The sequence below is a fragment of the Clostridioides sp. LIBA-6822 genome, assembly GCF_056688955.1.
Genome location: NZ_CP196995.1, coordinates 2,807,890 through 2,865,560, shown reverse-complemented (window position 1 = coordinate 2,865,560; position 57,671 = coordinate 2,807,890). Strand labels below are relative to the sequence as shown.

General features: G+C 29.2%; 57 protein-coding genes (1 of these 57 running past the window's edge). 54 read left to right on the top strand and 3 right to left on the bottom strand.

Translation table 11 applies throughout. From position 1 onward, the window contains the following. The 8 genes from ACTG48_RS13785 to ACTG48_RS13750 form a co-directional block, all read left to right on the top strand. A protein-coding gene (locus ACTG48_RS13785; protein WP_479917121.1) for an APC family permease crosses the window boundary here: on the top strand, positions 1-799 show its 3' portion. 515 nt of this gene lie to the left of the window's left edge; the window shows 799 of its 1,314 coding nt (coding positions 516-1,314); its start codon lies beyond the left edge, outside the window; its stop codon occupies positions 797-799. Positions 800-972: 173 nt separating this feature from the next. Then, positions 973-2,142, top strand: coding sequence for a radical SAM family heme chaperone HemW (gene hemW / locus ACTG48_RS13780; protein WP_479917120.1), 1,170 nt, complete (start codon positions 973-975; stop codon positions 2,140-2,142). 102 nt (positions 2,143-2,244) lie between these two features. Further along, on the top strand, positions 2,245-3,264 hold the full coding sequence (gene hrcA / locus ACTG48_RS13775; RefSeq protein ID WP_004454754.1) for a heat-inducible transcriptional repressor HrcA: 1,020 nt from the start codon (positions 2,245-2,247) through the stop codon (positions 3,262-3,264). A 29-nt stretch (positions 3,265-3,293) separates the two neighbouring features. Continuing rightward, positions 3,294-3,914 (top strand): nucleotide exchange factor GrpE, encoded by a 621-nt coding sequence (gene grpE / locus ACTG48_RS13770; RefSeq protein ID WP_021385289.1) that lies wholly within the window; start codon positions 3,294-3,296, stop codon positions 3,912-3,914. Positions 3,915-4,005: 91 nt separating this feature from the next. After that, positions 4,006-5,853, top strand: a complete 1,848-nt coding sequence (gene dnaK / locus ACTG48_RS13765; RefSeq protein ID WP_021385295.1) for a molecular chaperone DnaK — start codon at positions 4,006-4,008, stop codon at positions 5,851-5,853. Positions 5,854-6,063: 210 nt separating this feature from the next. Beyond that, the gene (dnaJ, locus tag ACTG48_RS13760) at positions 6,064-7,218 is read left to right on the top strand and encodes a molecular chaperone DnaJ (protein WP_021385307.1); all 1,155 of its coding nucleotides are present in this window, start codon (positions 6,064-6,066) and stop codon (positions 7,216-7,218) included. A gap of 956 nt (positions 7,219-8,174) precedes the next feature. Next, on the top strand, positions 8,175-9,110 hold the full coding sequence (locus ACTG48_RS13755; RefSeq protein ID WP_021385304.1) for an ROK family protein: 936 nt from the start codon (positions 8,175-8,177) through the stop codon (positions 9,108-9,110). A gap of 32 nt (positions 9,111-9,142) precedes the next feature. Next, positions 9,143-10,516: an MFS transporter gene (locus ACTG48_RS13750; RefSeq protein WP_479917119.1), complete on the top strand. Its 1,374-nt coding sequence runs from the start codon at positions 9,143-9,145 to the stop codon at positions 10,514-10,516. A 186-nt stretch (positions 10,517-10,702) separates the two neighbouring features. On the opposite strand, the gene ACTG48_RS13745 is transcribed toward ACTG48_RS13750, so the two are convergent. Beyond that, positions 10,703-11,470, bottom strand: coding sequence for a PucR family transcriptional regulator (locus tag ACTG48_RS13745; RefSeq protein ID WP_479917118.1), 768 nt, complete (start codon positions 11,468-11,470; stop codon positions 10,703-10,705). A 29-nt stretch (positions 11,471-11,499) separates the two neighbouring features. Continuing rightward, the gene (locus tag ACTG48_RS13740) at positions 11,500-12,609 is read right to left on the bottom strand and encodes an ABC transporter ATP-binding protein (RefSeq protein WP_021385312.1); all 1,110 of its coding nucleotides are present in this window, start codon (positions 12,607-12,609) and stop codon (positions 11,500-11,502) included. Positions 12,610-12,972: 363 nt separating this feature from the next. On the opposite strand from ACTG48_RS13740, the gene prmA reads away from it, so the two are divergent. The 21 genes from prmA (at position 12,973) to glyS (ending at position 30,192) form a co-directional block, all read left to right on the top strand. Next, entirely contained in the window at positions 12,973-13,920 is a 948-nt protein-coding gene (gene prmA / locus ACTG48_RS13735) for a 50S ribosomal protein L11 methyltransferase (RefSeq protein ID WP_021385334.1), read from the top strand. Positions 13,921-13,938: 18 nt separating this feature from the next. Beyond that, positions 13,939-14,697 (top strand): RsmE family RNA methyltransferase, encoded by a 759-nt coding sequence (locus ACTG48_RS13730; RefSeq protein ID WP_021385323.1) that lies wholly within the window; start codon positions 13,939-13,941, stop codon positions 14,695-14,697. A gap of 1 nt (position 14,698) precedes the next feature. Next, entirely contained in the window at positions 14,699-15,997 is a 1,299-nt protein-coding gene (gene mtaB / locus ACTG48_RS13725) for a tRNA (N(6)-L-threonylcarbamoyladenosine(37)-C(2))-methylthiotransferase MtaB (protein ID WP_054271055.1), read from the top strand. Between the two features lie 42 nt (positions 15,998-16,039). Beyond that, positions 16,040-16,390, top strand: coding sequence for a histidine triad nucleotide-binding protein (locus tag ACTG48_RS13720; RefSeq protein WP_021385324.1), 351 nt, complete (start codon positions 16,040-16,042; stop codon positions 16,388-16,390). Between the two features lie 163 nt (positions 16,391-16,553). After that, a complete protein-coding gene (rpsU, locus tag ACTG48_RS13715; protein WP_003416618.1) occupies positions 16,554-16,733 on the top strand; it encodes a 30S ribosomal protein S21 in 180 nt (59 codons plus the stop codon). 29 nt (positions 16,734-16,762) lie between these two features. Further along, the gene (locus ACTG48_RS13710) at positions 16,763-17,206 is read left to right on the top strand and encodes a GatB/YqeY domain-containing protein (protein WP_054271053.1); all 444 of its coding nucleotides are present in this window, start codon (positions 16,763-16,765) and stop codon (positions 17,204-17,206) included. Positions 17,207-17,316: 110 nt separating this feature from the next. After that, entirely contained in the window at positions 17,317-17,814 is a 498-nt protein-coding gene (locus ACTG48_RS13705) for a TspO/MBR family protein (protein WP_021385352.1), read from the top strand. Positions 17,815-18,006: 192 nt separating this feature from the next. After that, positions 18,007-18,570 (top strand): ribosome hibernation-promoting factor, HPF/YfiA family, encoded by a 564-nt coding sequence (gene hpf, locus ACTG48_RS13700; protein WP_021385351.1) that lies wholly within the window; start codon positions 18,007-18,009, stop codon positions 18,568-18,570. A 216-nt stretch (positions 18,571-18,786) separates the two neighbouring features. Further along, positions 18,787-19,023, top strand: coding sequence for a YabP/YqfC family sporulation protein (locus ACTG48_RS13695; protein ID WP_021385288.1), 237 nt, complete (start codon positions 18,787-18,789; stop codon positions 19,021-19,023). Positions 19,024-19,035: 12 nt separating this feature from the next. Continuing rightward, positions 19,036-20,370 (top strand): sporulation protein YqfD, encoded by a 1,335-nt coding sequence (gene yqfD, locus ACTG48_RS13690; RefSeq protein ID WP_021385305.1) that lies wholly within the window; start codon positions 19,036-19,038, stop codon positions 20,368-20,370. A gap of 37 nt (positions 20,371-20,407) precedes the next feature. Continuing rightward, entirely contained in the window at positions 20,408-21,424 is a 1,017-nt protein-coding gene (locus ACTG48_RS13685) for a PhoH family protein (RefSeq protein ID WP_021385298.1), read from the top strand. Between the two features lie 56 nt (positions 21,425-21,480). Beyond that, on the top strand, positions 21,481-21,942 hold the full coding sequence (ybeY, locus tag ACTG48_RS13680; RefSeq protein WP_021385287.1) for an rRNA maturation RNase YbeY: 462 nt from the start codon (positions 21,481-21,483) through the stop codon (positions 21,940-21,942). 5 nt (positions 21,943-21,947) lie between these two features. Then, positions 21,948-22,667 carry a diacylglycerol kinase gene (locus ACTG48_RS13675; protein ID WP_021385290.1) on the top strand — a complete coding sequence of 240 codons (720 nt, stop codon included), beginning with the start codon at positions 21,948-21,950 and terminating at the stop codon, positions 22,665-22,667. Between the two features lie 118 nt (positions 22,668-22,785). Beyond that, the gene (locus ACTG48_RS13670; protein ID WP_021385346.1) at positions 22,786-23,187 is read left to right on the top strand and encodes a cytidine deaminase; all 402 of its coding nucleotides are present in this window, start codon (positions 22,786-22,788) and stop codon (positions 23,185-23,187) included. A gap of 57 nt (positions 23,188-23,244) precedes the next feature. After that, positions 23,245-24,138 (top strand): GTPase Era, encoded by an 894-nt coding sequence (gene era, locus ACTG48_RS13665; RefSeq protein WP_021385319.1) that lies wholly within the window; start codon positions 23,245-23,247, stop codon positions 24,136-24,138. An 11-nt stretch (positions 24,139-24,149) separates the two neighbouring features. Continuing rightward, on the top strand, positions 24,150-25,529 hold the full coding sequence (gene mgtE / locus ACTG48_RS13660; RefSeq protein WP_021385353.1) for a magnesium transporter: 1,380 nt from the start codon (positions 24,150-24,152) through the stop codon (positions 25,527-25,529). A 72-nt stretch (positions 25,530-25,601) separates the two neighbouring features. Continuing rightward, complete coding sequence (locus ACTG48_RS13655) at positions 25,602-25,757, top strand: YqzL family protein (RefSeq protein WP_003416649.1); 156 nt, start codon at positions 25,602-25,604, stop codon at positions 25,755-25,757. After that, positions 25,723-26,496 (top strand): DNA repair protein RecO, encoded by a 774-nt coding sequence (recO, locus tag ACTG48_RS13650; protein ID WP_021385310.1) that lies wholly within the window; start codon positions 25,723-25,725, stop codon positions 26,494-26,496. Before ACTG48_RS13655 ends, recO begins: the two co-directional genes overlap by 35 nt. Beyond that, the gene (locus ACTG48_RS13645; RefSeq protein ID WP_021385335.1) at positions 26,489-27,088 is read left to right on the top strand and encodes a DUF4342 domain-containing protein; all 600 of its coding nucleotides are present in this window, start codon (positions 26,489-26,491) and stop codon (positions 27,086-27,088) included. The genes recO and ACTG48_RS13645 overlap by 8 nt, the downstream gene beginning before the upstream one ends. 159 nt (positions 27,089-27,247) lie before the next feature. Then, the gene (gene glyQ, locus ACTG48_RS13640) at positions 27,248-28,126 is read left to right on the top strand and encodes a glycine--tRNA ligase subunit alpha (protein ID WP_479917117.1); all 879 of its coding nucleotides are present in this window, start codon (positions 27,248-27,250) and stop codon (positions 28,124-28,126) included. Continuing rightward, positions 28,126-30,192 (top strand): glycine--tRNA ligase subunit beta, encoded by a 2,067-nt coding sequence (glyS, locus tag ACTG48_RS13635; RefSeq protein ID WP_479917116.1) that lies wholly within the window; start codon positions 28,126-28,128, stop codon positions 30,190-30,192. Before glyQ ends, glyS begins: the two co-directional genes overlap by 1 nt. 72 nt (positions 30,193-30,264) lie before the next feature. Here glyS and ACTG48_RS13630 read toward each other — a convergent pair whose 3' ends face one another. Beyond that, positions 30,265-31,812 (bottom strand): nitrite/sulfite reductase, encoded by a 1,548-nt coding sequence (locus tag ACTG48_RS13630; RefSeq protein WP_479917115.1) that lies wholly within the window; start codon positions 31,810-31,812, stop codon positions 30,265-30,267. A 283-nt stretch (positions 31,813-32,095) separates the two neighbouring features. On the opposite strand from ACTG48_RS13630, the gene ACTG48_RS13625 reads away from it, so the two are divergent. From ACTG48_RS13625 to ACTG48_RS13505, 25 genes are all read left to right on the top strand, one after another. Further along, a complete protein-coding gene (locus ACTG48_RS13625) occupies positions 32,096-32,863 on the top strand; it encodes an IclR family transcriptional regulator (protein WP_021385347.1) in 768 nt (255 codons plus the stop codon). A 289-nt stretch (positions 32,864-33,152) separates the two neighbouring features. Continuing rightward, a complete protein-coding gene (locus ACTG48_RS13620; RefSeq protein WP_003416663.1) occupies positions 33,153-33,350 on the top strand; it encodes a 4Fe-4S binding protein in 198 nt (65 codons plus the stop codon). 29 nt (positions 33,351-33,379) lie between these two features. Then, positions 33,380-34,456, top strand: a complete 1,077-nt coding sequence (vorB, locus tag ACTG48_RS13615; RefSeq protein ID WP_021385349.1) for a 3-methyl-2-oxobutanoate dehydrogenase subunit VorB — start codon at positions 33,380-33,382, stop codon at positions 34,454-34,456. Between the two features lie 2 nt (positions 34,457-34,458). Then, positions 34,459-35,178, top strand: coding sequence for a thiamine pyrophosphate-dependent enzyme (locus tag ACTG48_RS13610; RefSeq protein ID WP_021385321.1), 720 nt, complete (start codon positions 34,459-34,461; stop codon positions 35,176-35,178). A 12-nt stretch (positions 35,179-35,190) separates the two neighbouring features. Then, complete coding sequence (locus tag ACTG48_RS13605) at positions 35,191-35,730, top strand: 2-oxoacid:acceptor oxidoreductase family protein (RefSeq protein ID WP_021385325.1); 540 nt, start codon at positions 35,191-35,193, stop codon at positions 35,728-35,730. Between the two features lie 160 nt (positions 35,731-35,890). Continuing rightward, entirely contained in the window at positions 35,891-36,949 is a 1,059-nt protein-coding gene (gene buk / locus ACTG48_RS13600; RefSeq protein WP_021385301.1) for a butyrate kinase, read from the top strand. A 17-nt stretch (positions 36,950-36,966) separates the two neighbouring features. Beyond that, positions 36,967-37,860 carry a bifunctional enoyl-CoA hydratase/phosphate acetyltransferase gene (locus ACTG48_RS13595; protein ID WP_021385300.1) on the top strand — a complete coding sequence of 298 codons (894 nt, stop codon included), beginning with the start codon at positions 36,967-36,969 and terminating at the stop codon, positions 37,858-37,860. Positions 37,861-37,890: 30 nt separating this feature from the next. Further along, a complete protein-coding gene (locus ACTG48_RS13590) occupies positions 37,891-39,099 on the top strand; it encodes an aminotransferase-like domain-containing protein (RefSeq protein WP_479917114.1) in 1,209 nt (402 codons plus the stop codon). 23 nt (positions 39,100-39,122) lie between these two features. Beyond that, positions 39,123-40,382: an MFS transporter gene (locus ACTG48_RS13585; protein WP_479917113.1), complete on the top strand. Its 1,260-nt coding sequence runs from the start codon at positions 39,123-39,125 to the stop codon at positions 40,380-40,382. A 577-nt stretch (positions 40,383-40,959) separates the two neighbouring features. Continuing rightward, positions 40,960-42,423 (top strand): alanine/glycine:cation symporter family protein, encoded by a 1,464-nt coding sequence (locus ACTG48_RS13580; RefSeq protein ID WP_021385330.1) that lies wholly within the window; start codon positions 40,960-40,962, stop codon positions 42,421-42,423. A gap of 258 nt (positions 42,424-42,681) precedes the next feature. Further along, positions 42,682-43,821, top strand: coding sequence for a M20 family metallopeptidase (locus ACTG48_RS13575; RefSeq protein WP_021385322.1), 1,140 nt, complete (start codon positions 42,682-42,684; stop codon positions 43,819-43,821). Positions 43,822-43,845: 24 nt separating this feature from the next. Beyond that, positions 43,846-45,264, top strand: a complete 1,419-nt coding sequence (locus tag ACTG48_RS13570) for a YfcC family protein (protein WP_021385355.1) — start codon at positions 43,846-43,848, stop codon at positions 45,262-45,264. Between the two features lie 249 nt (positions 45,265-45,513). After that, the gene (locus ACTG48_RS13565) at positions 45,514-45,909 is read left to right on the top strand and encodes a MerR family transcriptional regulator (RefSeq protein WP_021385331.1); all 396 of its coding nucleotides are present in this window, start codon (positions 45,514-45,516) and stop codon (positions 45,907-45,909) included. Between the two features lie 77 nt (positions 45,910-45,986). Then, positions 45,987-46,541 carry a flavin reductase family protein gene (locus ACTG48_RS13560; protein WP_021385292.1) on the top strand — a complete coding sequence of 185 codons (555 nt, stop codon included), beginning with the start codon at positions 45,987-45,989 and terminating at the stop codon, positions 46,539-46,541. A 2-nt stretch (positions 46,542-46,543) separates the two neighbouring features. Next, on the top strand, positions 46,544-47,035 hold the full coding sequence (locus tag ACTG48_RS13555) for a flavodoxin (RefSeq protein ID WP_479917112.1): 492 nt from the start codon (positions 46,544-46,546) through the stop codon (positions 47,033-47,035). Between the two features lie 171 nt (positions 47,036-47,206). Beyond that, complete coding sequence (locus ACTG48_RS13550) at positions 47,207-48,325, top strand: C45 family autoproteolytic acyltransferase/hydolase (protein ID WP_479917111.1); 1,119 nt, start codon at positions 47,207-47,209, stop codon at positions 48,323-48,325. A gap of 38 nt (positions 48,326-48,363) precedes the next feature. Beyond that, a complete protein-coding gene (locus ACTG48_RS13545; RefSeq protein WP_021385340.1) occupies positions 48,364-48,882 on the top strand; it encodes a cyclophilin-like fold protein in 519 nt (172 codons plus the stop codon). Between the two features lie 167 nt (positions 48,883-49,049). Further along, complete coding sequence (locus ACTG48_RS13540) at positions 49,050-49,901, top strand: aldo/keto reductase (RefSeq protein ID WP_021385299.1); 852 nt, start codon at positions 49,050-49,052, stop codon at positions 49,899-49,901. Positions 49,902-50,156: 255 nt separating this feature from the next. Beyond that, positions 50,157-51,026 carry an AraC family transcriptional regulator gene (locus ACTG48_RS13535; protein ID WP_021385291.1) on the top strand — a complete coding sequence of 290 codons (870 nt, stop codon included), beginning with the start codon at positions 50,157-50,159 and terminating at the stop codon, positions 51,024-51,026. A gap of 376 nt (positions 51,027-51,402) precedes the next feature. Further along, entirely contained in the window at positions 51,403-51,948 is a 546-nt protein-coding gene (gene srlA, locus ACTG48_RS13530) for a PTS glucitol/sorbitol transporter subunit IIC (RefSeq protein ID WP_021385333.1), read from the top strand. A 12-nt stretch (positions 51,949-51,960) separates the two neighbouring features. Beyond that, positions 51,961-52,974, top strand: a complete 1,014-nt coding sequence (gene srlE, locus ACTG48_RS13525) for a PTS glucitol/sorbitol transporter subunit IIB (RefSeq protein ID WP_021385303.1) — start codon at positions 51,961-51,963, stop codon at positions 52,972-52,974. Positions 52,975-53,194: 220 nt separating this feature from the next. Then, positions 53,195-55,168: a BglG family transcription antiterminator gene (locus ACTG48_RS13520; RefSeq protein ID WP_479917110.1), complete on the top strand. Its 1,974-nt coding sequence runs from the start codon at positions 53,195-53,197 to the stop codon at positions 55,166-55,168. Positions 55,169-55,216: 48 nt separating this feature from the next. Then, positions 55,217-55,576, top strand: a complete 360-nt coding sequence (locus ACTG48_RS13515; protein WP_021385328.1) for a transcriptional regulator GutM — start codon at positions 55,217-55,219, stop codon at positions 55,574-55,576. Between the two features lie 34 nt (positions 55,577-55,610). Continuing rightward, on the top strand, positions 55,611-55,967 hold the full coding sequence (locus ACTG48_RS13510; RefSeq protein ID WP_021385302.1) for a PTS glucitol/sorbitol transporter subunit IIA: 357 nt from the start codon (positions 55,611-55,613) through the stop codon (positions 55,965-55,967). A gap of 37 nt (positions 55,968-56,004) precedes the next feature. Further along, positions 56,005-57,297 (top strand): NAD(P)H-dependent oxidoreductase, encoded by a 1,293-nt coding sequence (locus ACTG48_RS13505; RefSeq protein WP_021385342.1) that lies wholly within the window; start codon positions 56,005-56,007, stop codon positions 57,295-57,297. Positions 57,298-57,671: the final 374 nt, after the last annotated feature.

Sequence of the window (57,671 nt, the reverse complement as noted above, 5' to 3'; positions counted from 1 at the left end):
TTTTGGATTTATTAAAGGTCAAAGTAGTGAAGTGTTAAGTCCATTTGTAGGCGATGGTGTCAGTATATCAAATGCACTTGGACAAGTATTAATAGCAACTTTATTTGCATATGATGGATGGATAAATGTTGGAGCTATATCAGGAGAAATGAAGTCTCCTGAGAAAGATTTGCCAAGAGCAATAGTTGGTGGTTTATCATTAGTTATGGCAGTTTATATTATAATAAATATAGCTTATCTTTGGGTAGTGCCAGCAAGTGAATTAGCAACAGTTACCTCACCAGCTACATTAGTCGCAACAAGATTATTTGGAAATTTAGGTGGAAAAGTAATAACTGTGGGTATATTAGTATCAGTATTTGGTACGTTGAATGGATATTTATTGACAGGTTCAAGAATACCATATACACTAGCTGAAATGGGAACTTTACCAGCCTCTAAAGCTCTTTTAAAAGTAAATTCTGGAGGTTCTCCTGTAAATTCAATATTACTTATAACTGTATTAGCCTGTGTATATGCATTATCTGGTCAATTTAATCTTCTTACAGATTTAACCATATTTTCGATATGGGTATTTTATGTACTGACTTTCATAGGAGTCATGAGACTTAGAAGAGAAAAACCTGATTTACACAGACCATATAGAGTTCCTTTATATCCAATAATACCAATCATAGCTATACTGGGAGGTCTGTTTGTAATAATAAATCAACTATTGACTTCAACCGTAATATCTTTAGGTGGAATATTTATAACACTATTAGGTCTACCAGTGTATTATTATATGAAGAAAAGATAAGTACTTAGTTTAAGTTAGATGAATTTGGATAAAAGTTAATTTTTACTTTTATCCAAATTTTTTATAATATTACATAATATAAGTGTTTTATATGTTACTTGATGTGATATCCTGTTTGATTTATAATTTAGTAACTGATGTTTTAAGATAATTTAAGAAATGAGGAATAAAAAATGTTAGGACTTTATATACATATTCCATTTTGTGTGAAGAAATGTAAGTATTGCGACTTTAATTCTTACAAAATGGACATAGATTCAAAACGAAGATATATAGAAGATTTAAAAATTGAAATGGAGTTATACAGTAATAAATTATACAAAGATAATAAAGATAAAGAAGATTACTGTCTAAATGGAAATGATACAATAACTAGTATTTTTGTAGGGGGAGGTACACCTAGTATACTGACATCTGATGAAATAAGAGAAGTATTTACAAGCATAAGAGAAATGTTTAATGTGGATGATGATGCAGAAGTAACTATAGAGTGTAATCCTGGTACATTGACATTAGAAAAATTAAAAGCTATGAAAGACATTGGTATAAATAGACTTAGTATTGGCTTGCAAGCTGTTCAAGAAGAGCATTTGAACTTTATAGGAAGGATACATACTTATGAAGAATTTGAGAAAAACTATAAAGATGCATTAAGTGTAGGTTTCAAAAATATTAATATAGATTTAATGTACAGTCTTCCAAATCAAACTCTATATGACTGGAAGGAAACACTTCAAAAAATTACAGACTTAAATCCAACACATATATCAGCCTATTCCCTTATATTAGAAGAGGGTACTGAGCTATATAATATGTATGAGAGCAATAAGTTTGAACTTATAGATGAAAATGTGGACATAGAAATGTATGAGTATACAATAAACTATCTAAAATCAAAAGGATATAATCAATATGAAATATCAAATTACTCAAAAGAAGGTTATAATTGTGAGCATAATATTTTATATTGGGAATGTGAACATTATGTAGGTCTTGGAGCAGGAGCTTCTGGCTATATTAATAAGAATAGATATAATAATTTGGAATCTTTAGATGACTATCATTTAAGTTTAGCAAAAAGAGAAAAACCAATACAAGAAAATGAGATTCTCTCTGAAAAAGATATGATAGAAGAGAAAATATTTATGGGACTTCGAATGAACAAAGGTATAAAATTTGAAGATTTCAAAAAAAAATTTGGACTAGATTTTAAAGAAAAATATAGTAAGCAAATAGAAATGCTATCAGATAGAAAGCTTATAAATCAGAGCTTTGAAGGTATACAATTAACTCAAAAGGGAAGGGAAATATCTAATAGTATATTTATAGAATTTATGGAATGATTTTTTAAGTGTTGACAAAATAAATTTATAATGGTATATAATATATATAATCTTTTTAGCACTCAAACTTGGTGAGTGCTAACAGCTAGGAGGCATACTGAGATGGAATTAAATGAAAGAAAATTAAATATCCTCAAAGCTATAGTTAAAGATTATATAGAAACAGCTGAAGCTATAGGTTCTAGAACAATATCTAAAAGACATGATTTAGGTGTTAGTGCTGCTACCATAAGAAATGAGATGGCTGACCTTGAAGAATTAGGGTACTTGATTCAGCCTCATACTTCTGCGGGTAGAGTTCCGTCTGAAAAAGGCTATAAGTTATATGTAAACTCTCTTATGAGTAAAAGCGAATTGGATGATAATGATAAGATTCTTATTGAGCAATGTATGAATCATAATATAAATCATATAAAAGAATTGATTCATGAAACTTCCAAGCTATTATCTCAACTAACAAACTATACGACTGTAGCAGTTACTAAGAGTTTAATAAATCAAAGTGTTATAAAGCACATACAATTAGTTGCTATGAATGACAATAATATTTTACTTATAGTTGTAACAGATAAAGGAGATTTAAAAAAAGCTAACCTTACAACTAATGTATATTTAGATCAATCTAAGTTAAACTTGATTTCTGATAATCTTACAAGGAAGCTCTTAGGTAAAAGTATAACAGATTTGGATGATAATCTAATTGCTTTTATTAAATACGAAATAAGTGAGTATTCTGGACTTATAGATGAGCTTTTAAATGCTTTGAATTCAAATATGAAAGAAGAAGATTTTTCTCTATCATTAAATGGAGCTACTAATATATTTAGCTATCCAGAATTTAATGATGTATTAAAAGCAAAGTCATTTTTAAATATGTTGGAAAAAAAGGAAACAATAGCTGACATAATTAAATCAAAGGGAATACAAAAGGACAATCTAAATATAATAATTGGTAGTGATAATGATTGTGAATTGGCACAGGATTGTAGTATAGTTACAGCAACTTATAATGTAGATAGAGACTTGGTTGGGCGAATAAGTTTTATAGGCCCTACAAGAATGGATTATGCTAGGATTTACTCTATAATAAATTATATGAGTTTATTAATTAATAGAAAGTAAAGAAATTTTAAATTGAGAGGTGTAAAGTCTTGGATAAAAAAAATGAGCAACAGGAAGTAAAAGAAGAAAATGATACTTCTATTAACCAAGAATCTGAAACTCAAGTAGAGTTAGAAGAGGAAATTGTTAATGAAGAATGTGAGGAATCAAGTGAAACAAGTGATGAAAAAGAAGTTGATGATGAAAATGTAACAGATATAAATTCTAAATTAGCAGAAAAAAAATTGCAAGACGAATTAGATGAATCAAATGATAAATATCAAAGACTTCAAGCCGAATATGCAAACTATAGAAGAAGAACTCAACAAGAAAAAGAGACAATAGGTGTGTTTGCAAATGAAAAGATAATAACTGAGTTAATACCAGTTATAGATAGTATGGAAAGAGCCTTAGATGCATGTGAAGATAAGGAAGATACTATGTATAAGGGTATAAGCCTTGTACATAAACAGTTAATAGACACTCTAGTAAAATTTGGAGTAGAAGAAATAGAAGCAGAATCTAAGGAATTTGACCCTAATTTACACTTAGCAGTTATGCAAGAAAGTGTAGATGGAGTTGAAGCAAATCAAATAGTAATGGTGCTTCAAAAAGGATATAAGCTAGGAACTAAAGTTATAAGACCTTCAATGGTTAAAGTTTCTTGCTAAATATAAATTAAAGGTTAAATTATTTAACCTAATATAAAATATTCAAATAAGTAAAACTTAATTATATAATTACTCGAGGAGGATTTTAGTCATGGGAAAAATAATAGGAATAGATTTAGGAACAACAAATTCATGTGTTGCAGTATTAGAAGGTGGAGAAGCACAAATAATAGCAAATAGCGAAGGTATGAGAACTACTCCATCAGTAGTAGCATTTACAAAAGATGGTGAAAGAATAGTTGGAGAGCCTGCAAAAAGACAAGCAGTTACAAATGCAGATAAAACAATAACTTCTATAAAAACTCATATGGGAACTGATTACAAAGTAAATATAGATGGAAAATCATATACTCCACAAGAAATATCAGCAATAATATTACAAAAATTAAAATCAGATGCAGAAAGTTACTTAGGACAAACAGTAACAGAGGCAGTTATAACAGTTCCAGCTTATTTTACAGATGCTCAAAGACAAGCTACTAAAGATGCTGGTAGAATAGCAGGGCTTGATGTTAAGAGAATAATAAATGAACCAACAGCAGCAGCACTTGCTTACGGTATGGATAAATTAGACCAAGAAAAGAAAATCTTAGTATTTGACTTAGGTGGAGGAACTTTTGACGTATCTATACTTGAAATAGGAGATGGAACTTTCGAAGTTTTAGCTACAGCTGGTAACAATAGATTAGGTGGAGATGATTTTGACCAAATAGTAATAGACTATTTAGCAGATGAATTCAAAAAAGCTGAAGGTGTAGACTTAAGAAATGACAATATGGCTCTTCAAAGATTAAAAGAAGCAGCAGAAAAGGCTAAGAAAGAATTATCATCAACAATGAATTCAAACATAAACTTACCTTTCATAACTGCTACAGCAGAAGGACCAAAACACTTAAATATAGACTTATCAAGAGCTAAATTTGAAGAATTAACTAGAGGTTTAGTTGAAAAAACTATGGAACCAACTAAGAGAGCTTTACAAGATGCAGGACTTTCTACAGGTGATATAGATGATGTATTATTAGTAGGTGGTTCTACAAGAATACCAGCAGTACAAGAAGCTGTTAAGAAATTTATAGGAAAAGAGCCTCACAAAGGTATAAATCCAGATGAGTGTGTTGCAGCAGGAGCTTCTATACAAGCAGGAGTTTTAGCAGGAGACGTTAAAGATTTATTATTACTAGACGTTACTCCATTATCTCTTGGTATAGAAACAATGGGTAATGTAATGACTAAGATAATAGAAAGAAATACTACAATACCAACTAAGAAATCTCAAGTATTCTCAACTGCTGCTGATAATCAAACAGCTGTTGATATACATGTTCTTCAAGGTGAAAGAAGTATGGCTTATGACAATACAACTTTAGGAAGATTCCAATTAACAGATATACCACCAGCACAAAGAGGAATACCTCAAATAGAAGTTACATTTGATATAGATGCAAATGGTATAGTTAATGTTTCAGCTAAAGACTTAGGTACAGGAAAAGAACAAAAAATAACTATAACATCAAACACTAATTTATCAGAAGCTGAGATAGAGCAAAAAGTAAAAGAAGCTGAAATGAATGCAGAAGCTGACAAACAAAAGAAAGAAAAAATAGAAGCATTTAACCAAGCTGAATCTACTATATATCAAACTGAAAAGACTTTAAATGAACTTGGAGATAAAATAAGTTCAAGTGATAAAGAGGATATAGAAAAAGCTATAGAAAACTTAAAAACTGTAAAAGACAAACAAGATGCTACAGCAGAAGAACTTAAGAAAGCTACAGACGAAGTAATGACTAAGTTCCAAAAAGTATCTCAAGAAATGTACCAACAAGCAGCGCAAGAACAACAAGCAGCACAAGGTGCAGAACAAGCTCAAGACAATGGACCTAAAGATGACAATGTAGTAGATGCTGACTTTAAAGAAGTAGATGAAGACAAATAAGATATATAATATGTAACGCTAAATTATAGCTAGATAATATATGATTTATGAAAATCATATAGATATTAAAGATATATGGACAATATACATCATAAAGAATATAATATATCATAGATTATATAACTTAAAGTAGAATATAAGAATTAATGATAGCTTGTAGTTTATTATTCTACAAGCTATCGTTTTGTAAAATGAAGGTGGTGTCAATTTTTGAGTACAAAAAGGGATTATTATGAAGTCTTAGGCATCAGTAAAGGTGCAGAAGCTCAGGAAATAAAAAAAGCTTACAGAAAATTAGCAATGAAGTACCATCCAGATAGAAATCCTGGAGATAAAGAAGCAGAAGAAAAATTTAAAGAGATAAATGAAGCTTATGAAGTACTATCAGATGATACAAAGAGAAAAACTTATGACCAGTTTGGGCATGATGGACTAAATGGCCAAGGAGGCTTTGGTGGTCAAGGAGGATTTAACGGTCAAGGCTTTGGTGGTTTTGAAGATATGTTTGGAGATATATTTGGTGACATGTTTGGAGGAGGCTTCGGAGGTGGAAGACAGAGAAGAAGAGGTCCTCAACGTGGTGCGGATATAAGACAAAGTGTTAGTATATCTTTTGAAGAAGCTGCATTTGGTAAAAAGATGTCTATAAAGGTAAACAGAAGTGAAGAGTGTGAAGAGTGTGATGGAACTGGAGCAAAACCAGGTACATCAAAGAAAACTTGTTCAACTTGTAATGGAACTGGTCAAGTTAGAACTGTTCAAAGAACTCCATTTGGTAATATAGCAAGTTCAAGACCATGTAGTGCTTGTAATGGAACTGGGGAAGTTATTGAGTCTCCATGTAGTAAATGTCACGGAACTGGAAATACAAGAAAAGTTAAGACTATAGAAGTAGATATACCTGCAGGTATAGATGATGGTCAAATGATAAAACTTTCTGGTCAAGGTGAAGTAGGAGAAAAAGGTGCTCCAAGAGGAGACTTATATATTGTAGTTAATGTTAAGTCACATCCACTATTTACTAGAGATGGAAATGATATTTACTTTGAGATGCCAATTACATTTGTTCAAGCAACTTTAGGTGATGAGATAGAAGTACCTACTTTGGATGGAAAAGTTAAATACAGTGTACCAGAAGGAACACAAACTGGAACTGTATTTAGACTTAAAGAAAAAGGAATTCCTAGAATTAGGGGTAATTCAAGAGGAGACCAGTATGTTAAAGTTGTAGTTGAAATCCCTAAAAAATTAAACGACAAGCAAAAAGATCTATTAAGAGAATTTGCGAAGGAGTGTGGGTCGAACGTCCACGAAAAGAAAAAAACATTTGGACAGAAGATAGAAGATATGTTTAAGAAAAAGTAATTAAAGTAGCCAATATATAATCATATTTTTGAAATCTTAGTTATTTGAGAGATTTTCAACGGATATTATGATTTTTATATTGGCTATTTTCATGTAAAAAAATTAAAACTGAATATAGAAAATTTTCTGAAAAATACTTGTCTCACAATATATAATATGCTATAATATAATCAAACAATAGAAAGGGGTGATTCCAGTGGGAACGGATGTGGTACTGCCAAATGATGAAGAAAACTCAATTATAATCTATAAGATAAAATTAGATACTTTTAGTGCTGTATTAAGTACTGGAAAAACTCATAAGCTGGGATAATTATTGTAATTACCTAGACTTAAACCTTTGATAGTAAAATAGTAATGTTATATAGACAAGGTATCTAATTTTTAAATCTTTTGTATAGTGTAAATTAAAATTTTTACAAAAGATTTATCTAATTATAATTAAGTTAAAGGAAAATAATTATAAATTGATTTTATGTACATGTGTAAAGAAATATGTATGTATTATTAGTTGCTGTACTAGATATGTATGTAAAGAAATATGTAGCTAGATATATGTATGTGTAAAGAAATATACATGTAATGTGTATTAAGGTTTTTAGTATAGATTGGATGAAGATAGAAGTGGCTTTTGCAGAAAGTTAATTTATACCTACTAAAAGATATACTTAAGATTTGTTTGATTTTTAGTTATAAATAATATTGTAGATAAAAAATAAGTAGAGATAAAGATTTAAAATACTTGTTTTAAATATAGTTTGTTTTGAACGCTTAACAAATTAAAATAATTAATAAAATAGACATCTTCTCGCAGTAAAGATATACTGTGGGAAGATGTTTTTACTTTGTGTATAAACTGTTATGAAAAATTTGCATAGTGTCACATTTTAATATACTATATATATAATAAAATATAGAGTAAAATTAAATGATTCAAAAGAGAAAGGTGAAGAAAGATGTATTATATAGGTGTAGATATAGGTGGAACAGGTATACAAGCAGGGGTAGTTGATGATAATGGTAAAATACTTTTTAGGTCGGAATGTAAGACCGTGATTGAAAAAGGCTTTGAAGGAGTACTTAATGATATAAAAGTAATGATTGATAAGTTGTTAGAAGATAATAAACTTACTATTAACAATATAAAATCTATTGGATTTGGTGTACCTGGATTTATAAATAAAGATGATTTAGTAACCTGTGTAAATTTAAAATGGGAGAGAAAAGATTTTAATAAGGAACTAAAAAGAATCTTTCCAAATGTTGAAATTAATGGAGAAAATGATGCAACAGTAGCAGCACTTGGAGAAGCAAAATTTGGAAGTATGAAGGGTGCTAATGTTGGTGTTTTATATACTTTAGGAACTGGTGTAGGTGGAGGAATAATAATTAATCAAAAAGTTTTTTCTGGAGCACATGGATTAGGTTCAGAAATAGGTCATCAAATTATAGGAGAAAACTATTTTGATTGTAATTGTGGAAATAATGGTTGTGTAGAAACTTTTTGTTCAGCGACTGCAATTATAAAGTATTCTCAAAAGTTGATACAAGAGGGACGAGAAAGTATGATTTTAGATTTAGCAGAAGGAAATTTAGAAAATATAAATGCAAAGATGGTGTTTGATTCATATAGAGAAAATGATGAAGTTGCAATTGAAGTAATAAATAGATTTAAAGAATATTTAGCTAAGACTTTTGCAAATACAATAAATTCTTTAGACCCAGAAATTATATCTATTGGTGGAGGTATTTCTAAAGCTAGTGATATAATACTTGATGGAATAGAAGATTTGGTAAGAAAATTTGTATTGTGCAAAAAAGAAGAGATAGCTACAATTACATGTGCAACTTTAGGTTCAGACGCAGGAATTATAGGAGCAGCTTTTTTATAAGGTAAAGGAGTTGCTTATTGGAGGCATGATATATGAGTAAAATAAATGCTAGAAGAACACTTTTTTTGATAGCTATAGGTTCAGGAACTATGCTTAATCCTCTCAATTCCTCTATGATTTCACTTGCTTTACATAGTATACAAAATGATTTTCATATTAGCTTTACAACGGTGTCTTGGATTGTTTCAGCATTTTATTTAGCTAGTGCCATTGCACAACCAGTTTCAGGGAAGATAGGAGATTTAATAGGTAGGAAAGTCTTGTTTTTGAGTGGTTTGATACTTGTGATTTTGTCGGCATCTATAGTACCATTTGTTCAATCATTTTTTATATTGATTTTTATAAGAGTAATTCAGGCTATTGGAACAAGTACTCTATATCCATCTGGTGTTGCTCTTATACAAAATAATATAAAGGAAAGACAATCTTCTGCATTGGCTGTTTTAACCATCTTTGCTTCAACTACAGCAGGATTGGGGCCAACACTTGGGGGATTATTGTTGGATTTAGGTGGATGGCATGCTATATTTCTTGTAAACATACCTATTGTTATAGTTTCTATATGTTTAGGATATTTTTTATTTCCAAAAGAAACAAAAGGGAAAAACTGTATAAAAGAGACTTTAAAAAATGTTTTATCGAGATTAGATATTATTGGTATACTTTTATTTTCAATTGCAATGATTTTTTTATTAATATTCTTGTTATCTATGAAAGAGTCTCTTAATTTAGAACAACTTGTATTGGGTGTAATATTGATGTGTATTTTTATTTGGCATGAGCTTAGAACAAAATTACCATTTATAGATATTAAGTTATTTGTAAATAATCCTAAACTGTCAAAGGTTTACTTACAGTTTATTATATTAAATTTCTTTAATTATATTTTGTTTTTTGGTCTTCCTAGTTACTTTCAAGATGCACTACATTATAGTGCAAAATCGACTGGGTTATTTATGTTATTTATGTCTGGTATAGGTATATTTATATCTCCATTAACTGGGAGATGGATAGACAAATCTGGTACTAGATTGCCTCTGATGATGTCATCAATTTTTATGCTGATTAGTGCAGTACTTCTTGCGATAATTTTTGTTCATATACCAGTAGTTGGAAAGGGTATTATTTTATCATTAGCAGGTATTAGTTATGGAGTTGGAAATGTGGCATTACAATCCTCTATGTTTAAAGAAAGCCCTTCTGACAGTATAGGAACAGCTTCAGGTCTATTTCAAACTAGTCGTTATTTAGGTTCCATTTTAGCAACGGTCTTACTTGGAATGGTATTTGAAGCAAGCATAACATCAGCACAGTTTCAAATATTAGGTTATGTTATGGTGGTTTTAGGTACAATAAGTTTTTTATTGAATTTTGTTTTAAAGAAAGAATTAAGAACAGTAAAATAGTAAATTTATGCCTTTAATAGGTTTAACATTTAATATATTTGAAAATATTGTTTGTAAAACATGAGTGATTGATATTTATAAACTTCAAGCCTTGAAATGAAGAATACTTAATAGGTATACAATATTATGAATTAAAATTAAGCAGAACTTTGAACTAATATTTCAAAGTTCTGCTTAATTTAGTACTTAAATTTTTTTATATAGAAAATAAGATTTGACACTCAGATAAAAAATCATTGCATTTTCAAAGTTCTTTAAATCAAATCCAAGTATATCATTAATCTTTTCCAACCTATAGACTAGCGTATTTCTATGTAAAAACATACTAGTAGATGTCTTAGAAATATTTAAGTCATTATTTATAAACTTTATTCCTGTATATAGAAGTTCTTCATCAATAGATTTAATCTTATTAAAGTCTATTAATTTATTAAGTATATTGTCCTTGTTAATCAAATCAAAAGTTTTATATCTAATAAGGTCAAATAAATTTAAAAATTTATTTTCAGCATTATCTTTTACAATAGAAGGCAGTAAATCAGAACATAATTGAACTCTAAAATTAAAGTCAGATTTATTATCTAACTCACCAAGATAAAAAATATAGGTACTTTGATAAGTTTCAGTTTCAATTATATTTTGTGTAGTTACATTAATATCTAAGTCGTATTTAGAATTTACAACAAAGAAATCATTGTGTTGTATTATATTTATATCATCATATAAGTTGTAAAAAATATTTTTTAGATATTCAAAATCTATATGGGCTTGATAAATTAAATAAAAGTTACCTTTTAGATTATCAAAATTATTTTCATCTAGAAAATCAACAACATAAATAGTATTATTGAAAGTAACTAAATTGCTATTAGAGTTCAAACTTTGATTTTCATACGGATAGATATTTATTTTTTTATTAAGTTGTCTTTCTAAAAAACTTTTTAAATCTTCCATAAAGTCTCCTTAAAAATAAGATTATATCCTTATCTTATAGCCAAAGTAGTTTCTTTGTCAAATATGTGTATTCTACTGTTATCAACTGAAAGTGTTAAGTCATCACCAACATTAATTCTGTTTTTACTATCAAATCTAATTGTTATCGTATTTTCACCCAGTTTTAAATGAGCATAAGTTTCTGCTCCCATGAGTTCTTTTATTTCAATCTTTGATTTAAAACAAGTGTCTGGATTGGCTTTAATAAAAGCATCTTCTACATGAATATCTTCTGGTCTGATGCCTATAACAACTTCATTATTAATATAATTATCTTTTATTAAATCGTAGTGTTTTTCTTTATCTAATTTAAGTTTAATATTTTCATTTTTTGCATATATTTCATTGTTATCTTCTATTAATGTTACATCAATAAAATTCATCTGTGGTGCTCCAATGAATCCTGCAACAAAGATATTAGTTGGATAGTCATATACATCTTGTGGGGTTGCAATCTGTTGAACCACTCCGTCTTTCATTACTACGATTCTATCAGCCATAGTCATAGCTTCAACTTGGTCATGTGTCACATAGATAAATGTAGTTCCAAGCTGTTGGTGAAGCTTAGTTATTTCTGTTCTCATGGCAGTTCTAAGTTTTGCATCTAAGTTGGATAGAGGTTCATCCATTAAGAATACTTTAGGATTTCTAACTATTGCACGTCCTAGAGCAACTCTTTGTCTTTGTCCACCAGACAATGTTTTAGGTTTTTTATTTAAAAGGGGTGTTAAATCTAATATTTTAGCAGCTTCTTTAACTTTTTTATCTATCTCATCTTTGGATAATTTTCTAAGTTTAAGTGCAAATGCCATATTTTCATAAACTGATAAATGTGGATATAGAGCATAGTTTTGAAAAACCATAGCTATATCTCTATCTTTTGGTTCTATATCATTGACTAGTTTATCTCCAATGTATAGTTCTCCTTCAGATATTTCTTCAAGACCAGCAATCATTCTAAGTGTAGTTGATTTACCACAACCAGATGGACCTACTAAAACGATAAACTCTTTATCATTGATATCTATATTTATATTTTTTACTGCATTAAATCCATTAGAGTAGAGTTTTGATATATTTTTTAAGATTACTTCTGACATTGTGTTCTCCTTAATATTTAAATTTTAATTATATAATATCAAATTTTTTTATTCTATTAAATGTGTAAAATAGCTAAACTTTTTTGTTTAATAATGTAGTTACTATTATTTTTACATATAATGTAGATTATTATGTAATCTGCAAAAGATATTAAAAAGAGACATCTATTATTATTTTAGTAGAATTTAATAATTTATGCCTTCTAGGCTACTACTTCTAGGCTTAATTTAGTAAAAATTGAAAAGTCTACGTCATTAAGATATTATTAATAAAAATTTATAAAACAAAAAAGCACAATATTTATGATATAATAAAAGTTATGGAAAAACAGGAATATTACTATATAGAAGAGAGGTAAACTTATGAATAATTGGATAGAAGTAACTATAAAAACAACAACAGAAGCAGTTGAGCCTATAACAAACATACTATATGAACAAGGAGCTGGTGGGGCTGTAATAGAAGACCCAAAAGACTTTTTATTTCAAAAGAAAAATGAACTAGATTGGGATTATGTTGAAGAAGAAGTATTTAAAAAGAATGAAGAAGACAACGTACTTATAAAAACTTACGTTTCGGAAGAAAAAAATGTGATGGAATTTGTCGAAATAATAAAGCAAAAAGTTTTAGGATTAAAAGATTTTGGTATAGATATAGGTGAAGGAAGTGTATCATTAGACCAAGTAAATGAAGCTGATTGGGCAAATGCATGGAAGGCATATTACAAACCAACAAAAGTAGGGCAAAGAGTAGTAGTTAAACCTACATGGGAAGATTATACTATGCAAGAAGGGGATTTAATAATAGAGCTTGACCCTGGTATGGCATTTGGTACAGGGACACATGAGACTACTAGTATGTGTATCAGAGAATTAGAAAAATATGTAAATAAAGATTCTAAAGTATTTGATATTGGTTGTGGTAGTGGAATCCTTGCAATAGCAGCAGCTAAATTAGGGGCAAAAGAAGTTATAGCTGTAGATTTAGACGAAGTGGCAGTAAAAGTTGCAAAAGAAAATGTAATTGAAAATAAAGTTGAAGAAAATGTATCTGTAATGCATGGCAATTTAACTGATGTAATAAAAGATAAAGCTGATGTAATAGTTGCAAATATAATAGCCGACATAATAAAGATACTTGCAAAAGATGTACAAAACTTTATGAAAGAAGATGCTATATTCATATCTTCAGGTATAATTCTGGATAAAGTTGAAGAAGTTAAAGAAAGTTTAATTGAAAATGGATTTGAAATAGTTGAAGTTCAAAAACTAGGTGAATGGTCAGCAATAGTTTCTAAGCTTAAAAAATAGAAGGTATGGTGGAGTATAATGGACAGATTTTTTGTTGAAAAAAATAATATAAATCTACAAGATAAAACTTGCACTATAGAAGGTGAAGATGTAAAACATATTTCAAAAGTCTTAAGATGTAAGTTAGGTGAGAAGCTTGAGGTATGTGACAAAGATAATAATGAGTATATTTGTGAGATAACGAATATAGATAAAAGTGTGGTTAATTTAAATATTTTAGAAAAAGTTGATATAAATAGAGAATCAGCACTTAAAATAAGGTTATATCAGGGGCTTCCCAAAGCTCCAAAAATGGAGATGATACTTCAAAAATTAACTGAAGTAGGAGTAGAAGAAATAATATTAGTTCAAACGAAGAGAAGTGTTGCTAAAGTTGATGACAAAAAAGAAGACAAAAAATTTGAACGTTGGGAAAGAATAATTTATGAAGCAGCAAAGCAAAGTAAAAGAGGTAAAATACCAAAACTAAGAGGTGTTTTAAGTTTTAGAGAAGCTTTAGAAGATATGAAGAAAAATAATATAAATATTTGCCCTTATGAAAATGAAAGAACAGTTTCAATAAAGCATGCACTTAAAAAATGTGATTCTAATATAGATAGTATTGGAATTTTTGTAGGTCCTGAAGGTGGATTTTCTGAAGAAGAAATAGAACAAGTACAACAAGATAATTGTAGTGTTGTATCATTAGGACCTAGAATATTGAGAACTGAGACAGCTTCTGTTGTAGCATCAACAATAGCTTTGTATGAGCTAAGTGATTTAGGAGGAGAAAAATAAATTGAAAAAAGTAGCTTTTTATACACTTGGGTGTAAAGTCAATCAATATGAAACTGAGGCTATGCTAGAGCTATTTGAAAAAGATGGTTATGAACAAGTCAATAGTGAAGAATATGCCGACGTTTATGTTATAAACACATGTACAGTTACTCATATGAGTGATAGAAAATCTCGTCAATATATAAGACGAGTTAAAAAGAAAAATCCAGATGCAATAATAGCCGTGGTGGGATGCTATTCTCAGGTATCTCCAGAGGAAATTTTGGATATAGAAGAAGTAAATTTAGTTATGGGTACAAATGACAGAAGAAAGATTGTTGAAGAAATTAAAAAGATAGATGCAAGTAAGAAAGTTAGCACAGTTGATGACATAATGAAAGTTAAAGCATTTGAAGAAATAGAAATCAGTCAAACTAACGGAAAGACTAGAGCATTTATGAAAATACAAGATGGGTGTGATAGATTTTGTACCTACTGTATAATTCCTTATGCACGAGGACGCGTTAGAAGTAGGGATATTGATAGTATAGTCGATGAAGTAAAAAAATTGGCTAATAATGGCTATAAAGAGGTCGTATTAACAGGAATACATGTTGCCTCTTATGGAAAAGATTTAAAAGATAAGGATATTAAACTTCTTGATGTAATAAAACAAATAAATGAAATAGATAAAATAGAGAGAATTAGACTTAGTTCTGTTGAACCAATCTTATTTACAGATGAATTTGTGAATGAAGTTTTAAAGATGGATAAAGTTTGTCCTCATTACCATTTATCACTTCAAAGTGGATGTGATGAAACTTTAAAAAGAATGAATAGAAGATATACAACTTCAGAGTACAAAACTATTGTAGACAGATTGAGAAGTAAAATGCCAAATGTCGCAATAACTACGGATGTGATAGTAGGATTTCCAGGAGAGACAAATGATGAGTTTAAAGAAACATATGAGTTTTTAAAAGAAATAGAGCTTTCACAAATGCATATTTTTAAATACTCACCAAGAAAAGGAACTCCAGCTGCGACTATGGAAAATCAGGTTGACCCTCAAATGAAACATTTTAGAAGTGAACAACTTTTAAATTTAAGCAAAGTAAATTTTAATAAATTTGCAAATAAATTTATTGGAAGTGAGTTAGATGTTTTATTTGAACAAAATATAGAAGGAAATAAATTTGAGGGACTAACGTCAAATTATATAAGAGTTGTTGTTGAAAGTGACAAAAATATACAAGGTCAGATATTAAAAGTGAAAATAAATGATGTAAAAGATGAATATGTAGAAGGAATTTTGATATAACATGTAGAAATTATAATATTTATAAGATAGGAGGTGGAAAAAGTGGATTGTATTTTTTGTAAAATAGCGAACGGAGAAATACCTTCAACTAAAGTTTATGAAGATGATAAAGTCTTAGCGTTTAACGACTTAAACCCAGTTGCTCCATACCATATATTGGTAGTACCTAAAAAACATTACGATAGTGTAATTGATATTCCTGATAAAGAGATGGACATTGTGTCACATATTCATGTTGTTATTAATAAAATAGCTAAGGAGAAAGGTTTTGACCAAACTGGATTCAGAATCATAAATAATTGTGGAAGTGATGGAGGGCAAGAAGTTAAACATTTGCACTATCATATTTTAGCTGGTAAAAAGCTTCCTAATTACGAAGCGGGACAAAACTAAACTAAATTATTGAAAAATTGAGTTCCTTCTTGATAAAAATACTTGATAAAAGTAAAAATTTAGTTTATAATAAACAAAGTGTTAGGTTGTAATGCATATTATGCAAAAAAGAACATAGTTACAGTCCCAGCATAATTGCGCTATTGGAGGGAGGGAAAAAGAAATGTCAGAAGTAAGAGTTAGAGAGAATGAAACATTAGACAGCGCTTTAAGAAGGTTCAAGCGTCAATGTGCAATGTCTGGCATCATGTCAGAAGTGAGAAAAAGAGAGCACTATGATAAGCCAAGCGTTAAGCGTAAGAAAAAAGCTGAAGCAGCAAGAAGAAAAAACGCTAAGAAATAGTAGTAAATAAGAATAAAGAGGTGAAGGGGATGTCCCTTAAGCAAAAGTTACAAGAGGATTTGAAATCTTCTATGAAAAACAAAGATACAGTGAGAAAATCTGTAGTAACTTTAATAAGAGCTTCCATAAAGCAGTATGAGGTTGATAATAGAGTCGAGCTTGATGAAGATGGAATTATCGATGTAATAGCAAAGCAATTAAAGCAACGTAGAGATGCATTAGTTGAATTTGAAAAAGCTGGAAGAGAAGACTTAATAAAAGAAACAGAAGCTGAAATTGAAGTTTTAAAAGAGTACCTACCTCAACAATTAAGCGAAGAAGAGTTAGAAGAAATTGTAAAATCTACTATATCTGAAGTAGGAGCAACATCTATGAAGGATATGGGAAAAATAATGTCAGTTATCCAACCAAAGGTTAAAGGAAGAGCTGACGGAAAACTTATAAATAAGTTGGTAAAACAAAACTTACAATAGATTGATATAGCCTAGAGAGAAATCTCTAGGCTTTTTATATTTTTTGAGAATAACAAGTCATATTTGAGCATATCTATAATCAAAGAAAATTTTGAAAGAAGGGGAAGAATTTGATTATATCAGTAAAGGAAATTAGAAATTTTTTGATAAACATATTTATACCATTAATAATAGGTTATTTAAGTAGTGTTTTAACAATGATTATTAGTGGGACAGATATTTCAACCTACTATTTACAACTTACAAAGCCGAGCTTTGCGCCACCAGCATTTATCTTTCCAATAGTTTGGACTGTATTGTACATATTGATGGGTATATCTTCATACTTAATATTAAGAAAGGGTTATAACTTACCTAAAGTAAGAGATGCAATCTTTTATTATGGGTTACAACTTGCATTAAATTTTGTTTGGTCTATATTATTTTTTGGATTTGGACTTCGATTTACAGCTTTAGTAGACATAATAATAATGATTTTGGTTTCTATAATAATGATTTCAAAGTTTTCTAAAATAGATAAGAGAGCTGGATACATAAATTTGGTTTATTTGATGTGGCTTGTCTACGCTGGATTTTTGAATTATTTTATATGGTTTATTAATAAATAGAATGTAAAGATTCTGTAAATTACCCTGTACTTTTAATAATATCATATCAAATAAAAAATGAATAGACTATTAAAAAGAATCATTTTCATATACAATAATATTAATTTAAATATAATAAATTTATCAAAATTGTATTTAAAGATTAACATATTAAAGTATTAGAATTGGAAAGGCTCGAAGGGAGAGGTTTTTATGCAAATAATAGTATCTGGGAGACAAATGAAATTAACTGACGGAATAAAAGGATACGTAGATGGAAAATTAAGTAGGTTAGAAAAATACCTTGATCCTGAATCAGAAGTGAAAGTAACAGTAAGTGCGAAAAAGGATAGACAAAAAGTTGAGGTCACAATAATTCCTATTAGTGGGCAAATAATAAGAGCAGAAGATGTAGAAGATGATTTATATGCAGCAATTGACATTGTTTGTGACAAATTAAGTAGACAAGTTGTCAAGTATAAAACTAAAGTTAAAGACAAAAGTCAAAATAATAAAAGCATAAGATTTGAAAATATTGACTTTATAGATAACAGCAGTGAATTTAATGATTATGATTATGATGATGAAGAAGATGAAAATATAGTTATAGAAAGAAGAAAGAAATTTAATGTAAAACCTATGAGTTCAGAAGAGGCAATACTTCAAATGGAATTGGTAGGACACAATTTCTATATGTTTAGAAATCAAGATAATTTTGAAATAAACATAGTGTATAAGCGTAAAGCTGGTGGATATGGTTTAATAGAACAAGATTAATAAAAAAATTGTATACATTGTAGACTTTATATAAGAAAAAATAAAAAGGTAATCATGTTGATTTTTTATCAATATGATTACCTTTTTATTGTTTAAATAATATATTAATTATTAGGGTATTTATTGTATAAAAATTTTATAACTAATCTGTTATAACATCAATAAAGTGCATAAATACCTATTTCAAGCATAAAATTAATTAAGGGGGTAATGCTTATGTTAGAAATATCCACTGATTTACAGGTAAATCAACCAGTTGTTACTGTTACAGGTAATACGTTTATTAGTATAGAAAATTATCTATCAATACTTGAGTATGAAGTTGATTTAATAAGAATAAAGACTAAAGTTAAAACGATTAAAATATCTGGGGATAAACTTTCGCTTAAGTATATTACTGATAGTGAGATAGGTATAAAAGGAATTATCTACAATATGGAGTATGTTGATTAGGAGGAGATACACTTGATAAGCTTTATAAGGGGATACTATGTTATAGTTGTGGAAGGAGTAGGACTTGAACAATTTTTAAATCATCTTATAAGAAATGGGATAAGTGTTTACAATGTAACTAGAATAAAAAATACTAAAATTGAGTTTCATATAGATAGACAAGATATAAAAGAATTTAAGAATATTTATAGAGGGAGTAAGTTTGAGATAAAGGTAAAACAAAAAACAGGAGTTCCTTTTATTATTAAAAGAATTTATAAGCACAAAGGTATGTGGATTTGTGCTATTCTCTCTTTATTTTTATTGATGTCGACATCGCAGTTTGTGACAGATGTATATATACAATCTCCTGAAGGTATAAAAAAAGAAGCTCTCAGAAGTGAGCTTTACAAGGTTGGAGTAAGACCAGGAGTTTACAAGAAGAGTATTGATAGAAAAGAAGTCAGAGACCACATGATGTCGAAATTTAATGATGTGGCGTATTTATCTATTAATGTAAAAGGAACAAATATATTTGTTACTGTTACAAAAAAAGCAGAATCCCTAAAATCTACAGACCAATCAAATTATTGTAATGTAATTGCTTTAAAAAATGGTATAATAGAAAAGGTAATCCCTAGAAGTGGTAAATCCGTTATTAAATCTGGAGATATAGTACAAAAGGGAGATGTGCTTCTAAATGGAGCTAATACAAAATCAATACCAGAAGTATGGGCAAGTACTTTTTATGAATCTTCTAAAAAGGCAAGTTACGTAGATACTGTAAATAAAAAGACAGGAGAAAAGAAAAACATATACACAATAAGCTTTTATGATAAAGAATTTACAATTAGGAAAAATATAAAATATAAAAATTATGTTGTTGAAAATAAAGAAAAAAAATTATCTATAGGAGATTATACTTTTCCAATAAAGATAAAGACGAGTACCTTTTATGAAACAAAAAAAGTTGAGGTAAAAAGAAATAAAGAAGAGTTGAAAAAAGAATTATCTGAAAAAGCTTTAAAAGAGTTAGAATACATAATCCCCGCTTCGGCTAGAATAATAGATGTAAAACATAACTTTAAGGTTAATAAAAATATGTTAGAATATTTAATAACAGTTCAAACTAGTGAAAATATTGCTAAAATTTATCCTCTTAGTAAATCAGAAGCAGAAAGATTTATAAAGGAAGAAAGTAAACCAAAAGAAGGAGAAGAGGAAGTTCCTTCTAATCCAGAAAAAAGACCATTAAATGATATAAGAAATGACTTTGATGAGGATACTAAAGATAATAATAAAAATAATTCTAATGAAAATAATAGTAATCAAAATAGTAACAACAGCCAAAATAATAATAATAACTAACAAAATTAAACTTAAAACTTGAGGAGGAACAATTCAATTGATAATACAAAAAAAATTTACAATAGCAGATGGAAGTTTTGAAAGAGAATTATTTGGAAATTTTGATGAAAATGTAAAATTAATAGAGAAAACTTTAAATATAGATGTGATACTTAGAGAAGGTAATATAATTTTAATTGGAGAAGAAAAAAATGTAGATTCTGCATTAAAACTTATGAATGAATTGCATCAAACTGTATCAAATGGTAAACATTTAGATAAACAGAGTATTTCTTATTCATTATCTCTTTTACTTGAAGGTAGTGAACAAAAAATAAAAGAACTTGAGGGAACAATTGTTGTAACACAGAGAGGGAAAGCTGTTCAACCTAAGACATTAGGTCAAAAAGAATATATAAAGCTTATAGAAAATAATGATATAACTTTTGGTGTTGGACCTGCTGGAACAGGAAAGACTTATCTTGCTGTTGCTATGGCAGTAAAAGCTTTTAAAAGAGATGAAGTTAGTAGAATTATACTTACAAGACCAGCTGTGGAAGCTGGGGAAAGTCTAGGATTTTTACCAGGAGATTTAAAGGATAAAGTTGACCCATATTTAAGACCATTATATGATGCACTGTTTGAAATGTTAGGTGCTGATAAATTTAATAAATATTTGGAAAGAGGTACTATTGAGGTTGCACCACTTGCTTTTATGAGAGGTAGAACTCTTGACAATTCTTTTATAATATTAGATGAAGCTCAAAATACTACTTCTGAGCAAATGAAAATGTTTTTAACTAGATTAGGATTTGGTTCTAAAGCTGTAGTTACAGGTGATATAACACAAACAGATTTACCACAAAATAAGAAAAGTGGTCTAATACAAGCTACAGAAATTCTTAAAGGAGTTCCAGGGATTGGGTCTATAATGCTAACAGATAGAGATGTTGTAAGACATGAGTTGGTACAGAGAATAATAAGAGCTTATGAGAAACATGATAAAAGAGAAGAATTTAAAAAAGAAGAACGCAAAAAAATGAAAATACAGGAAAAGACTTTCAAAAGAAAGTAAAAGTGTAGTAATATAGATGTATAGCATTATTAATGAATAAAAAGTAGGTGTAATTAATGGATTTGATATTAGATGATAGACAAGATAAATTAGAAGTAAATGAAGAGTTAATTGAAAAGATAAAGGATATAATCATAGAATGTTTGGATTATGAAGGATATGATGATAATTATGAGGTGAGTCTTTCTTTTGTAGATAATAAAGAGATTCATGAGTTAAATAGAGAATATAGAGGCGTTGATAGAGCGACTGATGTTTTATCATTTCCTCTTTTAAGTGATGATTTTGAGGATGTTGAGTTAGAAGAAGAATCTCTAGGAGATATAGTAGTGTCTCTTGAAAGAGCTTTAGAACAGAGTATAGAGTATAACCATAGTTTTGAAAGAGAAGTATGTTTTTTAATATGTCATAGTATGTTTCATCTTTTAGGTTATGACCATGATACAGATGAAAATACAAAAGAAATGAGAGAAAAAGAAGAACACATATTAAATAAGTTAAACATAACAAGGGAGTAGTTTTTATGAAACCAGGAAAAACTCGTCAAGGTATAATTAAAGCTTTTAATGCAGCTATAGAAGGGATATTGTATACATTTAAATTTGAAAGAAATATGAAAATACACTACTTAGGTTCAGTTGCTGTACTTATAATAAGTTTGTTTTTCAACTTCTCAAAATTAGAGATGATAATGTTATTAATGTCCATATGTTTAGTTGTAGTTGCTGAGATGTTTAATACAGCTATAGAAAAGGCTGTTGATTTGGTAACTGATGAATACCATGTACTTGCTAAGATAGCAAAAGATGTTGCAGCAGGTGGTGTTCTAGTAGCAGCACTAAATTCAGTAGTGGTTGGATATATATTATTTTATGATAAATTGACAGATATATCTGGGATATTAATTTATAAGATAAGAGAATCAGAATTACATATAACCTTGATATGTATATTATTGGTTCTTATAGCTGTTGTGGTTGTAAAAGCATTGACCTCCACAGGAACCCCTCTAAAAGGTGGTATGCCAAGTGGTCATGCTGCATTAGCATTTGCTATAGCAACTGCAATTACACTTATGACTGAAAGAGTTGTTGCGTCTACTCTTGCATATATAATGGCTGTATTAGTTGCCCAAAGTAGGATTGAAGGAAAAATACATACATTTTGGGAAACCATAGCTGGGGCTTTGTTAGGTGTATTAATAGCCATATTAGTGTTTCAGCTTGGAATGTTCTACAATTAAAATGAATGTACATAAAATATTTAAAATAAAACAAATCTGTGCTAATTAAATTTTTATGATATAATGTAGAGTATTAAATAAAAATAACTTTTTATTATTGTATACAGGAGGAAATGTTGTGGATAACATAGAATTGTTAAAGTTGGCAGAAAATGCCAGACAACATTCTTATGCTCCTTACTCTGGTTTTAGAGTGGGTGCGGCTCTTTTAACTAAGAGTGGTAAAGTTTATACTGGGTGTAATATTGAATGTGCATCATTAGGTGGAACAAATTGCGCAGAAAGAACAGCTATTTTTAAAGCAATATCAGAAGGTGACAGAGATATCTGTAAAATAGCTATAGCAAGTGATAATTCAGAAAATAATGAGCAAACATATCCTTGTGGAATATGCAGGCAGGTAATTATAGAGTTTGGTTCTGATATAAAAATAATAACAGGATATACTAAAGGAGAGGTTTTTGAGCACGATATAAAGGATTTGTTGCCAAACTATTTCTCTGGAAATGATTTAAAATAGATTTAAAAAATATAAAATAATTATAACAAGAAGATAAATAAAGTTAGGAGACAGTTAATGTTCAAATCAGGTTTTGTCAGTATAGTAGGGAGACCTAATGTAGGGAAATCTACTTTAATGAATAATGTAGTTGGAGAAAAAATAGCTATAATGAGTGATAAGCCTCAAACTACAAGAAATACAATACAAGCAGTATATACAGATGAAGAAATGCAGATAGTATTTTTGGATACACCAGGTATTCACAAACCAAAAAATAAGTTAGGTGAATTTATGGTGAAGGCAGCAACAGATGCCTTTAAAAATGTAGATTTAATATTATTTGTAGTCGATGATTCTAAAAAAATAGGTCCTGGAGATAGAAAGATAATAGAGGACTTGAGAAGTATTAAAACACCAATAATTCTAGTTGTAAACAAAATAGACCAATTAGAGCAAAAAGACGAGTTATTTGATATAATCAAAATGTATGACAATGAGGGCATTTTTAAAGAAATAGTACCAATATCAGCATTAAAAGGAAAAAACACGGATACTCTAATAAAAGTTATACAAAAGTATTTAGAAGAAGGTCCAAAGTATTTTCCAGATTATATGATTACAGACCAGCCAGAGAGAGTATTAATAGCAGAACTTATAAGAGAAAAAGTTCTTCACTATCTTAATGATGAAATACCTCATGGTGTAGCTGTTGAAATTGAAAAAATGAAAGCAAGAAATGATAAAGAAATAGTAGATGTATCTGCTGTGATATATTGTGAAAGAGATTCTCATAAAGGAATAATAATAGGAAAGAATGGTAGGAAACTAAAAGGAATAGGAAAATCAGCAAGACAAGATATAGAATTACTTTTAGGTTCACAAATAAATCTTCAATTATGGGTTAAGGTTAAAGAAAATTGGAGAAATTTACAAAATTATATAAATAATTTTGGATATAATGATAAATAAAGGTGGGTTATATGGATAGGAAACTGGATGCTTCCCAAGATTTATTATATGAAGTAAAATCATTAATTGCTAATAATAAAGTATTGGAGTTAAGAGAATTAATAGAGGAATATCATATAATTGATATATTCGATATAATGGAAAATTTAGAGGAAGACATGAAAATTCAATTATTTGAAGTTCTTCCTTTAGATATGGCATCTTCTATATTAGAAGAAGGTAGTGTAGAGTTTTTTGTTAGTATTTTATCTAAGCTTGACGTAGAACACTCAAAAAATATACTTGAACTTATGTCTCTTGGAGATATGGCAGATAAATTAAGTGAGCTTGAAGAAAAAGAGAGAGAACATATAATAAATCTTTTGAATCAAGAAAATGCTGAGTATGTAAAAGAGCTATTATTCTACGATGAAGATTCTGCTGGTGGAACAATGACTACTGGATATATATCTATAAATAAAGATATGACAGCTCTTGAAGCAATAGACCATATGAGAGAAGAAGCTGAAGAAGCTGAGACTATTTATTATATATATGTAGTTGATGATGAAGAAAAACTAGTTGGAGTATTATCATTAAGAGAACTAATAATCGCAAGAGATGCAAACATAGTAGAAGATTTAATGAGTGAAAATATAATCTCTGTTTATGTAGATGAAGATAGAGAAGAAGCAGTACGATTAGTATCTAAATACAATTTAATAGCCATTCCAGTAGTAGATAGACAAGAAAAATTAAAAGGAATAATAACAGTAGATGATATAATTGATGTAATGGAAGAAGAAGCAACAGAAGATATGTACAAATTTGCAGGAAGTTCAGAACATGAAAGAGAAGTTGCTGAAAAAGAAAATCCTACATTGAAAGAGCAGACAATATCGGCACTTAGAGGAAGATTACCTTGGTTAATTATTACACTAATAGGAGGATTGTTGGCTTCCTTAATACTTTCTAACTTAGATTATATAATGAATCCTGTATATGCTCCACTAGTGTTTTTTATACCTGTAGTAATAGGTATGGGTGGAAATATCGGAACTCAATCATCATCTGTTACAGTAATAACATTATCCAATAAAGATTTGAATTTTAGTAATGTGGTAAGAGAAGGTATTGTAGGAATTATTACAGGTCTTTTGTGTAGTATAATAACTGGTATTGTAATTTACTTTGTTATGAGAAAATTAGACATTGTACTAATTGTTTCAATATCATTATTTATAAATATGGTTTTGGGCGCAACAATAGGTGCATTTATGCCCGTTCTATTAAAAAAAATGGATGCAGACCCATCTACAGTTTCATCACCAATTATATCTACAGCTCTTGATATAACTGGAATAGCAGTTTACTTTATAATAACAACGGCATTATTGTCAAAAATTGTTTAATAACTTTATGTATGATTTATCCTCTTCTTACTAAAAATATAAGTATAAATGTAAGAAGGGGGTTTTTTAAAAATGAACAATATCAGTTGGGAAGTTTTTAAAAAAACAGGTAGTATAGATGCATATCTATATTTCTGTGATTGCAAAAACATACATGAAGAAATTGAAGAAGTAAGGGAGAAAAAAGAAGACGATGATAATCCTGAACACCCAGGGGATAGTACTTAAAGCTATAAGGTACAAGGAAAGTGACGTAATACTTACATTATTTACTAGAAAGCTTGGAAAAGTATCTGCAATAGCAAAAGGAGCCAAAAAAAATAAGAGCTCTTTACTTTCATCATCACAGTTATTTTCTTATAGCAATTTTACCTTAAAAAAACAAGGTAATATGTACAAGGTTACTCAAAGTGAAATAATAAAAAGTTTTTATAATATATCCTATGATATAGAAGCATTTTCTTATGCTACATATATTACAAAATTAGTTGAGAATTCTATACTTGAAAATCAGACTAATAATAGGCTATTTATATTACTTGCGCAGACACTGTATTTGTATACACAGGAGAATACAGATAATAGGTTTATAACAGCAGCATTCGAGTTGAAGTTTTTGGACTATATAGGATTTAAACCTATAGTAAATAAATGCATTAATTGTGAATGTAAAATTTTACAAAATTCTGTGTTTAATATCTATGAAGGTGGTATACTATGTAGTAAGTGTAGTAAACTTTTTGATAATAATATAAAATTAGACTTAACAACTGTAAGTCTTATGGAATATGTATTAAAGAATGATATTTTAACATGTAGTAAAGCTAAAGTATCAAAATATATAACACATGAGCTTGAGAATATTCTAGACAAGTATTTGAAAGTTTATGTTGATAATATTAATTTTAAATCATTACACGTATTACAAAGTGTAAAAAATAATAAGGGAGTGGATAATGATGAGTAGTAATATAACTATTGAAATGGTTGATTCAGTCTTTGAAAGAGTTCCAGGAGCAACTTATGCAGAAGCAAAAGAAGCATTAGTAGTATGTAATGGAGATGTAATTGAGGCAGTAATATATTTAGAAAATAAAAAAAATACTTGTAATTGTAAAGCAAAATCTGCTAAAGAAACTATGGAAGAAGTGTTTGGTAAGGATGGAGAAAATATAAAACTTCAACTAAAAGAACTTCTTAGAAAAAGTAGTGTAGTAAGAGTGATAGTTGAGAAAGATGGAAAAACTATGATGAACATTCCTTTAACAGTTGGGGTTGTTGGATTAGCTTTTGTTCCATTAGCTACTTTAGTAGGCTTATCAGCTGCTGTTATAAGTAAATATCGTATAAAAGTTCAAAATGAAGAAGATGGAGAAATTGTAGATTTAGGTGAATTGAATGAAGAAAAACTTCATGTTTTGAAGAATATGATAACTAATGCTGCTAAAGATGTTAAGGATGTAGTAGTTGACAAAAAAGAAGATGATAAAGATGTAACTGCTGACCTTATGAAAGAAGAATTTGAAAAGAATAAAGAAGACGAAGACGAAAATAAATAGATATAAAGTGACTTTTAAAAAATGAAGAGAAGATAATTATAAGAATTATCACTAACATTGACAAATTTTATAGAATTTGATATTCTAAAAGTTGTAGAAGAACTATTAAAATAGCCTTTCGTGTAGACGAGAGGCTTTATTGTTATAGGAGGGATTTTTATGAATTTTCAAGAGATGATACTAGCGTTGCAAAAATACTGGTCAAAGCAAGGTTGTATCATGACGCAACCTTATGATATTGAAAAAGGTGCGGGAACTATGAATCCAAATACTTTTTTAAGATCACTAGGACCTGAGCCTTGGCAAGTATGTTATGTAGAACCTTCAAGAAGACCAGCAGATGGAAGATATGGTGAAAACCCAAACAGACTATATCAACATCATCAGTTCCAAGTTATATTAAAGCCATCTCCAGATAATATACAAGAGTTATATTTGGAAAGTTTAAAGGAAATTGGAATTGACCCAAGTGAGCATGATATAAGATTTGTTGAAGATAACTGGGAAGCTGCTACAGTTGGTGCATGGGGACTTGGATGGGAAGTTTGGCTAGATGGTATGGAAATAACTCAATTTACGTATTTCCAACAAGTAGGTAATATTGAATGTGAGCTTGAGACAGGAGAAATTACATATGGATTAGAAAGATTAGCTATGTACATTCAAGAAGTTGATAGTGTTTATGATTTAAAATGGAATGATAAAATAACTTATGGTGAAGTATTTAATAAAGCTGAGTATGAAAACTCAATGTATGCGTTTGAATTATGTGATGCAGATATGTTGTTTAATCTGTTTGATATATATGAAAAAGAAGCATTAAGACTTATGGAAAAAGGACTTGTAATACCTTCATATGATTATGTATTAAAATGCTCTCATGCATTTAATACATTGGATGCAAGAGGCGCAATAGGTGTTAGTCAAAGAGCATCATTTATAGGTAGAGTTAGAAATATGGCAAAGACTGTTGCAGAAACTTTTGTAAAACAAAGAGAAGAAATGGGATTCCCTCTTTTAAAGGACGGTGACAAATAATGAAAAATTATCTTTTATTTGAAATCGGTGTTGAAGAAATGCCATCTAGATTTGTGGGCAGTACACTAGAACAATTAAAAAACAATCTTAACAAATTATTTGATGAAAATAGAATATCTTTTGACAAAATAAGTGCATATGGTACACCAAGAAGACTGACTTTGGTAGTTGAAGGATTGAGTGATAAACAGAGTGATTTAGAAGAAGAAATAAAAGGTCCTGCTAAGAAAATTGCTGTTGATGCGGAAAATAATTTCACAAAGCCAGCTTTAGGATTTATAAAAAGCAAAGGATTAAGTGAGTCTGATATATACTTTAAACAAGTTGGTAAAGATGAATATATATTTGCAACTATAAAACAAGATGGAAAAGAGACTTCAGAAGTATTAAAAGATATATTACCAGAGACTATAAAATCTGTAGTATTCCCAAAAGCTATGCGTTGGGGAGGTAAAAACCTTAAATTTGCAAGACCTATAAGATGGATAGTTACATTGTTGAATGACAAGGTATTAGAGTTTGACTTAGAAGGAATAATATCTTCTAATATAACAAAAGGTCATAGATTCTTAGGAGAAAGTACAATAGAAGTAAATTCTATAGAAGACTATCTTGAAAAATTAGAAAAAAATTATATAGTTTTGGACCAAAATAAGAGAAAAGAAATTATAAGAAAACAATGTATAGAAGTTGCAAATTCTTTAGGTGGAGAAGTTGAATTTGATGAAGATTTACTTGAAGAAGTAACTTACTTAGTTGAGTATCCAACTGCTTTTTATGGAGAATTTGATACAGATTATATAAAATTACCAAAAGAAGTTGTTATAACTCCTATGAAACAACATCAAAGATATTTTCCAGTGCTTAAAGATGGAAAACTGTTACCTAACTTTATAGCTGTTAGAAATGGTGATTCTTACAGAATAGATAATGTTAAAGCTGGAAACGAAAAGGTTTTAGAAGCAAGACTTGCAGATGCTTTATTTTTCTATAGAGAAGATACTAAGAGAAACTTAGAAAGCTACATAGAAAAATTAAAAACTGTTGTATTCCAAGTAAAACTAGGAACTATTTATGATAAAACTTTAAGACTTGAAAAATTAAGTGCTGATATACTTGATAGTTTAGGTTTAGTAGATGAAAAATCAGATGCTATAAGAGCTGCTAAGTTATGTAAGGCAGATTTAGTTACTGGAATGGTAGGAGAATTTGACGAATTACAAGGTTTTATGGGAAAAGAATATGCAAAGGTTGGAGGAGAAAATGATGTTGTAAGTGAAGCTATTTTTGAACATTATCTTCCAAGATTTGCAGGAGATATACTTCCTAAAACTAATGCCGGGGTTGCATTATCAATAGCTGATAAGTTGGATTCAATAGCAGGTTTCTTTGCTATAGGAATACAACCAACAGGTTCTCAAGACCCATATGCTTTAAGAAGACAAGCTTTAGGTATACTTAGTATACTAATGGATAGAAAAGTTGCAGTAGATATAAAAGTGCTTATTGAACATGCTTTAGATAATTATTCTGAATTAGATTTTAACAAAGAAGAGGTTGTTGAACAAATAATGAATTTCTTCAATGAGAGAGTGAAAAATCTGTTTAAAGACTTAGGAATAAGATACGATGTTGTTGATGCTGTTTTAAGTTCTGATATAAATGATGTTTCTGATATGCACATGAGAGCTTTAGAACTTAATAATTGGCTAGAAAAAGATGAATTAGTAGAGATGCTTACTGCTTTTAATAGAGTTTCTACTTTAGCTCAAAAAGCAGAGTGTGATAAAGTTGACGAATCATTATTAAAAGAAGATGCTGAAATCAAACTTTACAATGAGTTTAAACAAGTAAAGGTAAAAGTTGAGGAACTATTGAAAGATAAGAAATATGGTGTTGCTTTGGATGAATTTGCATCTTTAAGACCAGTAGTTGATAACTTATTTGATTCAGTTATGGTTATGGATAATGACGAAGCCATCAAGAATAATAGACTTGGTCTACTTAAACAAATATATGATACTATGCTAGAGATTTGTGATTTATCTAAAATAGTTTATAAATAAGAAAATTTAAATTACTTACAAAAAATGAGATAGCTTATAACTATCTCATTTTTTATAAGTAAACACAAAAACTTATATCTTATAATTATCAGTTATTTTGTTTAAAATATCACTATCTAAATTTATCCATTCATAAAAATTTCCTGATGAAATCTCAGATATTTTATAAAGCATTTCGGGAATATCACTAGCTTTAAAATCTCCTATAGATTTTCCTAATCTAGTTTTGCCTATCTCAAAACTTCCTCCAACAAATAATTCAAATGCATCTGTAGATACTCCATCAACACTCTTCTTTTTACCACATAAACCGATACTACCAACTTGATGAACACCACATGAATTTAAACATCCTGATATATATAATTTAGGAGCTTTATTTAAAACTTCTTCATTATTTTGTAATTTAAAGTAATCTATGATTTCATGTAACATTTTCTGACTGTTTTGTATACCCATTTGACATATTGGAACACCTATACAGGAGATACTTTGTTCTAGTTGAGAATTACAACTAATAGTCTTACTTATTTCCAATATTCGTTTTGCTTCATTTCCATTTAAATTTAAGATGTATAATCCCTCTGTCATTCCCAATCTAATCATAGGGGATTCAATATTATCTAATTCTTGAAGTAAAATGTTTAAATCTTCTGTCGACAAGATACCTCCAACAGGATGTATATATACAGTGTATAAACCATCCTGTTTTTGAGGTATCAATCTAGAATCCTGTATATCTATTTTAATACCAAGCTTTGAGTAATCTATTTGTTCAACATTGAGTTCAAGATTACCTTTTTCTTTTTCTGCTTTATAATATTCTTTAAATTTTTCTAAAAATAACTCCTCACCAAGTGTTTCAACCATATATCTAACCCTAGCTTTATTTTTATTTTCATAATTACCATAAGCCATAAAAAACTTAATCATACCTTCGACACAGTATAGTGCATCTGTAGGTTTTATAAGTTCATCAAGCTCTAAAGCAACCTTAGGTTGTTTACCTAAACCTCCACCTAAGAAAACTCTAAAATATGGTTTACCATTTTTTAAAGTAGCTACAAATCCTAAATCTTGTATGCTACAATGAGCAGTATCTGTATAACAACTAGAATAAGAAACCTTCAATTTTCTAGGCAAATTATATGTAGTAGCATTTTTGATAAAATATTTATCAGTAGCAACTGCATATGGAGTAACATCAAAGGCTTCATCAGGGTCAACTCCCGATAGTGGAGATAATCCGACATTTCTAGGATAATTACCACCTCCACCTCTAGTAAATATGTCGTTTTTTATTCCTTCTTCCATAACATCAACAATAGAGTCTATAGACAAATCATGTAGTTGTATAGCTTGTCTAGTTGTTAAGTGTATTTTATTCAAGTCATGCTTAATAGCTATTTCATAAATTTTATTAAGTTGATATTTGGATAAAACTCCAGCAGATACTCTAAGCCTTATCATAAAAGACTTTTTGTCCCTTTGAGCATAAACTCCATATCCACCAGAGAAGCCTTTGTATTGTATTTTATTTATTTCTTCATCTAAGAACTTTAAAGAATATTCTTTAAAGTTGGGTAGTTCATTTAACAATCTTTCCTTAAAATTATCCATTGTCTCACCTCATTATTAGTCTTGTATAAAACTAAATCTATTGTATAATAGAGATATATATTATTATTATCTAGATGAGATAAAAATATAACAGAACAATATCACTAGGAGAAAAAAATAAGGAAGATATAGTAAATATTTTGTTTTTATTTTATAAAATAAGTATAATATTTTTGTTTTATAAAATATAATTAAGATAAATAGATAATTTTGTAATTTTAATATATAATGTTTAGTAGAGTGTTGAAATAGCACTTAATATTCGCAGGAGGAGTACTTGTATATGGGAGAAATAATAAATGCATTAGATAGAGCCCTAGACATAATTTTGCTGTTATATCATGAAAAGAGAGAAATGGGAATAACTGAAATAAGTAAGGCTATGGGAGTATATAAAAGTACTGTGCATAGAACCTTAGTCACTCTTGAAAACAAAGGTTTTGTTATACAAAACACAGAGAATGGCAAGTATTGGCTAGGAATAAATTTATATGCAATAGGTATGGTTGTGGGAGAAAAAATGTCATTGACTGAAATAGTAAAACCATATACGAAAAAATTAAATCAAGAATTTAACGAAGTAGTTAATGTATCTATATTAGAAGAAAGAGCTCAAGATTCTCCAAGAAGTATCATAATACATAAAGAATATGGTTCAAATCAACTACTCTCAGTAAATCCTTCAGTTGGCTCCAGTAGCGAATGTTATTGTTCAGCAGTTGGAAAATGTCTTATGGCATTTAATGATTCTATAGATTTTGAAAAATATAGAAAGACACCAATACACAAGTATACAGAACATACAATTGATAATTGGGATGATATGATGCTTTTTTTAGCAAAAATAAAAGAACAGGGATATGCCATAGATGATGAAGAATTGGAACATGGACTAACTTGTATTGGAGCACCTATTTTAGATAAAGATAATAAAGCTATTGCGGCAATAAGTTTATCAGGTCCAACTATAAGAATGAGAGAAGGGGACTTTGAGTATAAAATTAAGAGAGTTATGGAAACTGCAAAAAGTATATCCGAGCTTTTTAGATAATTTTTTAACCCGAACAACAAAAAGAGGCTATATTTAAATTGTTATTTATGAATATCAGTTTAAATATGGCCTCTTTTTATTTAATCAAAAATTAAATATTCTTAAAATTTAAAATGTTGTTGAAATATATAAGCGAATGTGTTATCTTTTAATTAAGCAATACAAAAAAATAGAACGATGTTCTAAACTACAGAACAACACCAGAACATATATAATGTCTATACAAAATATAAATATTATATATTTAAAATTAAGGAAAAAAATATTACATAAAGGGGAGATTTGAGAAATGGAAAAAGTCAAGTTGAGTGTTGAAAGATGTAAGGGGTGTTATCTTTGTATTGAAGCTTGTAAAAAAGATGCAATAAGTCTTTCTGATTACACAAATAAAAAAGGCTTTGTAACTATCAAAGTTGATGAAGAAAAATGTATTCAATGTGGCGCTTGTTACACAATGTGTCCTGATTTAGTATTTGAGATATTATAAACTATTTTTATTGGAGGGGAGAAAAAAGTATGCAGAGTTTATTAATTAAAGGAAATGAAGCTTTAGCAGAAGGTGCTATACGTGGTGGCTGTAGATTTTATGCAGGTTATCCAATAACACCACAATCAGAAATATTAGAGATGATGGCATGGAGACAAAAAGAAGTAGGAGGAGTGTTTATCCAAGGGGAATCAGAAATAGCCAGTGTAAATATGGTTATGGGAGCAAGTGCACTTGGAGCAAGAGCTATGACTTCTTCATCTGGACCAGGATTTTCATTAAAACAAGAAGGTATTGCATACTGGGTATCAGCTGGTTTGCCAGCAGTTGTAGCATGTGTACAAAGATATGGTATAGGTGATGGATTTATAGGAGCAGGTCAAGACAACTATTGGCAAGCTGTAAAAGGTGGAGGAAATGGAGATTATCATTTGATTGTATTGGCACCTAATAGTGTTCAAGAAAATATGGATATGGCATATGAGTCTTTTGAATTAGCTGAGAAATATATGCATCCAGTGCTTATACTTTCTGATGCTACAATAGGTCAAATGGTAGAACCTTGTCTAGCTCCACCAATGAAAGAGTACGATAAGGATAAAGCTCCATGGGCAGCGAAAGGAACACCTGTAGGAGAAAAAAATAAAGTTATAACTGATATAACATATTTTGAAGACCAAGATACATGGCAAAAAGGCTATATAGAAAAAATGAGAAAAGTTCAAGAAAATGAGCAAAGATGGGAAGAAATAGAGATAGAAGATGCTGATGTAGTATTTGTAGCATATGGGATTTCATCAAGAATAGCAGAAGGTGCAGTTAGAGATGCTAGAGCAAAAGGAATAAAATTAGGATTAATAAGACCAAAAACATTGTGGCCTTATCCAAGAAAAGCATTTAAAAAATTGAATGATTCATTAAAAGGTCTTGTAACAGTTGAAATGAACATGATGGCACAAATGAAGGAAGATGTAATTATAGCGTGTGATAATAGATTCCCAGTATATTCAGTAGCAACAGCTCAATATATGGCAGAAGTAAATCAATTAATAGATTTTGCTCAAGAGATTATAGATGGAAAAGCTAAGCAAGAGGAGGTATTTTAATTATGGCTAAAAAAGCACCAGCAATAATGATGTGTGAAAATATGTTCTGTGGAGGCTGTGGACATTCTATAGTCGATAGAATCATTGGAGAAGTATTAACAGAAATGGATATATGTCAAGATACAATTATATGCTCAGATATAGGTTGTAATCATATGTTTCAATTTAGTATGAATGTAGATGTTGTCGTTCCACCACATGGTAAAATGGGTGCAGCAATGGCAGCTATGAAAAGAGTTAGACCAGATAAATATATATTTACAATAGCTGGAGATGGTGGAGCTTATGCGATAGGGCTTGGGGAAACTATGTCAGCTGCTACTAGAAATGATAATGTAATATTTCTTGTTATGAACAATAATATGTTTGCAATGACTGGAGGTCAAATGGCTCCAACTACTATAGAAGGTCAATATACAGCTTCTACTCCAAATGGTAGAAATTACGCAGATCATGGTTCAACATTTGATGTTGTAAAAGTTATGGGTAATTTGGATATAGCGTATCTAGCAAGAGGAACAATAACTAACCCTAAAGAAATAAATACAACAAAAAGATACATCAAAAAAGCACTAGAAAAACAAAAAGAAAAGAAAGGTTTTTGCTTAATAGAAGTACTTGTACCATGTCCAACAAACTGGGGATTAAAGCCAGTAGATGCAATGAAGAGAATCGAAAATGAACTTGTTCCAAAGTATCCACTTGGAGAATTTATTGATTAGGGAGGAAATGATATGTTAAATGAAATCATATGTGCTGGTTTTGGAGGACAGGGAGTTCTTACAGCAGGAAAAATTATAATGTATGTTGCATATAAAGCAGATAAGAAAATTACATGGTTCCCATCTTACGGAAATGAGATGAGGGGAGGAAGTGCAAATTGTAATGTTGTTGTAAGCGATGAAAAAATTGCAAATCCTTGTGTAAAAAATCCAGATATATTATTGGGAATGAATAGTGTATCAGTGGATAAATATGAAAGTTTAATGAAAGCAAATGGTTATATGTTTGTCAATGAATCATTAGTAAGTAAGGATAGAAAATATAGAGAAGATATTAACGTTATAAAAGTACCTGTTACTGAAATTGCACAAAATTTAGGTAATGAAAAAGCTGCTAACATTTGTATGCTAGGAGTTATGGTAAAGAATTTAGACTTATTTACAAAGGAAGAATTTGAAAGTGGAATGTGTGAATACTTTGAAAATCAAGGAAAAGGCAAGTTTAATGCCAAAAATATAGAAGCATTTGAAGCTGGGTACGATTATAAGTGAATATTTTAAATATTTAAAATAATTATTGAAATACTTATTTTTATATGTTAGTATTTAATTAATAAAATATAGAACGTCGTTCTGAGTAGCGGTACAAAGATTTTTTAAAACTTAAAATAACAGAACGATGTTCTACATAGTGAAACTAGGGGGTGTTAAATTGAAAATTCTAGTAATAAATCCTGGTGGTACATCTACAAAGATTTCTATTTTTCAAGATGAAAATGAAGTTTTGAAAAAAAATATAACTCATACAAGAGAAGATTTAAAAAAATTTTCTAAAGTATTTGATGAATATGACTATAGAAAAAAATTAATAGTGGATATTTTAAATAGTGAGAATCATAGCATAAATTCCTTTGATGCGGTAGTTGGTCGTGGTGGACTTATGAAAGCTATAAAAGGCGGCACTTATACTGTGAGTGAAGAAATGATTGATGACATGAGAAGTGAGATAAATGGAGAACATGCATCGAACCTAGGTGCATTATTGGCTAAGACTATAGCAGATGAAATAGGAGTACAATCATTTGTAGTAGACCCAGTTTCTGTAGATGAGTTTGATGATGTATCAAGGGTTACAGGAATTTCAGATATAGAAAAAGCTAGTTGGTTACATGCATTAAATCATAAAGCTGTTTCAAGAAAAATTGCACAAAAACTAGGTGGGAAATATGAGGATTATAACTTTATTGTAGCTCATCTAGGTTCAGGAATATCAATTGTAGCACATAAACAAGGAAAGATGATTGATGGAAGTGGTGGAAGGTCTGATGGACCATTTTCTCCAGAAAGAAGTGGTGGATTACTTGCATATCCTCTTGTAGAGTTATGTTACTCTGGAAAATATACTCATGATGAAATGGTAGCAAAAGTAAGTTCAATTGGAGGAATGTACGACTATTTAGGTACAAAAGATATGATAGAAATTGAAAATAGAATTAAAGATGGTGATAAAAAAGCAAAACTTATAATGGATGCATTTATTTATCAAGTAGCAAAAGAAATCTCTATGTATGGAGCTTCACTTTCAGGGAATGTAGATAGAGTTATCTTAACTGGGGGGATATCACATTCGGAAATGGTAATTAGAGGAGTCATAGAAAGAGTTTCATATTTGGCACCAGTAGAGATAGTTGCAGGAGAAATGGAGATGGAAGCACTTGCTCTTGGAGCACTTAGAGTACTTAAGGGAGAAGAAATAGCAAAAACTTATTAATATTTAGGAGAAAGAGTATGTTAAAAGATTTTAATAATTTATTAGAAGAGGCTAAAAAGCTTGAACCTGTTATTGTAAGTGTTGCTGTTGCAGAAGATAAAGAAGTATTAAAGGCTGTGAAATCAGCAACAGATTTAAACATTATAAAGCCTATTCTTGTAGGAGACAAAGAAAAAATAGAAAGTATATCAAAAGAAATTGGATTAAAAGGTCACGAAATAATAGGATGTCAAAATCCTGATGAATCAGTTAAAAAAGCTGTAGAGATAGTTAAAAATAAGGAAGCTAAAGTTCTTATGAAGGGATTAGTAAATACGAGTGTCTATATGAGAGCTATATTAAATAAAGAAACTGGTCTTAGAACAGGGAGATTATTGAGTCTACTTGCAGTATATGAATTACCTCAATACCACAAACTTCTTTATTGTACTGATAGTGGTATAAATGTATCACCAAATTTAAATCAAAAAAAAGATATAATGATAAATGCACTTCTTACTATGAAGAGTATAGGCATGGAAAATCCTAAAACTGCCATACTTACTGCAAATGAAATGGTAGACCCTAAAATACAATCTACTGTAGATGCTAACTTACTTGTAGAAATGGAGAAATCAGGAGAAATACCAAATTGTGTAGCTGAGGGTCCAATAGCATTTGATGTGGCATTTGATGCACATGCAGCAGAACATAAGGGCATTAAAAGTAATATAGCTGGTGATGTTGATTTGTTAGTATTTCCAAATATAGAAGCGGGAAATATATTAGGAAAATCATGGCTTAGATTTAATCAAGCTAAGTGGGCAGGTATAGTTTTAGGAGCAACAAATCCAATAATTTTAGGTTCACGTTCTGATACAGCTGAAATTAAAATAAATTCAATAGCATTAGCATGCTTAGCATCACAATAAGAAATTATTATTTAAGGAGGATAAATTATTATGAAATATGCAAAAAGAATGGATATGGTAAAAGCTTCAGCTATAAGAGCTTCTCAAAAGAAAATAGCTCAGAAGGTAGCAAGTGGTGGTACTGTTATATCTTTTGCTGCAGGACTTCCTGACCCAAATTTATTTCCAATAGAAGAGATAAGTGAAATAACTCAAAAAGTACTTAATGAAAGAGGCAAGTTTGCTTTAGCATATGGACCTACTAAAGGTGAAGATGAGTTATTAGAACTATTAGTAAAAAGAATGAAAGAAGAGGAAAATATTGATACAAAAGCAGAAAATATAATAATAACTACTGGTTCACAACAAGGTATATCTCTTAGTGCTATGATTCTATTAGAAAAAGGAGACATAGTAGTTACAGAAAATCCAAGTTACTTAGGTGCAATAAATGCATTTAGACCTTATGAATGTGATTTTTTAGGAGTAGATACTGATGATGAAGGAATGGTAACGGATGATTTGGATAAATTATTATCTGAAAATTCTAACATAAAGGTAATCTATGTAATACCAACATTTCAAAATCCTACAGGAAAGACATGGTCTCTACAAAGAAGAAAAGATTTTATGGAAGTCGTGAATAAATATGATGTCATAGTTATAGAAGATAATCCTTATGGAGAAATAAGATTTACACCAGAGCCTCTACCTACACTTAAATCTCTTGATACTAAAGATAAAGTATTGTATCTAGGTTCATTTTCAAAAGTATTATGTCCAGGATTTAGAGTTGCTTGGATGTGTGGTAATGTAGATATCATAGATAAAGCAGAACTTTTAAAACAAGGTATAGATTTACAGTCAAATCAATTTTCTCAAGTACAAGTAATAGAATTTTTAAAGAAATATAATTTAAATGAGCATATAGAAAAAATAAGAGCTGAGTACAAAAAAAGATGTTTATTGATGTTAGATGCTATGAAAAAACATTTTCCAGAGGAAGCTAAGTATACAAAGCCAGATGGAGGAATGTTTATATGGGTTGAACTTCCTGAAAATATAAATGTAGATGATTTACTAGACAAAGCTATTGATGCTGGAGTTGCTTATGTTTCTGGAGAATCATTCTTTGCAAATAATGGACCAAAAAACACTATGAGACTTAACTATACAACAATGTCAGAAGAACAAATAGTTAATGGAATTCAAATACTTGCAGAAGTTATAAAAAAAGAACTCAATTATGCTTGTGAATAAATATAAAAAGTGAGGGCTTAAATATGGGAGAAAAAGAGAACGGTATAAAGTTTGGAAAGTTAATGTTTCAACTTGTTATTATAGCAATATCTTGGGAATTAGTTTATATTATACCATTTATCCAATATACATTATATGATCCAATCTTAAAAGCATTAGAGTGTACAAATACTCAACTAGGTTTTCTACTTACGATTTATGGATTAGGGAATATATTTGGAGCTCCTATAGGGGGTTGGTTAGCAGATAGATTTGATTATAGAAAGATAATTTTAGGTTCTATATTTCTTAATGGGTTAGTATCATTTGCATTTGCATTTAATATGAACTATCCGTTTGCAGTTGCAACTTGGGTAGGTTGTGCAATAACATCATTAGTTATGAACTATCCTTCTATGGTAAAGATACTTAGAGTTATAGGAAAAGATAATCAAGGTAAAGTTTATGGATTCAATGAAGCTATGGTTGGAGTTTCTGGAGTAGTAATGGGAGCAATATTCTTATATATTTATACATGCTTTTCAACTCCTGTATTAGGTATGAGATGGGTAATGATATCTTTAGGAATATTATCAATAGCAATGTGTCCAGTATTATGGTATGTAATTAAAGATGTAGATATTAGAGAAGATAAAGAAGAAGTAAGTGAAAAAATGTCTGCTGGTGATTTTATGACAGTACTAAAATCACCAAATACTTGGCTAGTAGGAATAAGTATATTCTGTGTATATTCATTCACAGTTACAATGTCTTATTTTACACCATATATAACATCAGTACTTGGAGGCTCTGTAGCATTATCTGGGGCATTAGCAATAATAAGACAACATGGTCTAAAATTATTTGGAGCGCCATTTGGAGGATATTGTGCAGACAAAGTGAAATCACCTACAAAAGTACTTTTACCAATATATGTATTTGGTATAGCAGTAATAGTTTTATTCCTAGTATTACCTGCATCTACTCCAATGACTATATTTATAGCTTTAACATTTGTAGTAGGTATATTAGGCTACATGGGAAAAGGTATATACTATGCAGTTCAAGATGAAGTAAAAGTTCCAGTTAAATATTCAGCAACTACTATAGGTATAGCTGCAGCTTTAGGATTTTCACCAGATGTATTCCAATTTGCATTGATAGGACACTGGATAGATACTTATGGTAATAAAGGTTACACATATACATTTATATTCCAGATAGCAATTCTAGTAATTGGTATACTATCTTGTTTATATATATTAAAAGTTAAGAAGAGAAGAGAAAGTAAGTTAGAAGCATAAGCATTGTAAGAATACCAAAATATTAATTTTTATAGCAATACTTAAAGTTTAAAGTGTAAAATATCAAAATGTTATCAAGTTTCTAGGTTTTAGTATAAAGTTACCCCTAAAGGTTTGGAATTGAGTGGCAATTATCATCTATTTACATATTTACATAAACCTATTTAATTTAAATCTTAAAAAAATTTAAAAAATAGGTGGTAATTGTACTCAATTTTATACCTCATAATAAATACGAAAATTTAAAATCTAACTATATGCTATTCAATTATATATTAATAATTGTATATTGTACTATTTATATAATAACAGTTTCAGGCTTTTCATTACATGTATTCCAATTTATATTGTTTGATTATTTGTCAAATACATATCGTTAAAAAGTTTATAAATTTATGTTTATATATCAATTAATATTCTTAATTTTAAAAATAAATATTTATAGTTTGTGGATTAAAAATAATATAAATAGAAGATAGATTTTTTAGATATATATGAGTTAAAGATTATATAAAATATTGAAACATAGCTGTTTAAATTATTGTCTATAAATATAAAATGAATGGTGGTGAGTTAAGTGACCGATTTAGTTAACACCATTAATGGAATTGTTTGGTCACCTGTATTAGTTGCAATGTGTTTGTGTATAGGATTATATTTTTCACTGAGACTAAGATTTTTTCAAATAAAAGATGTAAAAGAAATGTTTACTCTTTTACTTGAAGGAGATAGCTCTCATGTTGGAATATCCTCGTTTCAGGGTTTTGCTACATCTATGGCTGGAAGAATAGGAACTGGAAATATAGCTGGTGTAGCTGTGGCGATAGCAATGGGAGGACCGGGAGCATTAGTATGGATGTGTATAATGGCTACATTAGGATCGGCAACTGCATTTGTAGAATCCACTTTAGCTCAGATATATAAAGATGAGCATGATGGACAGTACAGAGGAGGCCCTCCATATTACTTTGAAAAAGGTCTTGGTTGGAAAAAATGTTCAATTTTATTTTCAGTAGTCGCAATAGCAAGCTATACATTTTTTATGCCTGGTACACAATCAAATACTTTATATCTAGCAATGAATCAAGCATTTGGATTTTCAAAAATGACAATAGCAGTTACATCTTCTATTGCACTAGGGATAATAATTTTCGGAGGAATTAAAAGAATTGGTTTATTTGCTGAGAAAGTAGTACCTATAATGGGTGGAGCATACCTTATTATGACATTAGTAATAATCATAGCAAATATAAATTTGGTTCCAGGAGCTATTATAACAATGTTTAAATCTGCATTTGGATTTGGTTCGGTTTTTGGAGGAATGTTAGGTTCAGCAATATCTTGGGGAGTAAAACGAGGTATATACTCAAATGAAGCAGGAGAAGGTTCTGGAACTTATGGTGCAGCAGCAGCAGAAGTAAGTCACCCAGCCAAGCAGGGACTAGTACAAGCTTTTTCTGTTTATGTAGACACATTATTAATATGTATGGCCACAGGTATTATGATTATAATAACAGGCATGTATAATGTTACAGATGTTTATACAACGTTACCAGGTGTAGAACCAGGACCACAATATGTACAGAGTGCAATAAATACATTACATCCTCAATTAGGTGATATTTTTATAGCAATAGTTTTACTACTATTTACATTTACAACATTATTAGCATTCTCATACATGATGGAGACCAATGTATCTTATTTAGTAACTAGAATTAAAGCAGAAAAGCACGAAAAGTACATAATTAATGTCTGTAGATTTATGCTTATAGTATGTGCAGCAATGTGTTGTTTTATAGAACCACTTACAAGTTGGGCACTTGGTGATATATGTATAGGTGTATTAACATATATAAACTTAGTTGGTATATTTACATTAAAAAAACCAGCTATAAAAGCATATTATGATTATCAAAGGCAGAAAAAGATGGGAATAAAAAGGAACGATAGAACTTTTAATCCTATAGAATTGGATATAAAAAATGCTGAATTTTGGGAAAATAAGTGCATAAAAGAGAATAAGAATGGGTTAAATTAAAGATAATTTATAGAGCTTTATATATATTTTATTTTAGTTTTTATAATAAACTCAAATATGAATTCAATGTTATGTATACTATAAAGTTGAATATTCATTGAGTTACTATATTTTGCAGTGATGCTATGACTATATTTTATGATAAATCTAATCATAGTGTCACTGTAAGTGATTAGATTATAGGTTCAATATAGTGAATTAAAGTTTATAATAGGATACAATAACTAACAAATAAATCTAGTGGGAGGTAAGATTGATATGAAAGAAAAAATAATACAAGTGGCGGATTTAAAGAAAGAAAAGATTTTAGGTTTATGTCAATCTCTATATGATGAGCCAGAAATTGCTTTACAAGAATATAAGTCTGCTAAAAAAATAGCTGAATTTCTAAGAGAAGAAGGTTTTGAGGTTGAAGAAAATTTGGCAGGTATGGCAACAGCTTTTAAAGCAACCAAGAAAAATGGCGATGGTCCAAGAATAGCCTTTATAGCAGAATACGATGCTCTTCCAGGTAATGGTCATGCATGTGGCCATCATTTGATAGCTTCCATGGGAGTTGGAGCTGGAATAGCTCTTGCAAGTATACTAGATACTTACAAAGGAGAGGTAAGTATAATTGGGACACCAGCTGAAGAAACTGGAGATGGAAAACCTTATTTAATAGAACATGGAGTATTTGATGGATATGATGCAGCAATGATGATACATCCAAATTCAAAAACTTGTGTAACACCAGAAATTATCGCAATAGGGGGATTAGATTTCATATTTACTGGAAAAGCATCTCATGCAGGAGCTAAGCCATATAATGGAATAAATGCTTTGGATGCAGTAGTATTATTATATAATAATGTGAATGCATTGAGACAACAATTGGTAGATGGAACTAGAATACATGGTATCATACTAGAAGCAGGAACTGCTGCAAATGTAATACCTGACATGGGGAAAGTAAGACTAGAAATACGAGCAAAAGAGCAAGACTACTTTGATGAGGTAGTTGAAAAAGTAAAAAATTGTGCTAGAGGAGCTGCAATAGCTACTGGTTGTGAACTTGAGTTTTACCATTTTGAGCCAACTTGCCAAGGCTTAAATGCAAACAAGGTTTTAACAGGTATTTTTACAAATATTATGGAGGAATTTGGTATATATGATGACGATGACCAGGTATTATTAGGTTCGACAGATATGGGAAATCTAAGTCAAATGATACCATGTATACACCCTTTAATGAAATTCTCTGAAAATTGCGAAGAGCTACATACAAAAGAATTTTTGAAAGCTTCTATGAATCCATATGCAAAAAATAGAGTGATTGATGGTATAAAGATATTGGCCTTAACAGGATTTAGATTATTTGAAAATCCAGAGTTAATTGAAAAAATGAAAGAGGAGTAGATTTTAAATAGAGGGGACTTTACTATGACTAATAAAACTGAAGGCAAAAAGAGAAAATTAACATTCCCAGATGCATATGTTTTGATGATAGGTCTTATAATATTTGCAGCCGTAATGACCTATATTGTTCCTTCTGGAACATATAATAGAGTTGAAGATTTAACTACTGGAAATATGCTTGTGCAAGCAGGAAGTTTTAAATATGGAGAACAACATCCAGTTAGTATAATGGATGTATTTAGAGCTATACCAAGTGGGCTTGGAAAAAATTCTGTTACAGTTTTCTTTGTACTTATCATTGGTGGTGCATTTGGTATAGTGAATTCTACTGGCTCACTAGATGCTTTGATTGGAAGAGTTATTTCTAAAAGTCAGGGAAGCAAAAAAGGTGAGATTATAATTACATGCTTAGTATTGACTTTTGGGTTAGCTGGTGGAGTTGTAGGTATGTATGAAGAATGTATTGCATTCTTGCCTATATTAATGACTTTATGTATCGCTTTAGGATATGATGCTTTAGTTGCTGCAGGTATTTTACTTCTAGGACTTGCATCAGGTTATGGTTCAGCTACTATTAATCCTTTTACTGTGGGATTGGCACAAGGTATTTCTGGACTGCCACTTTTTTCAGGAATGTGGTTTAGATGGATATTTTGGATTTGTACTATGATTTTACTTTCAACATATATAATTTTTTATTGTAAAAAAATAAAAAGAGACCCGAGTAAAAGTTTAGTATCAGATATTGATTATAGTAATTGGAAACTAGATGAGTCATCTGTCAAAGAAAAATTGTCTGCTGGAAATATTAGAGTATTAGTTACATTCTTTGGCGGTATACTTGCTTTGATGATATTGATTGTAAAATTTTCTTTGGGCATGTCAGATTTATCAGCTTATTTCTTTGCTTTAGGAATTTTATGTGGAGTGGTATATGGTATGAGTCCAAATAAAATTGCTTCTGGATTTGTGAAAGGTATGCAAGATATGGTTTATCCAGCTATTTTGATAGGATTTGCATCTAGTATAGTAGTTATATTAGAACAAGGAGTAATTTTAGATTCAATAGTTCATGGATTGTCGCTGGTATTAAATTATGTTCCTAGAATTTTTAGTGGTGGAGTAATGATGATTATGCAGTCTGTAATTAATTTCTTTATACCTTCAGGCACTGGTCAAGCTATGGTGACAATGCCTCTTATGGCTCCACTTGCAGATGTTATAGGCATACCTAGACAGGTTGCAGTATTAGCTTATCAAATGGGGGATGGATTTGCAAATGGGATAGTTCCAACACTTGGAGTTCTTATGGCTGGTATATCTATTGCTCATGTACCTTATACAAGATGGTTTAAATTTGCATCAAAGATAATACTTATGGAATTAGCATTAGGGTTTATATTTTTGATGATTGCAGTACAGATTAATTTAGGTCCTTTTTAAAGTGTTAAAAAATATATTTATATAATTTTAAAATAAAATATATTGGGATTAAACATAATTAAATTATAAAATTTATAATATAATAAATTACATTTAAGTATAGTCTCTAAAACAAAAGGTGAACTTTGTATAGTTCACCTTTTTGATTTACTTTTTTAATTTATAAAAAAAATTCTTAAAAAGACTTGACTTGAAGTTAACTTAAGGTTGTATATTAAAAAAAAGATAATTATAAGGAGTGTGATGCTTATGACAATTAAAGAAGCTTCAAAACGTACTGGAATATCAGTCGATAATTTGCGTTATTATGAAAGGATTGGTTTGATTCCACCTATTCCTAAAAATAAATCTGGAATTCGTGATTATGATGAACGTGCTATTCATTGGATTGAGTTTGTGATGAAGTTTAAAAAAGCAGGTGCTTCTTTAGAAGCTATTATTGAATATGTACGACTTGCATGTTCTGATGATGATACAAAGGAAGTCCGTAGAGAAATATTGGTGGAAGTAAAGGAAGATTTGACTACACAGATTAGTAAACTTCAAGAATGTTTAGATGTTGTTGAGTATAAAATTGAAAATTACTATAATCTGTGTGACCCTGTAACACAAAAAATGGTTAAGGAGTGGAAAGAAAAGCATTAATATAAAAAATAGTACTTGACCTTAAGTTGAGTTAAGGGAATACAATATAAAAAATAAAAGAAAAGAGGTAATTATATATGAAAAAAGATTTAGGTTCTGTAATAGGACTATATCCTACACCATTAGTAGTAGTTGGAGTAGTAATTAATGAAAGACCTAACTGGATGTTAGTAGGACATTTAGGTATTATTGGACATGACCATATTATGATAAGTTTAGCAAAATCACATTATACGAATAAAGGAGTTAAAGAAAGCAAAGTACTTTCTGTAAATATTGTAGATGAATATATGTTGTCAAAAGCAGATTATGTTGGTTGTGTAAGTGGAAGTAAAATTGATAAATCAAAAGTATTTGAATACGAAATAGGTAACGAAGGTGCACCACTAATAAAAGAATCAAAATTAAACATGGAATGTTATGTAGATGATATTTATGAAACAAATGGATTTGAAAATTTTATCTTAAAAATAAGTCATACATATGCAGCTGAAGAAATTTTAAATGAAGAAAGTAAAATAGATTATGATAAATTAAAACCAATTTTATTTGAAATGCCTGGATATACATATTTAAAAACAGGAAATACAGTCGCTAAATGTATGACACTTAAAAAGAATGAGGGGGAATAGATATGAGTAAAAAAAATATTGTAATATACTTTTCAATTTCATCAAACACTAAAAGAATTGCAGAGATTATTCAAAAATACACATTGGCTGATATACAAGAGATATTTACAGAAACACCATACACAAAGGATTATAACGCGCTAGTAAAACAAGCCCAACAAGAAATACAAAAAGGTATTATGCCTAGTATTAAAAAAATATCATATGATTTAAATGATTATGATACTATTTTTTTAGGGACACCAAATTGGTGGAGTACAATTGCACCACCTATAGCAACTTTACTTAACCAGAATAATTTAAGTGGAAAAAATATTATACCTTTTATTACTCATGGAGGTGGTGGAAAAGGTCATGCTGATAAAGATATAAAAAAATTATGTCCTAATTCAAAAGTTTTAGATATATTTGATATTTATGGAAATGGAGGAAATGGTGCAGAAGAAAAAATTATTTCATGGCTTAAGGGAATAAATATGTATGAGCAAAAGTAAGCTTTTAAGTTTTAACATTTAATTTATATAATAGATATTTAAATAATCCTATATAAATCTAGTACTTGTTAGACTTTTTAGAACTGTGAATTTATTATAGCAAAAAATATCATGAAAGGTTATAGCCCTAATGATAAAATCAAGTACAAGATATATATAGGAGGAAATAATATGGAAACTTTAAAAGTAAGAACTTTCGAATTATGTGGTACAAACTATGAAATAGGGTATGAGTTAGGAAAATCAATTGTAAATATACCAGAATTGATATGTGAACAGACTAATAAATCTAATGTTGTAACTAAAGAAGAAGAAAATCATATGGTGGAGTTATTTGATAAATATTGCCCAGGGCTTAATGAAGAATTACAAGGTTTTGCTGATGCTATTAAAGTAGATAGTAGTCAACTTTTATACTATACTATGACCTATCTTAGACCAGGTTGCAGTCAAGTTGCTTTAACACCAGAGCTAACTGAAAATGGGCATGTTCTCTTTGCTCGTAATTTTGACTTCTCACACCATATGGAAGATTTTGCTTTATGTAAAACTAAAGTGGTTGGGAAATATGCACACATTGGAACTACAGTCATGCAATTTGGAAGAACTGAAGGTATGAATGAATGTGGCTTGGGTGTAAGTCAAACATCTTGTGGTTACCCTGTAGGAAGCCAAGAAGGTATGAGAAAACCTAAAATTGTAGGTTTACAGTTTTGGGCTGTTATTAGATATTTATTAGAAAATTGCAAAGATGTAGAGGAGGCATTAGATTATATAGAAGATATGCCTATTGCATATAATATTAATTTATTACTTGCAGATAAGTCTGGAAATATGGCACTTTTAGAAACTCTAGATGGGAAAAAAGAGGTAAAGAGAATAAATGAATTGAAAAATGAGAGAGAATATTTTCTCCACTCTACAAACCATATCCATATTGATAAACTTCATAAATTAGAACCAAAGTCAATGAATAATTCGATTTATAGATATAATTTAATTAAAGAATATGTAGATAATTCTAAAAAAATTAGTGAGAAGGATTTAATGGATTTCTTATCTTCAAAATATCCATATGGTTTATCTTGTAATTACTATAATGATTTTTTTGGAACTTTAAAAAGTATAGTTATGGACTTAAATACAGGAAAGTTTAATATACTATGGGGTGGATTAGAAAGTAATATATGGAATGCCTACTATTTAAAGGACGAAATTAAAGCTACAACACAGATAATAAATATAAATATTGAAAAAGCACCATCTGATTTTTTTGAGTTGATTGAATAAAAAGCACATTTGATACACTGAAAGAGAGGGTAAATAATATGAAGAAGCTGATTTTATGTGTTTGTATATTATGTTTTATTGTATCAGGTTATAATTATATCAAAATTACAAATACAGAAAAAGAAGCACAAGCTAAGCTACATAAAGAAAACGTAGATACAAAACAATCAGAAGAAATGACAAATATTGAGGATATTAATAAGGATAATAAAATGAAAATTCAGGTATCAGGAAATGGAAATACGATTGTATATGAATTGAATGATTCACAGGCAGCAAAGGATTTATATGCACAACTTCCCTTGACAATGGAAGTAGAAAATTTTAGTACTAATGAGAAAGTATTTTATCCACCTAAAAAGTTAAATACTACAGATACACCTATGGCAAATGCTGATAAAGGGACATTAGCTTATTATTCTCCATGGGATGATGTTGTAATGTTTTATGACTATTCTGGAAGTGGCAGTAATCTTTATGAATTAGGGGTTGCTATATCAGGTGAAGATTATATTGATACACTTTCTAAAACAATCAAGATTACAGTACAAGAATAAATTAGAATATGATGAGGTTTGATAATAAAACTTATGATTATAGATAAGTTTTATATGTAATATAGGATTCATAAAGAATAGATTATATATCCTAGTAGATATAATTAAAATCTCTAATATTTATACAACAATATATTTAGCTTAAAATTAAAAATAGGAGGTACTCTATGGAAAGAATTAGATTGAATAATAATTTGGAAATGCCATTGTTAGGTTTTGGTGTATTTCAGGTAACTGATTATGAAGAGTGTAAAGAAAGTGTTTTAAATGCGTTGCGTACAGGGTATCGTCTAATTGATACAGCTGCTTGTTATGGAAATGAGAAAGCAGTGGGTGATGCAATTCGTGAAAGTGGTATTTCAAGAGAAGAGGTGTTTATTTGTTCGAAGGTATGGATTCAGGATGCTGGTTACGAAACAACCAAAATATCTTTTGAAAAGACACTATCTAATTTACAAATGGACTATATAGACTTATATCTTATTCATATGCCATATGGGGATTATCATGGAAGCTGGAAGGCAATGGAGGAACTTTACCGTATGGGAAAAATCAAATCAATTGGTGTGTGCAATTTTCTACCTGATCGTTTGGTGGATTTGATTTTAAGCCATGATATTACCCCATCAGTCAATCAGATTGAACTTCATCCATTCTGTCAGCAGAAAAAATTACGTAATATTATGGAGAAATATGATATTAAACCTATGGCATGGGCACCATTTGCAGAAGGACAAAAAAATATTTTTCAAAATAGTTTGTTGGCAGAGGTTGGAGCCTCTTATAGGAAAACACCTGCTCAAGTTATTTTAAAATGGCTTAATCAAAGTAGTATAATAGCAATTCCAAAGTCTGTTCATTTGGAAAGAATACAGGAAAATTATCAGATTGATGACTTTTACCTTTCTAATGAAGATATGGAGAAAGTTTCTAATATGGATTTGGGAGATAGCCTTATTCTTGATATTTCCAATTTAAATGAAGTCTATCGTTTGCATAGAATACGATTTGAACAATAATATTTTCATAAGAGAAAAAGGCATTTTATATGAATGAGCACTATGCTTTTCTATAGATACTTTGTTTTAAGGATAGTCAAATGTTTAGTTCTTTTTTATTTAACTCTATAAACAATTTAAAAATTGTAAAATAATAAAAAGTATATAGCAATGTATTGAATTATTTATTATACTTTAGTATATTAAGAAAATAGTATTAATTTAGATATGTATACTTAAAATTTATAAGAACATTTAATTGAGGTAGGTGTCATATTGGATTACTTAAAATATTTTGAAAAAGCTGTAATATATATTGAGAATAATTTAAAAGAAAATATAACTGTAAATGATGTGGCAAAAGAATCTGGATATTCATATTATCATTTGACACGCCTATTCAAGTCTATGTTTGGTGAGAGTGTAGGAAGTTATATAAAAAAAAGAAGATTGGTCAATAGCACAAAAGAACTTTTATATAGTGATAAAAAGGTGATAGATATAGCTATTGAGTGTGGTTTTGAATCTTCAGAAGCATTTAGTAGGGCATTTAAATCTATATATAAAGTTAGCCCTATTGAATATAGAAAAAACAGAATAGATGTATTTGTTGGAAAAAAGAAAAAATTAGAATTAGATTTTATGAGACATCTTGTTGGAAATATAACAATTAAGCCAACGATAAAAGAAATAGATGAAATAAAGATAATTGGCATAAGAGATAATGTGATATTAGAAGATAATTCATTACCTCACTTATGGGAAAAGTTCAGAAAAGTGCATCATATTGTTCCAAATACTCTACAATCAAAGAGAGCTTTTGGAATTTGTGAAGCAACATCTAAAATACATCTAGTTAGTGAAAAAATGGAGTTTAATGAAACAATAGGGTTTGAAGTTAGTAGTTATGAGTATATTCCAGACTCCTTTGTCTCAAAAACTATTAAAGGAGGAAAGTATGCTGTATTTACTCATATTGGTAGCTTAGAAAGTTTAGACAAAACTTATGAATATATATGGGGTACTTGGTTTTTAAGTTCAAAAGAAAAACTTGATATAAGAGATGATTTTGAAGTATATGATGAAAGATTTTTAGGTCCTAATAATGTAGATTCGCAAATTGATATTTATATACCTATAAAATAATCTATGATAAAATTAAAAAAGAATTTTATTAAAGAATAGATGCTCATAATAAGGCATCTATTTTTTTTATTTTTATAAGACTTAGATAATATTAATTAAAATAAATAAAAATAAGGTCTTAAATTTTTAAGCAAAATTTAAAATATAGTCGAAATAAGATTCGTATATTTCTGAAAATTCTAATTAGTACAATTTTTTCCTTCATAAAGTTGAAAAAAGATGTATTTATTTATCAAAAATATTATATTAAAATGATATTAATATAAAAAACATTTATAATAATATCATATAGTACAGAAAAAAGAAGTAATTTGTAAAATTAAGAGTGAGTAATAAAATTAAAAATTTAAAGATATTATAGGGAGGTTATAATTTTATGGAAAACGTTATTACAGGTCTAAGTAAAGGTGCAGAATGGTTTATTGGTTTGTTTCAGAAGGGAGGAGAACAGTTTATAGGTCTTGTTTCAGGAACTCTTCCAACACTAATTGTATTAATGGTAGCCATTAACTCTTTGATTAAAATCATTGGTGAGGAAAGAGTTAATAATTGGGCTTCTAAACTTGGAAGGAATTCTTTTACAAGATATATTCTACTTCCATTAGTATCAGTCTTTTTCTTGGGAAATCCTATGTGTTATACATTTGGTAGATTTTTAAAAGAAGAACATAAAGCAGGATTTTATGATGCAGCAGTTTCATTTGTACATCCAATTACAGGACTTTTTCCACATGCAAATGCAGGAGAACTTTTTGTATGGTTAGGAATATCAGCAGGGTTGACTACTTTAGGTAAAGAGACTACTACATTAGCATTATGGTATTTTATAGTTGGTTTAATCGTAATTTTTATAAGAGGTATAATAACAGAAAAAATGTATGCTTTTTTAACAAGAAAAAATAAAGTGGCAAATAAAGCTTAGGAGGTAGTTAATATGGATGAAAATAAGATACTAAAAATAGAAAAAGGAACTTCTGGTTGGGGAGGTCCTTTATATATAAAAAAAGAAGGAAATAGAAATAAGATATTATCAATGACTGCTGGTGGTATTCATGAAGTAACATTAAAAATAAAAGAACTACTGGGTTGTGAGATTGTAGATGGATTTAAAACTGGTGTTTCTGATGAAGAAGTAGCAGTAGTTATTATTGATTGTGGTGGAACTGCTAGATGTGGAGTTTATCCAAAGAAAAAAATTCCAACAATTAATGTAAATCCAGTTGGAAAAACAGGTCCTTTAGCAAAATTTATAACAGAGGAATATTATGTATCAGATGTTAGCCCTAATTGTATAAGTGTTTTAGATGGAGAAGAAATGCCACAAAAATCTCAAGAGAATAAAAGTGAAAATAAGAGTTCTATTAGAAAGCCTGACAATTATGATGAAGTAAAATCAAAAGCACAGGGCGAATATGCTAAAAAGAATATAATACTTTCTATTGGGCAAGGAGCAGGACAAGTAGTATCAAAATTTTATGATGCAGGACGAGATACTATCCAAATGGTAATGAATAATGTAATACCATTTATGGCATTTGTAAGTATGCTTATGGGAATTATTTTAGCATCTGGGTTGGGAGATTGGATTGCAAAAGTAATATCTCCACTTGCTGGTAATATTGGTGGATTATTGATTATATCAATAATTTGTACACTTCCATTTTTATCACCAATATTAGGACCTGGTGCAGTTATAGCCCAAGTAGTAGGAACTCTTGTAGGTACACAAATTGGTCTTGGTGCAATACCAGCATATTTAGCACTTCCTGCTTTATTTGCAATAAATGGACAAGCTGGATGTGATTTTGTCCCAGTAGGACTAAGTTTGGGAGAAGCAGAACCAGAAACCGTGGAATATGGTGTTCCAGCTCTATTTTATTCTCGTTTAATAACTGGACCAATATCTGTTATTATTGCATATGGTATTGCAGTATTTGCTTTAAGATAATGTTTAATGTCAATATTAGGTTTAAATTTGATTAATAAAATTTAGAATATAAATTTAAGCTAGTCAAGAGTTTTGTTAATGAGAGACTAGCTTTTATACTATTAATTAACTGTAATTACCGATTTAGATTAATACTAAATTTTCCTCTATTAAAGTGAAATTTTATGTATTAATTTGGTTTCAAGTTTGTACTAGAATGAACTCAAGGAGGAGATACAAAATGAATGTAACTGAGAAAATTCCTTCTATTGACCGTAAGATATTTAAAATATTGATTATATGTAGTAAAAAAGAGTTTGTAAGCATCAATTCAATAGCAAATGAACTGAATGTTACAACTAGAAGTGTAAGAACTTATATAAAACAATTGAATAAAGATTTAGGTAGTGATATAGCAGTAATCAAATACATAAAAGGTCAAGGATATAAACTGGAAATAAAAGATGAGAAAGTACTTAATAAGATTATTGATATGAATAGAAAAAATGTATTCTCATTAAACTCAAAGGAAGATAGAGTAGAATTTATACTAAATTATTTGATAGAACTAGATGGATTTATTACACTTGATAGTTTAGCAGATGAGATGTGTGTAGGAAGAACTACTCTAGTAAATGATTTCCAGTATGTAGAAAAAGTTCTAGCTTCGTATAATTTAAACTTAATAAAAAAACAGAATACAGGGATGAAATTACATGGAAATGAACTTGATATTAGATTGCTTATATTAAATCAGTTGTATAAAAACTCAAGAAAAGATTTAAATAATTCGAAATATTTTAAAGACATTAAAAAAGAAGAACTCTCAAGTTTGGAAGAAGAATTATTGTTTTTATTCAAAAATAACAATTTTTATGTTACAGATGAGATGCTAAGAGAGGTTCTTAACTATATAGTAGTTTTAATTTATAGAGCAAAAGAAAAGAAGAAAGTGAAAGAGTATAATGTAAAGTTTGATTTGCTTAAATCATATGATGAATACCTTATTGCTAGGGAAATAAAGCATATATTATCAAAAAGATTTGAATGTATTTTGAATGATGAGGAAATTATTTATTTGACTATACCATTAGTAAGTGGAAATGCACCAGCATCAGAATGTGCTTTAAATAGTAGTAGAATTAATAAAAATATTGATGAGTTGATGGAAAATATATTTAAGCAGATATATATTGATATGGGTATTTTGATAAATGAGGATGAATTAAGAATAGGGCTAGGATACCATCTTAGTTTTACTCTAAATAGGCTATTATTTAATATAAAGTTAAAAAATGTCCTACTAGAAGAGATTAAACAGAACTATATACTTCCTTTTAAATTAGCGCAAATAGCAGGGAGAGTAATAGAGAAGAAGTATAATTTAGAAGTCTCAGAAGATGAGATTGGATACATAGCAATTCATTTCAGTGGATACTTAGAAAGAAATAGCAGTAGATTCTATTCAATAAAGAAAATAGCAATTATATGTGGTACAGGTCTAGGAACTGCGAAATTACTAAAAATAAGAGTTGAAAAATTAATAGGTAACAATCCTCAAATTGATACTCTTTCAAGTTTTAATTTGAGAAATATTAACTTAAATGAATACGATATAGTTTTTACAACTATTGATTTAGACACATCAAATATAGGAACCATAGTATTAAAAATAAATACAATATTTGATGAAAATAAGCTAAGAGAACAGTTAAAGACAGTGTTGTGTTTAAGAGAAGGAAATATTGATACTACTAATTCTACAAATTTATTAATAAATAATTTGTTGGATGAAGATAAATTTATGATATTGAATGAAAAGACTATACTTGGGTCTTTAGAAAAAATGATGGATAAGCTTATGGATTTGGGATGTATTGATGATAAGTTTAGAAAAAACATAATTAATAGAGAAGAAAAGTCTCCTACAGTTTTTGATAAAGGTCTATTATTCCCACATTCTGTAAATGAAAAATCAGATAAATTTTTAATGGCAATTGGAATTTTAGAAGAACCAATAGAATATGCAAATAGAAGTATAAAAATAATACTCATGACAATGTTTCCATGTGAGAACCAAATGGATTCAGATTTATTAGTAAAAATTTATGAAGAAGTTTTAAAGATAGGACAAGATGTAAAATTAACAAATAAGATAAGTAAATGTAGAAGTTTTTTAGAGTTTAAAAAAGTGTTACTTAAGAATCTTATGTAGCTATAGTATAGAATAAAAAAATAATGTGTTTGTGGAAGGTGTATAAATATGAAACTACTTGTAATTTTATTTGTTGTTTATGTTCTAAATACTATATTTATAATGAAACAGAATAAATTATATTTTAAAACTTTAAATAGAGCTAAAAAAAAGGGTGATATAGTATCTACAGGAAAAAAGAAAAGTTATTTTTCTAAAGGAAGTATAGCAATTATATCTTCAGATTCAGATGGATTTATAAAGTTTGGAGAAATTCTAAAAGGGCGTACAGTGATGGCTAAGTTTAAAGAGATTGAAGAAATAGAAGGTCTAGATATATATAGTGCAGAGCAAAAATTTAAAGATGAAGAAAGTATTGTACAAGCCATAAAATTTATAAAAGAAAAAATAAATGTTTCTTTTAATTAACTTAATATAAATATAAATTATCAGGAGGAATGTCATGAAATATGAAGTTAAGATAAGTGGAATAGGCAGTTTAGTTAAAGAATTAATGGATGAAAGCAATTGTCTTATCATATATGATGAAACCATCAATGATGAGGACTTAAAGGATATATCTGTAATTCATTCAATATCGACATTAAAAAGTAATGTTGAAATAGGAGATACACTTACAATAGGAAATAGAGATTATTGTATAGTTTCAGTTGGTGATATTGCTCAAAAGACTCTTAGAGAAATTGGTCACTGTACAATCAAATTTGATGGAGAATGTGAAGTAAACTTACCAGGAGAAATACATGTAGAAATAGGAAATCCAAATATAACTATTGGAGATTTAATAACTATTTCTTAATTTGAAAAATAAAATTATTATAACAGGAGGAATTGATATGTTAGATTTAAACAGAAAACTTGCAAAATTGGAAGAAGAAGGTAAAAAAATAAAAGTAGCTCTTATAGGTGCTGGTCATATGGGTAATGGAATGGTAAGCCAAATGGCAAATATGAAAGGTATTGAGGCTTCTATCGTTGTAGATATAAATTTAGAATTAGCTCATAAAGCATTTACTGATGCAGGCATAGATGAAGAAGTTATAGATAATGTAACGAATGAAAATGATGCAGAATTAAAATTACAAGAAGGAAAAGTATTAACTTGTAATGATTTTCTTGTAGCTTGTAAGACTAAGTCAATAGATGTAGTTATAGATGCAACTGGAGGTATTGCAATTGGAGCAGAAATAGCATTAAATGCTATCTTAAATAAAAAGCACATAGTAATGTTGAATGCTGAAACTGATTGTGTTGTTGGACCAATACTTAAAAAATTAGCAGATGATGCTGGAGTAATATTTACAGGTTCTGCAGGGGATGAGCCAGGAGCAGTAATGGGATTGTTTGATTTTGCAGATGCAATGGGATTTGAAGTTAGAGTGATAGGAAAAGGTAAAAATAATAAATTAGATTTAGATTGTAATCCTGATACTGTTAGAGAGGAAGCAGAAAGAAAAGGAGCTTCACCTCATATGATAGCTTCTTTTAAAGAAGGAACTAAGACAATGGTAGAAATGGCCCTAATGTGTAATGCAACTGGATTTGTGCCTGATGTAAGAGGTGGTCATGGTATTGAGGCTACAGTAAATGAAGTACCTAAAAAATATGCATTAAAGAGCGAAGGTGGAGTATTAGATAATTATGGTGTAGTTGATTTTGTAAATGGTATAGCACCTGGAGTTTTCGTTGTAGTTGCTCATAAATTAAAAGCTGTTAATGATGAATTAAAGTATTTAAGCATGGGTGATGGACCTAATTACATATTATATAGACCATATCATTTATGTAGCTTAGAGACTCCTTTATCAGCAGCTATGGCAGTTTTAGAGCATAAGGCTACAATAGTACCTAAAAATGGACTAGTTGCAGAAGTTATGACTATAGCTAAGAAAGACTTGAAAAAAGGTGAGTATATGGATGGATATGGTGCATATACATGTTATGGTACTATAGAAAAATACGATGTTGCAAAAGCTATGAATGCTGTTCCTATTGGATTAGTTAGCAAAAAGACTAAAGTAGTTAAAGATATTAAAAAAGGTGAAGTTATAACTTATGATATGGTGGAGATAGAAAAAGATACTACTTTATATCATTTAAGACAATTACAAGAAAAAATATTTGGGTAAGATTTGATGATAATATAATATAGATAGTGCTTAAAAGGGTTGATGGTTATTTTTAAATCAGCCCTTTTAAAATTATATATTTTTGTTAAGATATTTTGTATAGAGGTATATTATAGGTCATTTATAATTAAAAATTTTAATAGTGTATTTAATTTAAATTAATTCTGCAACTTTATATTCATATTTAAAATAATATAATTAAAAATTTTAATATAAAATGAATTAAAATGACCCATTATGTATTATAATATTAACTGTAACACTAATATAGTTCTATTAATTAAAGAAATATCCCCCATTAATATATAATAAATATCTTTAAGCGAGAGAACTTAGTAAAAAAATATATCGTATTCAATAAAAAATCTGTTTAC

Bases quoted from the DNA above. Each gene is read 5' to 3' on its own strand.
- ACTG48_RS13585 (WP_479917113.1), top strand. From the start codon at position 39,123: ATGGGAGAAAAAGAGAACGGTATAAAGTTTGGAAAGTTAATGTTTCAA.
- ACTG48_RS13520 (WP_479917110.1), top strand. From the start codon at position 53,195: ATGAATGTAACTGAGAAAATTCCTTCTATTGACCGTAAGATATTTAAA.
- ACTG48_RS13555 (WP_479917112.1), top strand. From the start codon at position 46,544: ATGAGTAAAAAAAATATTGTAATATACTTTTCAATTTCATCAAACACT.
- ACTG48_RS13575 (WP_021385322.1), top strand. From the start codon at position 42,682: ATGAAAGAAAAAATAATACAAGTGGCGGATTTAAAGAAAGAAAAGATT.
- dnaK (WP_021385295.1), top strand. From the start codon at position 4,006: ATGGGAAAAATAATAGGAATAGATTTAGGAACAACAAATTCATGTGTT.
- ACTG48_RS13755 (WP_021385304.1), top strand. From the start codon at position 8,175: ATGTATTATATAGGTGTAGATATAGGTGGAACAGGTATACAAGCAGGG.
- ACTG48_RS13745 (WP_479917118.1), bottom strand. From the start codon at position 11,470: ATGGAAGATTTAAAAAGTTTTTTAGAAAGACAACTTAATAAAAAAATA.
- ACTG48_RS13625 (WP_021385347.1), top strand. From the start codon at position 32,096: ATGGGAGAAATAATAAATGCATTAGATAGAGCCCTAGACATAATTTTG.
- hpf (WP_021385351.1), top strand. From the start codon at position 18,007: ATGCAAATAATAGTATCTGGGAGACAAATGAAATTAACTGACGGAATA.
- mgtE (WP_021385353.1), top strand. From the start codon at position 24,150: ATGGATAGGAAACTGGATGCTTCCCAAGATTTATTATATGAAGTAAAA.
- ACTG48_RS13655 (WP_003416649.1), top strand. From the start codon at position 25,602: ATGAACAATATCAGTTGGGAAGTTTTTAAAAAAACAGGTAGTATAGAT.
- ACTG48_RS13595 (WP_021385300.1), top strand. From the start codon at position 36,967: ATGTTAAAAGATTTTAATAATTTATTAGAAGAGGCTAAAAAGCTTGAA.
- hemW (WP_479917120.1), top strand. From the start codon at position 973: ATGTTAGGACTTTATATACATATTCCATTTTGTGTGAAGAAATGTAAG.
- prmA (WP_021385334.1), top strand. From the start codon at position 12,973: ATGAATAATTGGATAGAAGTAACTATAAAAACAACAACAGAAGCAGTT.
- ACTG48_RS13620 (WP_003416663.1), top strand. From the start codon at position 33,153: ATGGAAAAAGTCAAGTTGAGTGTTGAAAGATGTAAGGGGTGTTATCTT.
- ACTG48_RS13630 (WP_479917115.1), bottom strand. From the start codon at position 31,812: ATGGATAATTTTAAGGAAAGATTGTTAAATGAACTACCCAACTTTAAA.
- glyS (WP_479917116.1), top strand. From the start codon at position 28,126: ATGAAAAATTATCTTTTATTTGAAATCGGTGTTGAAGAAATGCCATCT.
- vorB (WP_021385349.1), top strand. From the start codon at position 33,380: ATGCAGAGTTTATTAATTAAAGGAAATGAAGCTTTAGCAGAAGGTGCT.
- ACTG48_RS13675 (WP_021385290.1), top strand. From the start codon at position 21,948: ATGAAACCAGGAAAAACTCGTCAAGGTATAATTAAAGCTTTTAATGCA.
- ACTG48_RS13605 (WP_021385325.1), top strand. From the start codon at position 35,191: ATGTTAAATGAAATCATATGTGCTGGTTTTGGAGGACAGGGAGTTCTT.
- glyQ (WP_479917117.1), top strand. From the start codon at position 27,248: ATGAATTTTCAAGAGATGATACTAGCGTTGCAAAAATACTGGTCAAAG.
- recO (WP_021385310.1), top strand. From the start codon at position 25,723: ATGATAATCCTGAACACCCAGGGGATAGTACTTAAAGCTATAAGGTAC.
- ACTG48_RS13695 (WP_021385288.1), top strand. From the start codon at position 18,787: ATGTTAGAAATATCCACTGATTTACAGGTAAATCAACCAGTTGTTACT.
- ACTG48_RS13515 (WP_021385328.1), top strand. From the start codon at position 55,217: ATGAAACTACTTGTAATTTTATTTGTTGTTTATGTTCTAAATACTATA.
- ACTG48_RS13565 (WP_021385331.1), top strand. From the start codon at position 45,514: ATGACAATTAAAGAAGCTTCAAAACGTACTGGAATATCAGTCGATAAT.
- ACTG48_RS13550 (WP_479917111.1), top strand. From the start codon at position 47,207: ATGGAAACTTTAAAAGTAAGAACTTTCGAATTATGTGGTACAAACTAT.
- ACTG48_RS13545 (WP_021385340.1), top strand. From the start codon at position 48,364: ATGAAGAAGCTGATTTTATGTGTTTGTATATTATGTTTTATTGTATCA.
- hrcA (WP_004454754.1), top strand. From the start codon at position 2,245: ATGGAATTAAATGAAAGAAAATTAAATATCCTCAAAGCTATAGTTAAA.
- ACTG48_RS13505 (WP_021385342.1), top strand. From the start codon at position 56,005: ATGTTAGATTTAAACAGAAAACTTGCAAAATTGGAAGAAGAAGGTAAA.
- ACTG48_RS13730 (WP_021385323.1), top strand. From the start codon at position 13,939: ATGGACAGATTTTTTGTTGAAAAAAATAATATAAATCTACAAGATAAA.
- era (WP_021385319.1), top strand. From the start codon at position 23,245: ATGTTCAAATCAGGTTTTGTCAGTATAGTAGGGAGACCTAATGTAGGG.
- ACTG48_RS13610 (WP_021385321.1), top strand. From the start codon at position 34,459: ATGGCTAAAAAAGCACCAGCAATAATGATGTGTGAAAATATGTTCTGT.
- ACTG48_RS13510 (WP_021385302.1), top strand. From the start codon at position 55,611: ATGAAATATGAAGTTAAGATAAGTGGAATAGGCAGTTTAGTTAAAGAA.
- ACTG48_RS13570 (WP_021385355.1), top strand. From the start codon at position 43,846: ATGACTAATAAAACTGAAGGCAAAAAGAGAAAATTAACATTCCCAGAT.
- ACTG48_RS13590 (WP_479917114.1), top strand. From the start codon at position 37,891: ATGAAATATGCAAAAAGAATGGATATGGTAAAAGCTTCAGCTATAAGA.
- ybeY (WP_021385287.1), top strand. From the start codon at position 21,481: ATGGATTTGATATTAGATGATAGACAAGATAAATTAGAAGTAAATGAA.
- ACTG48_RS13560 (WP_021385292.1), top strand. From the start codon at position 45,987: ATGAAAAAAGATTTAGGTTCTGTAATAGGACTATATCCTACACCATTA.
- ACTG48_RS13645 (WP_021385335.1), top strand. From the start codon at position 26,489: ATGAGTAGTAATATAACTATTGAAATGGTTGATTCAGTCTTTGAAAGA.
- ACTG48_RS13740 (WP_021385312.1), bottom strand. From the start codon at position 12,609: ATGTCAGAAGTAATCTTAAAAAATATATCAAAACTCTACTCTAATGGA.
- ACTG48_RS13710 (WP_054271053.1), top strand. From the start codon at position 16,763: ATGTCCCTTAAGCAAAAGTTACAAGAGGATTTGAAATCTTCTATGAAA.
- srlA (WP_021385333.1), top strand. From the start codon at position 51,403: ATGGAAAACGTTATTACAGGTCTAAGTAAAGGTGCAGAATGGTTTATT.
- ACTG48_RS13540 (WP_021385299.1), top strand. From the start codon at position 49,050: ATGGAAAGAATTAGATTGAATAATAATTTGGAAATGCCATTGTTAGGT.
- srlE (WP_021385303.1), top strand. From the start codon at position 51,961: ATGGATGAAAATAAGATACTAAAAATAGAAAAAGGAACTTCTGGTTGG.
- rpsU (WP_003416618.1), top strand. From the start codon at position 16,554: ATGTCAGAAGTAAGAGTTAGAGAGAATGAAACATTAGACAGCGCTTTA.
- ACTG48_RS13750 (WP_479917119.1), top strand. From the start codon at position 9,143: ATGAGTAAAATAAATGCTAGAAGAACACTTTTTTTGATAGCTATAGGT.